Origin of the sequence: Streptomyces sp. NPDC101194 (genome assembly GCF_044767885.1) — a bacterium.
Taxonomy (GTDB): domain Bacteria; phylum Actinomycetota; class Actinomycetes; order Streptomycetales; family Streptomycetaceae; genus Streptomyces.
On record NZ_JBIWOS010000003.1, the window covers coordinates 1 to 57,671 of the forward strand.

Here is a 57,671-nt window from a genome sequence, read left to right on the forward strand (position 1 = left end):
CCGATCTTCGACCTCGTCGACTACGGCGTCGTCGGCGACCTCTTCCAGGTCGTGCCCCAGCTCACCGACGAGGTCGAGTCCCGCAAGGGCTGACCTCTCCGTCCCCGACAGCGTCCCGACGGTCCGGGGCCGTGTGGTGTGTACTCACCACACGGCCCCGGACCGCTTTCGATCACCGGAGATCTTCTCGGCCCACGCGAAACGCGCGGTGTCCGCGGGAACTCGCACCGCCGGCTCCACGACCACCTCATCGAAGTCGCGATCAGCGACTCGTTCCGAACGCGATGTCGAGGGTGGGATTGTGTTGAGCGGTCGTCGGACATGTGGTGGCCTCGTCGTCCTGGGTCTGCTTGCGACAGCCTGTGGCCCGACCGGATCCGGGGCCGATCAGGACGGCCGCCCGAAAGGCTCGGCGGCCGGCTTCCCTCTGGCCGTCGAGGATTGCGCAGGGGTCCGTACCACCTTCGACTCGCCTCCGCGCAGGATCGTGACCAGCAACGCCTCCGGTCTGGAACTGCTGCTCCGGCTCGGCGCGTCGGACCGGGTCATCGGGACGGGATTCCCTCCGGGCAGGGGCGCGCTGCCGAAGGATCTGGCCGCCGAGGCCGCCGAGGTGCCGGTGCTCGGCAGGACGGCGATTCCCAAGGAGAGACTGCTGGGTTCGGGGGCGGACACCTATCTGGAGGCGTTCGCCTCGATGGGCGGCATGGGGGGCGACAACACGGTCCCCGGGCGTGAGGAGTACCGGGCCGCCGGAATCAAGGTGGTGCAACTCCGTTCGACCGCCTGCGCGTCGATGCGCGAGGGGCCCAGGAACGACCTGTCCGACGTGACGGACGACATCCGTCGGCTCGGGGCGCTCACGGGCACCTCGGAACGGGCCGACGCCCTCGTCGCCGGCATGGAGGGCAGGATCTCCGCGGTGCGCAGGGCCCTGGGTGATCTGCCGGAGTCCCGACGGCCGACGTACTTCGTCTTCGACTTCGACGGCGGGACCGAACAGCCGGTGGCCGTGTGCGGGAAACAGGTGGCCAACGCGGTGATCCGGCTGGCCGGTGCGCGCAATGCGTTCGCCGACTGCGACAGCGACTACAGGCAGGTCGGCTGGGAGGACGTCGTCGAGAAGAACCCCGACTGGATCCAGCTGGCCGTACGCAACCGGGGCAGTGCCGTGGCCGACGACAGGGCGTTCGACGAAGCGGAGAAGTTCCTCAAGTCGTTCCCGGCGACGCGCGGACTCACCGCGGTCGAGGGGGACAGGTTTCTGCGCATTCGCTCGGAACGGACCACCATCGCCGGTGTCGGCAATGCGGACACGGTCGAGCAGATCGCGCGTACGGTGCACGCCGACCGGTTCGAGGGCGGACGGTAGATGGCCCTCGACAGCTCGGCCGACGGGACGGCCGGTCGTCCGGGCCCGGTCGAACCCGAAGCGCCGGGCGCCGAGGGATCCGCATACGTGCGACGGCCCCTTCCCGCCCGGTGGGTGGCCGCCGCTCTCGCGGTGGCGCTGCTGCTGGGGCTCACGGCCGCCGTCTCCCGGGGTTCCTCGCACGTGGCGGTGACCGAGGTGTGGTCGGCGGTGGGGCACCGGCTGACCGGCGGGACCGCGCGGCCCGGCACCCGGGACCTGATCGTGTGGCAGTTGCGGGTCCCCCGGGCCCTGCTCGCGGCCGTCGTGGGTGCCGGACTCGGCATCGTCGGCACCGCCGTACAGGCCCTGGTGCGCAATCCGCTCGCCGATCCCTACCTTCTGGGCATCTCCAACGGTGGTTCTCTGGGAGCCGTGGCGGCGATCGTGCTCGGCGCGAGCACCGGGGGTCTGTTCGGGCTGGGCATCTCCGGCGCGGCGTTCGCCGGAGCGTTGCTGTCGTTCGGTCTGGTCTGGACGATCGCCCGGCGAGGCGGTGGCTTCTCGCCGCTGCGTCTCGTGCTGGCGGGGGTGGCGATCGGGCAGTTCCTGTCGGGGTTCACCAGTTATCTGGTGCTGCGGGCCGGTGACGAGCAGCAGACCCGGGGCGTGCTGTTCTGGCTGATGGGCAGCCTCGGCGGTGCGCAGTGGAGTTCGCTCGCCCTGCCCACGGCGGCCGTCGTACTGGGTCTTGCCGTGTTTCAGGGCCGGGCCAGAGCGCTGAACGCCTTGCTGATGGGTGATGAGACGGCGGCCGGGCTCGGCGTTCCCGTGGTGCGGCTGCGGCGCCAGATGTTCGTGGTCACCAGTGTGCTGACCGGTGTGCTCGTGTCCGTCTCCGGCGCCGTCGGATTCGTGGGGCTGCTGGTGCCGCATCTGTGCCGACTGGTGGTCGGAGGGGACCATCGCAGGCTGCTGCCCGTGTCCGCGCTGACCGGTGCGGTGCTTCTCGTCGTCGTCGACACCCTCTGCCGCACCGTGCTGCCGGATCAGGAGCTTCCCATCGGTGTGGTCACGGCGCTGCTGGGCGCCCCCGCCCTGCTGTTCCTGCTGGACCGGCGTCCGGAGCACGGCCGATGAGAATCGACGTGCACGACCTCCGGGTGGCCTACGACGGCCGTACCGTGGTCTCGGGGCTGCATCTCATCGCGTCCTCGGGCGAGATCACCGGGCTGGTCGGGCCCAACGGCAGTGGGAAGTCGACCGTGCTGCGTACCGTCTACCGTCATCTGCGCCCGGCCGCGGGCCGGGTGCTCCTGGACGGTACGGACATCGGGGCGCTGCCGCCCGCCGAGACGGCCAGGCATGTCGCCGCTCTGCCGCAGGAGCGCGGTGGGGACTTCGATCTGACCGTCCACGAGATCGTGGTGATGGGCCGCACCCCGCACAAGCGTGCCTTCGCAGGTGAGGACCGGACGGACCGGGCCGTCGTCACCCGTGCCCTGGGACGGGTCGGTCTCGCAGGGTACGGGAACCGCCGGTTCTCCGCGCTGTCGGGCGGCGAACGCCAACGGGCCCTGCTGGCCCGGGCTTTCGCGCAGGCCCCCGACGTCCTGGTGCTGGACGAACCGACCAACCACCTCGACGTGCGCCACCAGGTGGAGCTGCTGTCACTGCTTCGGGAGCAGGGGCGCACCACATTGATCTCGCTCCACGACCTGAACGCGGCGGCCTCGGTCTGCGACCGCCTGCACGTACTGCACCAAGGAGCGCTGGTCGCGTCCGGCACTCCCCTGGAGGTACTCACTCCGGCTCTGTTGGCGGAGGTGTTCGGCGTGCGGGCCGCGGTGGTCGAGCATCCGTTGACCGGTGATCCGCTGATCGCCTTCGATCACCGGTCGGTCGTGTGACCCCGTGCCCGTCCCACCATGGGCCGGGCACGGGCGGCTCGACCTGACGCGCACGGCCATGGGCCCCGGTGCGGTCCTCGGTCCACTGCTGCCCGCCCGACTGCCGAGAAGATTCGGCCACGGCATCGTGCTGGTGTCCTCAGCGGTACTCGCCGACGGTGTGATGCTCCGCGTGCCCCTGCTCCGCGGCTCGACCGTCGCGACGATCCTCCTGCTCACGGCGGTCGACTTCCCTTTCGGCGTCTTCACAACTCGCGCGAATGGGCCGGTCGGGGTGATCGATCGGGGCCGTGCTGCAGTCGGGATTCGTTACTCAATGTGATCAGTGCGGGTGGTTGGGGCGGTCATCGCTGTGGTGGCCCTGGAGGTGCAGTGCTGACGCCCGTGGCCGGGCTGGGGGCTGGTAGCAGGGGGTGCGTAGAAGTACGCAATTTCGTTCCTGGTGCCTGTTTGGGGGGCGGGTTGGTGGATGGGGGCGGGTACCGTGCCAATCATGTCTGACGATCTTCAAAGCAACAGCCTGTGCCATGAAGTTGCCGTGGCGGGTGGGTGGTTGGCCGATCCGGAGTGGCTGGTGAAGACCGACCCGGAGCGGGTCATGGCGGTGCTCGACGGTGCCTCGGGGCCGGAGGAGCTGTTGGCAGCGGCGATGTACCGGGCTTCTGCGCACCTGCACCAGGGTGCGGAGAGCTGGGTGCGGCGGCAGTTGCTGGGGCTGGACGCCGCCCGGTACGGAGACGTGGCGTTGTCGGCGCGGATCGCGGCTGTACCGGTGGCGGGCAGACCGACAGCGCCGTGGGGGGTGGAATGGGCCACGGGTGGCCTGGTTTCTTCGCAGTTCCGGCATGCCCTGACGGGCCACGTCGGCTTCGTGGAGGCGGTAGCGACCACGTCGATGGGTGGGCGTCCGGTCGCGGTCACCGGCAGTTGGGACAGAACGGTGCGGGTGTGGGACCTGACCACAGGGAAGCAGATCGGAGAACCCCTCACCGGCCACACCGGCACGGTCTGTGCCGTGGCCGCAACGGTCCTGGACGGTCGACCCATTGCCGTCAGCGGCGGCAGTGACGACACCGCGCGGGTGTGGGACCTGACCACAGGGAAGCAGATCGGCGAACCCCTCACGGGCCACGCTCACCCGGTGTGGGCGGTGGCGACGGCGATGGTGGACGGCCGTCCGGTCGCCGTCACCGGTAGCTGTGACAAGAAGGTGCGCATGTGGGACCTGACCACCGGGCAGCCCATCGGCAAACCCCTGACCGGCCACACCAACGATGTGTGGGCGGTGGCGACGACGGTGGTGGACGGGCGCCCGGTCGCCGTCACGGGCGGCGGTGACAAGAAGGTGCGAGTGTGGGATCTGACTGATGGCCACCAAGTGGGCGAGCCCCTCACGGGCCACACCGACGTGGTGCGTGCGGTGGCTACCGCGGTCGTGGACGGCCGCCCGGTCGCCGTCACCGGGAGTGACGACGCCACGGTGCGGCTGTGGGATCTGACCACCGGCCAGCAGGTCGGCGAGCCCCTCACCGGCCACACCCACTGGGTGTATGCGGTGGCGACGGCGATCGTGGACGGCCGCCCGGTCGCCGTGACCGGCAGCACCGATGGGACGGTGCGGATGTGGGACCTGGCCACCAGGCAGCCCGTCGGCGAACCGCTCACCGGCCACACCGGCTGGGTGCTCGGGGCGGCGACGGCAGTGGTCGACGGCCGACCCGTCGCCGTCACCGGCGGCCGGGATGACGCGTTGCGAGTATGGAACCTGGCCACCGGCCAGCCCGCCGGCAATCCCGCGACCAGCCATACCGGCCCGGTGCTCGGGGCGGCGACAGCGATGGTGGACGGCCGCTGCGTCGCTGTCACCGGCAGCGCCGACAAGACGGTGCGGATATGGGACCCGACGACGGGCCGGCCCGTCGGCGAACCCCTTGTGGGTCACACCGGCTGGGTGGGCGCGGTGGCGACGGCAGTGGTCGACGGCCGGCCGGTCGCCGTCACCGGCAGCTGGGACAAGAAAGTGCGGGTGTGGAACCTGATCACCGGCAGACCCCTCGGCAGGCCCCTGGCTGGGCATACCGGCATCGTGCTCGGGGTGGCGACGGCGGTGGTCGACGGCCGGCCCGTCGCCGTCACCGGCAGCTTCGATGGGATGCGCATATGGGACCTGACCACCAGGAAGCCGTCCGGCGAACCCCTCGCCCACGTCGGCTCGGTGGATGCGCTGGCGACCACGTCGCTGGACGGCCGACCCGTCGCCGTCACCGGCAACGATGACCATACGGTGCGGATATGGGACCTGGCCACCCGGCAGCAGGTCGGTGAGCCCCTCACCGGCCACACCGACATGATTCGTGTGCTCGCGACGACGGTGCTCGACGGGCGACCCGTCGCCGTCAGCGGCAGCAAGGACAACACGGCCCGGGTGTGGGACTTGACCACCGGCCAGCAGATCGGCGAGCCCCTCACGGGCCACACCGACATGATTCGCGTGCTCGCGACGACGGTGCTCGACGGCCGGACGGTCGCCGTCACCGGCAGCCGGGACCGTACAGTCCGGGTGTGGGACCTGACCACCGGCGAGCAGGTCACCTCCCGCCTCGTGTCCTTCCCCGAGCCTGTCGGGGCGTTGCTGGTGGCACCAGGCAGCGGGCTACTGGTCGGTTTCGACAGGGAACTCGCCCTCATCTCCGCCCCGTTGGCCGCGCCCGAGCAGACACCGTAGCGCCGGCGGCACTCCCGGGCGGCCATGGTCGCCCGGGAGTGCCGGATCGGGTGGACAGCACGCGTCACCGGCGACAGCAGGAATGTGCCGCCCGCCAAAGAGCCGACCGCACCCGTGGCGCGGTCGCCGTGGGTTGGCCGGGTACAGGGCCGGGGCCTGATCACGGGACACGAGGCGCGTGGGAGTACGCGCCTTCGGTCCCGGCGCCCACCTGAGACGGGTTGGTCGAAGGTACGGGGCGGTTACCCTTTCGGTCATGTCTGACGATCTTCAAAGCGGCTACCCATGCCGTGAGGACGTACTGGCGGGTGGCCACCGTCCGCTCAGCCGTGAATTCTTCGACCGTCATGTTGCCGAGGTTGCACCCGACTTGCTGGGCCGCGTTCTCGTCTGCACGCTGCCCGAGGGAACGATCGCCCTGCGCCTTACCGAAGTCGAGGCGTACAACGGCCGGGACGACCCCGGCTCACATGCCTACCGGGGCCGCACCCCGCGCAATGAGGTCATGTTCGGGCCGCCCGGCCACATCTACGTCTACTTCACCTACGGTATGCACTTCTGCATGAACCTCGTCACCAGCCAGGACGGACACTCCTCGGCCGTTCTACTGCGCGCGGGCGAGGTCCTGGACGGTGTCGAACTTGCCCGCAAGCGTCGCCCCACCGCGCGCCGGGACCATGAACTCGCCCAGGGACCCGCCAGACTGACCGTGGCCCTCGGCGTCAAGGGGAACTTCAACGGAGCCGATGCCTGCGCAGACGGCATACCCTTCAACGTTCTGACCGGCACGCCCCCCGCCCCGGCGCTCATCCGCACCGGCCCACGCACCGGCGTCTCCGGCGCGGGCGCAAGCACCCCCTGGCGCTTCTGGATTGACGGCGAACCCACCGTCAGCCCCTACCGCGCCCACGTCCCCAGACGGAAACCGACCGGCCGACCGGCCGGCCGACACCCTGCTCCCTGACGCATGACACACCCGCAGGCCCTCGACGCGCACCGTCCGGACGCTGGGCACCGGTGACCGGGCGGGGCCTGGTGGTCAGGCCCCATACCCGCACCGCCTCCGCCGGGTAGGTGTGGCCGGTCAGGGGCTGATCGAGGGGCTGGCCGGTGCCAGGCCCCACGCCTGCGGCCCGTACGACGTCGGGTAAGTGATATGCCCCGTACTGCCGTTGCGGCCCCACTCGCCCGCCTGGGGAAGGAGCTTCCGGAATGCTCAGCGCTCACACGGAACCCACACGGGGAAGCCTCGCACCGTTTCGGATCCCTTGGATGACGTGCTTGTGGGACGGTCCCCCCGAGAAGTTCAGGCGGCCGGTGCCTGCTCCACGGCTTCGAGGGGCATCCGCCCCGTGTGCTGCCGTCCCTGTGCCCGGCGCACGACGAGGGGCGCCACCAGACCCGTCAGGGCGAAGAGTGCTCCTACGACGTACCACCCGGGGCGGCCCCAGGTGATGCAGAGCGCGATGAGCAGGCCCGGCCCCAGGGCTTCGGCCAGACCGGCGCCCAGGCCGAACACTCCGAGGTACTGTCCGGTGGCGTGCGTCGGCGCGAGGGCGAACGAGACCTCGAAACCCGCGGCGGAGTGCCAGAGTTCGCCGATCGTGTGGATCACCATCGCGGTCATGAGCAGCGTTGCCGCGGCCCACGCCGGTATCCCCGCGGTCAGGGAGATCAGGGCGCAGGAGACGAGGAAGGCCGCACCCGCTCGGCGGTAGGCGACTGCGCCGGCCGCCGGGGAATCGATGCTGCGGCTGGCTCGTACCTGAAAGGCGATGACGATGAGGGTGCTGGTGAGCATGGTGCCCGAGATGAGCCAGCGCGGGGCGGTGGTGGCGGTGACCAGCCAGAGCGGAATGGCCACGGTGAGCACCTTGAACTGAATGGCCATGATCCCGTCGATCGCGGTGATCAGAAGGTAGGGGCGGTCCCGCAGGGCGACCCAGCGGGGGCCGTCGACGGTGGCGACTGGCTTGACCGGCGGCAGGAGGAACAGGACCGCGGCGGCGGCCACGAAGGCGAACGCGTTGCCTACGACCAGGAGTTGATAGGCCGTGAGGGTGCCCACTTGAACGACCCATCCCGCCGCCAGGGCACCGAGGGAGATGCCGACGTTCGTCACGGCACGGAGGTAGGCGCGGAATTCCTGCGGTCGGCCTCCTCCGTAGTGCCTGATGAGCGGGCTCCGTGCGGCAAGTCCGGCCGCCTTGGCCCCCGTGGCCGCGCATACCACGAGGACGAACGGCCAGAAGCTGTCCGCCAGCACGAAGCCGGCCGTCGCCGACGCCTGGACGACCAGGGTGGTCGCGTAGACGCCGCGAGCCCCGCATCGGTCCGCGAGATGGCCGACGATGATGCCAACGGCCAGCGAGACGAACCCGGCGATGCCGAGCCCGAGCCCGACCTGGCCTGCGGGAAGGCGCGCCGCCTCGGTGAAGTACAGGACTCCGGCGGTCAGATAGAGACCGCTGCCGACCGTGTAGACGAAGTTCGAGACGGCGATGACGCGCTGCGGGGCGGAATCCGGCATCAGTGCGGGCACGACGGGGCTCCAGGTCCTGGACGGGAAGTAAGGACCGATCCAGCTTGGTGAATATTACTCGCATGTGCAAGGGAGTTGCGCCTACTCCTCACGAGAGCGGGCCCGGTCTCACCGCGCGGCCACGCCGCGGCGCGGGACGGGGGCGGCCGCCCGAACACGACTGCGCCCCGGATCGCGCGCCCGCGACAAGGACGGCCACCGGGTCGTCCGGACGGATGTCGCCCGGCGTATGCGCATCGGTGACGAGCACGTCGCCCGCCTCCGCTCGCCCTTTAGCTCCTCGTCCGAGCAGTGGGCAGCGTGCGGCGCAGCCCCCGTGGCCGCCCCGGCCCCTCACCGCTGCGGAACCGGTTCCCCCGCCCGGCCGGCCCGGATCGGACCGAGTCTCCCGGTCCTCGTCAGTCCGGCGACCGCGGCGGCGCACATCAGGCCCACGCCGCACAACACCATCCAGGGCAGCCGCGGTTGCTCCGCGGAGGCATCCCACACGGCTCCGGTCGCGAGGTTCCCCACGGTGATTCCGACGCCCGAGATGGTGTTGTACAGACCGTAGTGGGTGGCGACCAGCCGGTCGCCGGAGAGCGTGACGACGGTGTCCATCTCGAACGGGTACACCAGGGCCGTACCGAGGGCGAGCAGGGCGGCCGCGAGGAACAGCGGCACCAGGGCCGCAGCCCGGATCAGCGGCCCCTCTCCCCCGGGCGGCGCCCCGGCGGCCACGAGTGGCGCGAAGGCGCCACCCATCAGCGTCAGGCCGTACACGACCGACCGACCCGGCGACCAACGCGCCCGCGCCCAGGCGGTGATGCGCAGTTGCCCGGCCGCGGCGACACCGGCGGACACGGCGAAGAGCGCGGTGGTGACGCCGTCCCCGCTTCCCGGGGCCACCCGCTGTGCCTGCAGCGGCAGCGCCAGATAGACCTGGAAGGACAGGACGTACGAGCCGATCATCGCCGCCGAGAAGAGCAGAAAGGGGCGGTTGGACGCCACGACACGCCAGTCGGCGAGCACTCCCTGGCGCCCCTCGCCCGCATCGGACGGACGTCCCCGGTCGGGCAGGGCCTTGATCTGTACGAGAGTGAGCGCGAGGAAGAGGAGCGCCGCCACCGCGCACACCATCCGGAAGTTCAGAGCGATCAGGGAAAGACCGATCAACGGGCCGACGAACATGCCGACTTGATAGAAGACATTGAACAGCGCGAACGCCTCGACACGTCGCTCCCCCGCCTCCCGTGCGAGGTGGGCGCGCACGGCCGGGTTGAACAGCGCGCCCGCGAAGCCGGTGAGCGCCGACGCGAGGATCAGGGCGGGCAGCGAGTCGACGAGGCCGAGCAGTCCGAAGCCGACGGTCCGCAGCACGCAACCGGCGATGATCACGTTCCTGCAGCCGAGCCGGTCGGCGAGCGTGCCGCCGATGAGGAACATGCCCTGTTGGCTGAAGTTTCTTACGCCGAGCACCAGTCCGACCGCCCAGGCGGCCATGCCCAGGCCGCCCGAGAGATGGATCGCGAGGTACGGCATGAGCATGTAGAACGCCGTGTTGATGGTGAACTGCTGGACCGTCAACAGGCGGACGGCGCCGTCGAAGGAGCGGAACTGCCGTACGAGTCCCCTCATCGCGCGGCCACCTCGTCCGCGTGCGGCGCGGTGATGTGCGCACAGCGCGTCCAGCGCTCCACGGCGCGCTCGCCGGGACGGCCGATCTCGTCGGGGTCGTCCGCGGGCGGGTGTGAGAGCAGGTCGTGCGCACGGCAGTAGTCGTCGCTGTAGACCGTGTCCCAGTACCGATGGACCCCGTCGGGGAAGATCGCCGCGATACGGGTGCCGGGGGCAAGGGTACGGGCGAGCCAGCCGGCCACCAGCGCCACGGCGCCGACGCTCCAGCCGCCACTCGCGTAGTGGTGTCTGGCCAGCCGTCGGGCCGCCCAGACCGCCTCGCCCGGTGCGACCCAGTGGGCCTCGTCGAACGCGGCGTGGTCGACGTTGCACGGATGGATGCTGCTGCCCAGGCCGCGCATCAGGCGGTCTCCGGCCGGCTGGCCGAAGATGGCGGAGCGCACCGAGTCGACACCGACCAGCCGCACGCCCGGTGAGAGCGCGCGCAGGGCACGGGTGATCCCGGCGGAGTGTCCGCCCGTTCCGACGGCGGCCACCAGCACGTCCACCCGGCCGAGCTGTACGGCGAGTTCGAGGGCGAGGTTCGTGTACGCCGCCGGGTTGTCCGGGTTGTGGTACTGGTCGGGGCACCAGGAGCCGGGCGCCGCGGCGAGCAGGGAGCGGACGCGGTCCCTGCGCGCCTGCTGCCAGCCGCCGACCGGGCTCGGTTCCTCGACGACCTCCACGCGGGCACCCAGGGCGCGGAGCTGATGGACCATGAGGGGTTCCATGCCCGGGTCGGTGACCAGCGTGACCGGATGGCCGTAGGTGATGCCCGCCAGCGCGAGACCGAGTCCGAGCGTTCCGCTGGTGGACTCGATGACGGGCGCGTCGGGACGGAGCTCTCCACGGGCTCGGGCCGCCGCGACCATGTGGAGGGCCGGACGGTCCTTGATGCCGCCGGGATTGGCACCCTCCAACTTGGCCCAGAAGCCGCGGCCGGCCGGGCTGAAGGGGCTTCCGACCCAGAGGACCGGTGTGTTGCCCACCATTCCGGCGGGGGTGCGGCGGGGGGCGCCCGCGGGTTCGGGGAGTTCGTGTGCCGCCACGAAGGCGTGCACGTCGTCGGGGGAGATGCTGCGCAGAGCAGTGGTCATGCCGACCTGGTCCTTCCACGGCCACGACTGGTCGGGGCCGTTGCGTGAGAGCGGTACGGGGCGCGGCACGTGCGGGCGATCGACGGAGCGACCGGGCGCACGGAGCCGTGTCACGTACGGCTGACGCAGACCAGGCTCAGCAGGGAGCTCCCCGTGGAGGGTGAAGCCCCCTCGGCTGCGCGACCGCGGGGGTGGTGCGTGAGACCCGAAAGGCCCGACTCCATGAGCCCCCACGCGGCCAGGGTGAGCAGCAGCGCCTCCAGGAGAGGGAGTACGGAGCGCGTCGACACCTCACCCAGGAGCGCGGCCGAATCGCAGCACCCGCCGGGAGCCGCCGGGTGGTGCCCGGCCCCGGACGCGTCGCAGCCGGCGGGTTCCGGGGTGTCCCCCACGTGCTCCATGCCCGGCACGCCAGGGGCGACCGCGGACAGCGGGCCGCCGAGCGGCGTGACGTGGTGCCCGTCCTGCGCCTGCACACCACACATCAGCACGTGAGCCACGGCGACGGTCGCCAGGCTCAGCAGAAGAGTGACGACGAGGCGGCGGACTCCCGGCCCCGGGGCAACAGCTGACAGCACGCCGCCGACCGTATCGCCAAAAGTGGAGTGATACGCATTTATGTGGACGTACGGGTGAAATTCCTTGTCGAGACGGTACGAGCCCCGCGCGTCTGCTATGGAACCCGGCCGGCGAGGGCGGCGGGTCAGCTCAACACCCCTGCCCACCAGCAGAGTTCACCGCAGACCGACGGAGCAAGCCGCACCCGCGGAGCAGGAGCGAGGGGCATGGTCGGACGCAGCCCGCCCGCACGGACGTACGGCGACCCTCGGAGCCCGGCGCACCGCCCGGCACGCACCCGCACGCGACCACTGCGGCAGCGAACAGCGAGGGGCTCGCCCAACAGACTGGTCATCGATACCCCTAGGGGGTATATTCCTCATTCACAGATACCCCCCTCCCGTATAGGAGCGCCGCGATGACCACCCCGACCACATCGACCGGTTCGCGCCGATGGACCGCGCTCGCCTTAATCGCTCTGGCCCAGTTCATCGTTATCATGGACACGTCAATAATCGGTGTGGCCCTGCCCAAGATGCAGGCCGACCTGGGCTTCTCGCAGGAGAACCTGTCGTGGGTGTTCAACGCCTACGTCGTCGCCTTCGGAGGGCTCCTGCTGCTCGGCGGACGCCTGTCGGACCTGCTCGGCGCCAGGCGCCTCTTCAGTACCGGGTGGATCGTCCTGGCCGCAGGCTCCCTGACCGCGGGCCTCGCCGGTCAGGTCTGGACAGAGCTGGCCGGACGGGCCCTGCAAGGCATGGGCGCGGCGCTGATCGCCCCGTCCGCCCTCACCCTTCTCATGACGCTGTTCGGCCCACGGCCCCAGGAACTGCCGAAGGCCTTCGCGCTGTACGGCGCGGCCGCTCCGGCCGGAGGCACCGCCGGCGTCTTCCTCGGCGGGATCATCACGCAATACGCCAGCTGGCCCTGGGTGTTCTACATCAACGTCCCCATCGCCCTGATCGTCCTGGCCGTCGCGCCTGCCGTCATGCCCTCGGACACGGGGCGCCGCGGCTCGATCGACCTCGCCGGAGCCATCACCGTCACGGCAGGGCTCGCCGCCGCCGTCTACGCCATCGTCCGTGCTCCCGAGACCGGTTGGAACTCCGCGGACACCTGGCTGGTCCTCCTGGCCGGCGTGGCCCTGATCGCCGCGTTCGTCGCGATCCAGTCCAAGCGGCGCGAACCGCTGATGCGACTGGGGATCTGGAAGGCACCCGGCCTGGCCGGCGCCAACATCGCACAGCTGCTCATGGCCGCCGCGTGGATCCCGATGTGGTTCTTCCTCAACCTGTACCTGCAGCAGGTTCTGGGGCTGGACGCCTTCGCCTCCGGGTCCGCCCTGCTGCCCATGACGGTCGCCATCATGATCATGATGATCGTCCTGGCGCCCCGCCTGATCAGGAGGTTCGGGCCCAAGCCCCTCATCGTCCTGGGGCTGTTCGCTCTCGCCGCGGGAATGTACTGGTTGTCCCTCGCCCGCCCGGACGGGACCTTCTGGGTCGACGTCCTGCCCGCTTCCCTGCTCTCGGCCGTGGGCATGTCGCTGGCGTTCATTCCGTCGCTCGGCACCGCACTGTCCAGTGCGCGTCCGGAGGAGGGCGGCCTCGCCTCCGGGATCGTCAACACCAGCTACCAGGTCGGCTCCGCCCTCGGCCTCGCCGCCATGACCGCACTCGCCGCCGCACACGGTGCCCGCGAGCCCGGAAACCCGACGGCCCTCACCAACGGCTTCTCCGCCGCCTTCCTCGGCGCCGCGGTTCTCGCCGCGGTCGGCGCTCTCGCCGCCCTGCTGACGCTGCGCACCGCGCCCTCCACCGACGAAGCCGACAGCGGAGAGCGGCAGGAAAAGGCAACGGCCTGAACGGGCCTGCCGCCTTCCGGTGCCGGACGCCGACCGCGTCACCGACGGTCGGACAGCCGGCCGGGCACGGACGACACGTCCGCCGCCCGGCCGGCTTCTCGCGCCGGCCACCACCCGATTACTTCTTCCGCACCGCTGCTCCGCCTCCCTCCCCCCAGGGGCCCTACCCGCCACCGACCCCGCGGGGACGCGGCGCTTCGCACGGTGGCGTCGAGGTCCGTCCCGGCCCACGGGCCGGGACGTTCACCGGCTCAGCCGGTAGGGGAGCATGCAGACGACGACGTCGGTATGGGCCATGAGCGTGGCGGCCAGCAGGATGCCGCGCTGGTTCTGCAGGATCTGGTAGCGGCGGTGGCGTGGCTCGACCTCCGGGATGAGCACGGCGATCTGCCGCCCTTCCTGCGCCGCCCGCTCGACGTACTCGACGATCGGCTGCACCAGGGAGCGCTGCGGGCTGTCGACGATGTCCAGACGTACGCCCGGGTTCCAGCGTTCCCACCTGTCCCTCAGTTCCTGGGCCTTGGCCGGGTCGGAGTGGACGGCGACCGCGACGACGTCGCGTCCGAGGGCGGCGGCGGCCGTCAGGGCGTGCTGGGCGAGCTTGCTGACTTCTCCGACCGGAACGATGACCAGGGACTCGGCGGGCCGCGGCGACGGGGGGATCTCTCCGAGACCGAGCTCTTCTCCGACCGCCGTGTAGTAACGCTCGACACGGGCGAACAGCAGCATCAGCAGGGGAACGGTGACCACCACCACCCAGGCGCCTTCGAGGAACTTGGTGGCCAACAGGACCAGTCCGGCCACGGCGGTCAGCACCGCGCCCGAGCCGTTGAGCGCCGCGCGCCGCAGCCAGCCCGGCGGTCGCTGCCCCGCCCAGTGCCGTACCAGCCCGATCTGGCTGATGGTGAAGCCGGTGAACACGCCGATCGCGAACAGCGGGATCATCCGGTGCGTGTCGCCGTCCACGGCGATCAGCAGCAGCGCCGCGAGCAGTGCCAGCGCCAGCACGCCCCAGCGGTAGACGGGACGTTCCCTGCGCAGCCCGAACAGGTGGGGCAGGCGGTGGTCGCGGGCCAGCAGGCTCATCAGGACGGGCAGGCCGCCGAAGCTGGTGTTCGCCGCGAAGGCGAGGGCCAGGGTGACGATGAGGTTGGTCGCGTAGTAGGGCCATCCCGTTCCGTACGCGCCCGCGGTCAGTTGGGCGAGGACGGTCACGCCGCCGCGTGGGGCCACCTGGTCGCGGCGGATCAGCACCGCGAGGCCGATCAGCATCAGCCCGAGCAACACGCCCAGCATCAGCTCGGTGCGCTGCGCCCGCTTGACGCGCGGCTCGCGGAACACCGGCACTCCATTGGCGATCGCCTCCACGCCGGTCAGCGCGGAGCAACCGGAGGAGAACGCCTTGAGGAGCAGCAGCAGCCCCAACGCCTCGGTGACGTGGACGGGTCGGGCGCTGCCGACGACGGCCGCGGGATGGCCGCGCAGCAGCCCGAGGACGACGATGCCGAAGATACTCACGACGAAGAGCACGGTGGGCAGCATCAGCACCCGGGCGCTGTCGGCCACGCCCCGCAGGTTCACAGCGGTGAGCAGGACGAGCCCGATGAGACAGACGGCGAGCAAGTGCGAGCCGAGAGCGGGGAACGCGGAGGCGAGGCTGGCGGCGCCGGCAGCGAGGCTGACCGTCACGGTCAGCACGTAGTCGACGACCAGGCTGGCCGCTGCGAGCAGACTGGTCCTCGGCCCGAGGTCCTTCTTCGCCACCGCGTAGGCGCCACCGCCGTCGGGGTGCACGGCGATCACCTGGCCGTAGGAGATCACCAGGACCGCCAGCAGCGCGGCGATGACCAGCGTCACCGGCAGCGTGGCGGTCAGCGCCCCGGTCCCCGCGGCGATCAGGACGAGCACGATGGCCTCGGGTCCGTACGCGACCGAACTCAGCGCGTCCAACGACAGCGCGGCAAGTCCCTCCAGGCTGGTCAAGTGGTACTTGCCACCCTCCCCGTGCTGGAGCGGAACTCTCGGCCGCAGCTCGCGGCGGGCCAGACCGTACGCCATGGGTGACCTCGCGGTGCAGGGTGTGGGGGGCTGTCCAGGGACAGTCTGACCGGACCACCTCGGTGGGGGCCTTCAAGGACGCGCCAGGCTTCGCCCAGGTGCCTCGGAGAACCGTCAGCGCGTGGTCGGGGTGGTTCGGAACCCGCACGGGGCACCTGCCCCTTGGCCGGCACCACCCGGGCAGGGTCCTCGACCGTGACGGGCCGCCGGGCGAGAAATTGTGTCTTTCGGTCACCCCAGCCGGGCCAGATCGTGGTTGAGCTCCACGACGTTGACGCGTTCCTGACCCAGGAAGCCCAGAACACGTCCGCGGACGTGCTGGGACACCAGAGTTCTGACCTCGGCGGGGGCGAGGTGGCGGGCTTGGGCGACGCGGTCGACCTGTTCGTAGGCGTACGCCGGGGAGATCTCCGGGTCGAGCCCGGAGCCGCTGGCGGTGACCGCGTCCGCGGGGACGGACGCGGGCGGGACCCCGTCGAAGGCGGCGACGGCGGCACGACGGTCCCTGACGCTCCTGATCAGGTCGGTGTTGTTCGGGCCGAGGTTGGAGGCGCCGGAGTTCGTTGGATCGTACCCACCGGTGGACGGGCGGGGCTGGAACCATTGGGGGGCGGGGCGCAGCGGCTCCTGGGTGTCGTTCGGATCCTTCTTCGGCAGGGCGAAGTCCTGGCCGATCAGGCTGGAGGCCACCGGCCTGCCGTTCGTCGTCAGCAGGGAGCCGTTGGCCTGGTGGGAGAGACCGGCCTGGGCGATGCCGGTGACGAGCAGGGGATAGGCGATGCCGGTGATCACGGTGAACGCCAGCAGCATCCGCAGGGCCACCAGATGGTGCTGGAGCACGGGGGGAAGGATGGTACGCACGGTGGGACCGCCGTCCTCTCTCGTCGGACCGTCTGTCAGCGCAGGCCGGGAATGAACTGGATGCAGAGGTCGAGCAGCTTGATGCCCAGGAAGGGCAGTACCAGCCCGCCGAGTCCGTACATCCAGATGTTGCGGCTGAGCAGTTTGGCGGCGGAGGACGGCCGGTAGCGCACGCCGCGCAGCGCGAGCGGGATCAGCGCGATGATGATCAGCGCGTTGAACACGATCGCCGAGGAGATCGCCGAGGTCGGGCTGTGCAGCCGCATGATGTTCAGCTTGTCCAGGCCGGGGTAGACGCTCGCGAACATCGCCGGGATGATCGCGAAGTACTTCGCGACGTCGTTGGCGATCGAGAACGTCGTCAGCGCACCCCGGGTGATGAGCAGTTGCTTGCCGATCTCGACGATCTCGATCAGCTTGGTCGGGTTGGAGTCCAGGTCCACCATGTTCCCGGCCTCCTTGGCGGCCGAGGTGCCGGTGTTCATCGCCACGCCGACGTCCGCCTGCGCGAGGGCGGGCGCGTCGTTGGTCCCGTCGCCCGTCATCGCGACCAGCTTGCCGCCCGCCTGCTCCCGCTTGATGAGGGCCATCTTGTCCTCGGGCGTGGCCTCCGCCAGGAAGTCGTCCACCCCCGCCTCCTCGGCGATGGCCTTCGCGGTCAGCGGGTTGTCACCCGTGATCATGACCGTCCTGATGCCCATCCGCCGCAGCTCGTCGAACCGCTCCCGCATCCCCTCCTTGACGACGTCCTTGAGATGGATGACGCCCAGAACCCGGGCGGTCCGCGCATCGCCGGTCCGGGTCACCTCGCCGACGACCAGCGGGGTGCCACCGCTCGCCGAAATGCCGTCGACGATGCCGCCGACCTCCGCCGTGGGGTGACCCCCGTTGTCACGGACCCAGCGCATCACCGCCGTCGCCGCTCCCTTGCGCAGGGAGCGGTTCTCCTGCGCATCGTCGAGGTCGACACCGCTCATTCTGCTCTGCGCGGTGAAGGGCACGAACTGCGCCCGGTCCAGCTCGCCCTCGCCACGGCCGCGCAGCGCGTACTGCTGCTTGGCGAGGACGACGATGGAGCGGCCCTCGGGCGTCTCGTCGGCGATGGACGAGAGCTGGGAGGCGTCCGCGAGTTCCTCGACGCCCACCCCGTCCACCGGCAGGAACTCGGCGGCCTGGCGGTTTCCGAGGGTGATGGTGCCGGTCTTGTCGAGCAGGAGCGTGTTGACGTCACCCGCGGCCTCCACCGCGCGCCCGGACATCGCCAGCACGTTGCGCTGCACCAGCCGGTCCATGCCCGCGATGCCGATCGCCGAGAGCAGCGCGCCGATCGTCGTCGGGATCAGGGCCACGACGAGGGCGACGAGAATGACGATGGTCTGCTCGGCCCCCGCGAAGACGGCGAAGGGCTGCAGGGTCGCCACCGCGATCAGGAAGATGATCGTGAGGGATGCCAGCAGGATGTTGAGCGCGATCTCGTTCGGCGTCTTCTGCCGCGCGGCCCCCTCCACGAGTGCGATCATCCGGTCGATGAAGGTCTCCCCCGGCTTCGAGGTGATCCTCACGACGATCCGGTCCGAGAGCACCTTGGTGCCGCCCGTGACCGCCGACCGGTCGCCGCCCGACTCGCGGATCACCGGGGCCGACTCTCCCGTGATGGCCGATTCGTCGACGCTCGCGATCCCCTCGACCACGTCGCCGTCGCCGGGGATGATCTGCCCGGCCTCGACGACGACGTGATCGCCGAGACGGAGGCCGGTGCCCGGGACCTCTTCCTCTTCGACGTCGCTCGCGCCCGGTCGCCAGCCGGTGAGACGGCGGGCCGTCGTCATGGTCTTGGCGCGGCGCAGAGTCTCCGCCTGGGCCTTGCCGCGCCCCTCGGCCACGGCTTCGGCGAGGTTGGCGAAGACGGACGTCAGCCAGAGCCACGCCGTGATCACGAAGGCGAAGACGCCGGGCGTCCTGATGGCCGACAGCGTGGTCAGGACCGCCCCGACCTCCACCACGAACATGACGGGGTTGTGGAGCATCAGACGCGGGTCCAGCTTGCGCAGGGCATGGGGGAAGGACGTCAGAAGCTGCTTGGGATCGAGCAGTCCCCCCGAGACGCGGTACTGCTGACGTCCGGCGCCTGGCGGAGTGGGAACGGGGGCGGCGGTCGTGGACATCAGTGCAGACCCTCCGCGAGGGGTCCCAACGCGAGCGCGGGGAAGTATGTGAGACCGACGACGATGAGGATCACCCCGGTGAGCAGTGCGACGAACTGCGGCCGGTGGGTCGGCAGGGTGCCCGCGGTGACCGGAACGGGCTGCTGCGCGGCGAGCGAGCCGGCGAGCGCCAGGATGAACACCATCGGCAGAAAACGGCTGACGAGCATGACCACGCCGAGTGCGGTGTTGTACCAGACCGTGTTCGCGCTCAGCCCGGCGAAGGCCGAGCCGTTGTTGTTCGCGGCCGACGCGAAGGCGTACAGGACCTCGGAGAATCCGTGCGGTCCGGAGTTGAGCATGGCGGCCCTTTCGCCCGGGAATGCCATCGCCAGCCCCGCGCCGATCAGCACGACCGCGGGCGTCGTCAGGATGTAGAGGGAGGCGAACTTCATCTCCCGGCCCCGGAGCTTCTTGCCCAGGTACTCGGGTGTACGGCCGACCATCAGTCCGGCGACGAAGACCGCGACGACCGCCAGGACCAGGATCCCGTAGAGCCCGGAGCCGGTGCCGCCGGGCGCGATCTCCCCCAGCATCATGTTGAAGATCGTCATTCCGCCGCCGCCCGGCGTGTACGAGTCGTGGGAGGAGTTGACCGCTCCGCACGAGGTGAGGGTGGTGGACACGGCGAACAGGGCCGAGGCCCAGATGCCGAGCCGTGTCTCCTTGCCCTCCATCATTCCGCCGGCGGCGTGACCGGCGGCGCTGCTGACGCTGTGCAACTCGTTCGCGGTCACGATGGCGACCGACGCACCCCAGATCAACGCCATCACGGCGACGATCGCGTAGCCCTGACGGTTGTCGCCGACCATCGTGCCGAAGGTCCGCGGCAGCGAGAACGGGATGACCAGCATCAGGTAGATCTCGATCAGGTTGGTGAGGGCATTGGGGTTCTCGAAGGGGTGCGCGGAGTTCGCGTTGTAGTAGCCGCCGCCGTTGGTGCCCAGTTCCTTGATGGCCTCCTGGGAGGCGACCGCACCCCCGGTCAGGCGCTGGTGCCCGCCCGCGATGGTGGTGATGTCATGGATGCCGTGGAAGTTCTGGACGACGCCGGCGGACACCAGCACGATCGCGAAGACGAACGCGAGGGGCAGCAGCACGCGCAGCACGATCCGCGTCAGGTCCACCCAGAAGTTCCCGACGCGATCGGTCTTCTTCCTCGTGAACCCGCGGATCAGCGCGGCGACCACGGCGATGCCCACGGCCGCGGAGAGGAAGTTCTGCACGGCGAGGCCCGCCATCTGGACCAGATGCCCCATGGTCGACTCGCCCGAATAGGACTGCCAGTTGGTATTGGTGACGAAGGACGCCGCGGTGTTGAACGACTGGTCCGCGGTGACCGGCTTCATTCCCAGGGACAGCAGGAGGTGGTTCTGCAGGCGCAGGAACGCGTACAGGAAGAGCACCGACACCGCGGAGAAGGCGAGGACGCTGCGCAGATACACCGACCACTTCTGGTCCGTGTCGCCGTTCACTCCGCCCGCCCGGTGGACCAGGCGTTCCACCCGCCCATGGTGATCGGAGGTCAGGACGCGCGCCATGTAGCCGCCCAGCGGGCGGAAGGTGAGGCACAGCGCGATCACCAGGGCGAGTACCTGGAGCCAGCCCGCGAGGGTCTCGTTCATCCGGGCCCGTTCCTAGAACTTCTCGGGGAAGATCAGGCAGACGATCAGGTAGATCACGAGGCACACCGCGACGACCAGACCGACGACGTTCTCCACGCTCACAGGCGTCCGACCCCCTTGGCGGCCAGGCCGATGAGGGCGAACACCACGACCGTGAGGACGACGAACGAGACGTCCGACATGCGCGAGGCACCTCGCAGTGCGTTCGGAGGCGGGAGTGTTCACCTCGACCGGAACAGGGTGTGGACATTCGTTTCTGACGCTATATCAGTCGACTTCGGGACCGCCCCGAAGCTCCGCGGGCCGATCGGGTGGCGGTGGGCCGCGGGGAATCACCGGGCGCGGTCGGACGTCGCACCGCCGCCGGGCGCGGCACTCGGAAGGGTGAGCGTCGCCGAGAAGGCCGCGCCGGCCTCCTCGGCGGTGGTCTCCAGGACCCCGTCCATGGCTTCGGCCAGGTCGCGCGACAGCCGCAGCGCCAGACCGCCGGCCCCGGCACCCGGCGCCCGGGAGACGGTGGCGCCCGGCCCCCGGCCCGGGTCGTGCATCCCGTCCTGCACGCGGATCTCCAGGCGGTCGCCCCGGACTTCGGCGGTGAAGACGGGGGGCCGGTCCGGTGGGCTGTGACGCAGGGCGTCGGCCCCGAGGGCGGTCAGGGCGCGGGTGAGGAGGGCGGCGTCGGCGATCACGTCGGGCAGCTGTTCCGGCAGGCGCACATCGATGGAGTGGCCGCCGGGCCCGAGATCGTCCAGAACGACGCCCAGCACCTCGTTGAGGTCGACCGGGCGCAGATAGAGATCGAGTGCACCGGCGTGCAGACGGCTCACGTCATGGAGATCGGTGACCAGCTGCGCCGCGCGGTGCACGGCCGCGCGTGCCGTCTCCAGCAACTGCTGCTCCTCCTCCGGGGCGGTCTCGTCGGCGCGTCGATGCCGCAGCCGCACAAGGGCCTCTTCCGCCGTGCGCAGCGGAGCAGGCAGATCACGGCCCGCCGCGAGGAGCAGAGACGCCCGGGTGCGTTCGGCGGCGGCGAGGGTGTCCGCTCCACCGGACCCCCCGGCGATCCGCCCCCGGGCATGGGACAGCCCCAGTTCGGCGGCGCACGCGGCGAGGACGCGCTGGTCCTGAGTGCTCAGCCCGGCGCCGCGACCGACCAGTGTGAGATCGTCGTCGACCGGACTCTCCACATCGGCCTCGTACGGCCTTTCCGGCGGCCGCTCCCCGGCGCTGGCCACCACGTACCAGCGGGGCACGGGAGAGGCGTCCGGGTCTCTTTCGAGCAGGCTGATCGAGGCCAGGCCGAAGTACTCCCGGATCTGTTCGACGAGTGCCGGCAGATCCTGCCCACGCATCATGGCGGCGGCCAGTCGACTCAACGCCCTCGCCTCCGACGTCGCACGCACGGCCCGGTGCGTACGCTGCGCGGCCGCTCCCGCGGCTGTGCCGACGAGAGCTGCCGTGGCGACGAAGACCACGAGCGCGGCGATCTCGTCGGGACGCTCCGTGACCAGCGAGTGCACCGGTGTCGTGAAGTAGTAGTCGGCGAGCAGCGCCGCGGCGAAGGCGGCGAACAGAGCGGGGTAGAGACCCCCGACCAGGGCGATCGCGACGACGGCGAGCAGATAGATCACCAAGTCGCTGGAGAGGCCGAGCCGACCGCGCAGCGCCGTCGACGTCAGCAGGAGAGTCAGCGCGGGCAGCAGCACCACGGCACCCGCCATCGCGGACCAGTACCGTCGCGGGCCCATGCCTCGGCTCGGATGCGGCAGCCTCAGCGCGGCGGGGCCGACCGCCTCCTCGTGCGTGACGATGTGCACGTCGACGGGACCGGACGCCTTGATCGTCCGCTCCCCCACACCCGCTCGCAGAAAGGAGGCGAGCCGGCCGTGCCGGCTCGCGCCCAGCACGATCTGGGTGACGTTCTCCGCCTCGGCGAACTGGAGCAGCGCATCGGCGACATCCTCGCCGGTGGTCTGGTGGTAGCTGCCGCCGAGCGACTCCAGAAGGGCGTGCTGGGCGTCCAGCACGGCCGGGTCGACCCCGGTGAGCCCGTCCTCCAGAACCACATGGAGTGCCAGCAGTTCGGTACCGGGTGTGCGGGCGCTGATCCGCGCGGCTCGGCGGATGAGGGTCTCGCCCTCCGGGCCTCCGCTGAGGGCGACCAGGATCCGCTCCCGGGTCTCCCACGGGGCGGAGATACCGTGTTCGGCCCGGTAGCGCTGCAGCCCCTCCTCCACCCGGTCGGCGAGCCACAGCAGGGCGAGTTCGCGCAGCGCCGTGAGGTTGCCGACCCGGAAGTAGTGGGTGAGCGCGGACTCGATGCGGTCCGGCGGGTAGATGTCGCCGTGCACCATGCGGCGGCGCAGGACCTCGGGCGGCAGATCGACCAGTTCGATCTGGTCGGCGCGACGGGCCACCTCGTCGGGCAGGGTTTCGCGCTGCCTGACCCCGGTGATCTGCCGGACCACGTCATTGAGGGATTCCAGGTGCTGGACGTTGAGTGTGGTGACGACATCGATCCCCGCGTCCAGGAGCTCCTCGACGTCCTGCCACCGCTTGGCGTTGCGGGCCCCCGGAACATTGGAGTGAGCCAGCTCGTCGACCAGTGCGACCTGGGGACGGCGGGCCAGCACCGCGTCGAGATCCATCTCGGCGAAGGCCACGCCGCGATGGGTCAGGGTGCGCCTGGCGATCGTCTTCAGACCGTCGGCCATGGCCGCGGTGGGTCGGCGCCCGTGCGGTTCGACGAAGCCCACGACGACATCCGCGCCCAGTGAGCGCAGCCGCTGTCCCTCCGCGAGCATGGCGTACGTCTTGCCGACCCCGGGGGCCGCCCCGAGGTAGATCCGCAACCGTCCACGTGCCACCGGCGGACTCCTGCCAGGTCGCCCCCGTGTCGTGCTCGCGCCCTTCCATGGTGCTCTTCCCGGGAACGCTTCCGCACGGCGAGCACGGTGGTCCCGGACAGCGGACCCGCCGCCGTGGACGGTACGGACTAAACCGTATGGTGGCGGTGTTGTGCCTGATCGGAGTGGAAGAGTCGGGCGGACATGGAGGCATGGCTGTGCACGGTGAGTACAAGGTCCCGGGCGGCAAGCTCGTCGTCGTGGACCTGGATGTCCGGGGCGGGGCGCTGTGCGACGTCCGGGTGGCCGGGGACTTCTTCCTGGAACCGGACGAGGCGATCCTCGCGATCGACGCGGCGCTCGAAGGCGCCCCGGCCAACACCGACACGGCCGGGCTCGCCGCCCGGATCGACGCGGCTCTCCCCGCCTCGACCGTGATGCTCGGCCTCACCTCCGAGGGTGTCGCCGTCGCCGTACGCCGGGCCCTCGCGCAGGCCACCGAGTGGAGCGACTACGACTGGCAGCTCATCCACGAGGCGCCGCAGTCCCCCGCGCTCCACATGGCGCTCGACGAGGTCATCACCGCGGAGGTCGCCGCGGGCCGGCGCCCGCCGACGCTGCGGGTCTGGGAGTGGGCGTCGCCCGCCGTGATCATCGGCAGCTTCCAGTCGCTGCGCAACGAGGTCGACCCGGCGGGCGCCGAACGCCACGGGATCACGGTCGTGCGCCGTGTATCCGGCGGCGGTGCCATGTTCGTGGAGCCCGGCAACACGATCACGTACTCGCTCTCGGTGCCGGACGCGCTCGTCTCGGGCCTCTCGTTCGCCGACAGCTACGCCTACCTCGACGACTGGGTGCTCGGCGCGCTCGGCGACATGGGCATCAAGGCCTGGTACCAGCCGCTCAACGACATCGCGACGGACGCCGGAAAGATCGCGGGCGCCGCCCAGAAGCGAGTGGTGGGCGGGGAGGGGGCCGTGCTGCATCACGTGACCATGTCGTACGACATCGACGCCGACAAGATGCTGGAGGTGCTGCGGATCGGCAAGGAGAAGCTCTCCGACAAGGGCACCAAGAGCGCGAAGAAGCGCGTCGACCCGCTGCGACGTCAGACGGGGCTCGCGCGCGAGGCCGTCATCGAGCGGATGATCGACTCCTTCCGGACCCGGCACGGCCTCACACGGGGCAAGGTGACGGACGAGGAGATGGGGCGGGCCGAGGAGCTCGTACGCACGAAGTTCGGCACCGAGGAATGGACCGCGCGGGTGCCGTGAAGCGGGTGCCGTGAAGCGGCTGCCGTGAAGCGGGTCCGGCCGAGCCGGTCCCGCAGGGCCGGTTCCGCACAAGGTGACGGAACCGGTTGCGCACATCCGCCCGTACGGGCGGATCCTCACCCCCGGGGCCATGGATCGCGTGCCCCCGGTCGGACCGGCGTCCCGGAACGTCCTCAGGCCGGCGTCGTCGGGATCTCCTGCTCGGTCCAGATGATCTTTCCCTCGGGGGTGTACCTGGTACCCCAGCGACGGGTGAGCTGGGCGACGAGGAAGAGGCCACGACCGCCCTCGTCGGTCGTCCTCGCATGGCGCAGCCGGGGAGAGGTGCTGCTGGTGTCGGAGACCTCGCAGATCAGGACGGACTGGCGCAGCAGTCGCAGCCGGATCGGACCCGTGGCGTAGCGCACCGCGTTGGTGACCAGTTCGCTGACGATCAGCTCGGTGGTCATCTCCAGCTCCTCCAGACCCCAGGCCCTCAGCAGACGGGCCGTCCGGGCCCGGACGCCCGCGACGGCGGCGGGGTCGGACGGCACGTCCCACGAGACGACGTGGTCGGGGCTCAGCTCGTGGGTGCGGGCGAGCAGCAGGGCGACGTCGTCGGGCTGGGGGACCGGGAGGAGCTGGTCCACGACCGTCGCGCACAGGGCGTCGAGGGAGAGTCCGCGCTGGGACAGGGCTCCGCCGAGCCGGGACATCCCGAGTTCGGCGTCCCGGTCCCTGCCTTCGATGAGCCCGTTGGTGTAGAGCCCGATCAGGCTGCCCTCCGGCAGTTCGACCTCCGCCGTCTCGAAAGGCATCCCGCCCAGGCCCAGCGGGGGGCCCGCGGGCAGTTCCGGGAAGCTGACGCGCCCGTCCTGGGAGACGACGACGGGGGGCGGGTGGCCGGCGCGTGCCATCGTGCAGAGCTGGGTGACCGGGTCGTAGACGGCGTACAGGCAGGTGGCACCGAGCACGGTCGTGCCGCTCGCCTCGCCCTCGGGTTCCTCCTCGCTCAGGCGCAGCACGAGGTCGTCGAGGTGGGCCAGCAGTTCGTCGGGAGGAAGGTCCATGTCGGCGAGGGTGTGCACCGCGGTGCGGAGCCTGCCCATGGTCGCGGCCGCGCTTATGCCGTGGCCGACGACATCGCCGACGACCAGGGCGACCCGGGCGCCGGACAGCGGGATCACGTCGAACCAGTCGCCTCCGACACCGTCCTTGGCGTCCGCCGGAAGGTACGAGGAGGCCACGTCCAGGGCCATTCCGCCGGGCAGTGTGTGCGGGAGCAGACTGCGCTGGAGTGTCAGCGCCGCCGCGTGCTCGCGGGTGTAGCGGCGGGCGTTGTCCACGCACACCGCCGCCCGTGCCACCAGTTCCCGGGCCGGGAGCACGTCGTCCGGTTCGAAGGGGACCAGGTTCACCGATCGTATGAAGGTGGTCACACCCAGCACCGTGTCCCGGGCCCGCATGGGCACGGCGATGAGGGAGTGGAGGCCGAACTCCCGGATGCGCGCCGCCCTGGCGGGCTGGTCCACCGCCCACAGCTGACGGACGGAGTCGAGGACCGGGATCAGGACGGGTTCACCCGTCACGAGGAAGCGGAAGTCGTTGGGCGGGGGCACGAAGTCCACCGGCTCCCCGATCCGGGCGATCGCCTCCGGGCAGCCCTCGCGTACCGATCTCAATCCGGCCCGGCGCATTCTCGGCCGGGACGACGACGGCCCGCTCGCACCGGGGCGCGCGCTACCCGCGTCGGGGAGCCCCGCACCGGGAAATCCCGCGGCGGCGGACCACGGTCCCGGCTCCTCGGGGCTGGCGACCGGTTCCAGCAGATCCACGAGGACGAGATCGGCGAACCGCGGTACCGCGAAGTCGGCCAGTTCCTGAGCCGTGCGCATCACGTCCAGGGTGGAGCCGATGCTGACCCCGGCGTCATTGACCAGGGCGAGGCGCTGCTGGGCCTTCCACCGGTCGGTGACGTCCAGGACCACGTAGCAGATGCCGGTGATGGTGCCGTCGCCGTCGGTCAGGGGGAAGAACGACGAGGAGTAGGCGCGCTGACGGTGCGGATCGGCCCAGCTCCAGCCCCGGTACTCGTAGTCGATGACGGGGACGCCGGTTTCCAGCACGCCGCGCATCAGGGTCTCTATGGCGTCGGCCTCCAGTCCCGGGAGCACTTCGCTCATCCGGCGTCCCACGCGCTGCTCGCGCGGGACGCCGCCGAAGCGTTCCAGGGTGTCGTTCACCCATACGTAGCGCAGCTGCGGATTCATCACCGCCATCCCGATCGGTGAGCTGGTCAGAAAGGCGTCCAGCACGGACTGCCCGACCGTCCATTCCGACCGTCGTTCGCGTCCCGAGACGAGGAAGCACTCCCGGCCGTCCAGGTGGAACGAGGCCGAGACCCGCAGATCCACAGCGATCTCCCGGCCGTCGCGCCGCCGCACGGTCGCGGCGCCGCTCCACCCCACACCGGCGCGGCACCGTTCGGCGATCCCCGCCACGCGCACCGGGTCCCCGGGCGTCGCGAGGAGAAAGCCGGCGGTCCGCCCGACCACCTCGGCGGCGCGGTACCCCAGCAGGTCCTGCGCGCTCTGCGTCCAGCCGACGACCGTTCCGGTTCCGGCGACCACCGCGGTCGCGTCGTTCGCCGTGTCGAAGGAGTGCGGGGAGGTGCCGGACCGCGGCGGTTCGGCTCCGGGCGTCGACGGCGGGCCTGCGGACGCCATACTGGTCACCACCCATCCACTCCGGTCCCCGTCCATGATCCCGCCTGCGGCGCTCCGGTGCGAGTGTCCGCGACCGCTGTTCCAGTGACGGAGCCACCGGGGCGGATCACCTGGGACGGGGTTCCCCGGGCCCGGGGGCCTTCGTTCGGATCACGCCGGACCGACGAGCGGGACGCGGCCCCGTCCGAACGGGAGCCCTGGATCGGTCACGGCTCGGACACGAGGACGACGGGCTGTACCCGGTCGCGGGCACCGGGCTGCGTCAGGGCGCGACCGATGCGGGTCCGCGCACGGGACGGGCCGATCACCGGGTGTGCTCCCGTCTCCTCGTGGGCGGGACTGCGGGCGGCGGGTGCCGATCCGGAAGTCGGGGCGGACGGGGTTCTCGAAACCGGGCGCGGTGCTCCAGTCGGGTGGTGTCCGTGTGACACGTACGTCGCTCGGCGGCCTCCGGCCCGTCCCCGGTCGACCGCGCGGAGCGGGGCACGGGTCGTCAGAGCCCGCCGCCCGGCCCGACGGAGGGGAACGGCACGGGGGGACGGTGCTCGTACCAGCGCCGGTCGGCCTCCAGTTGGGCGGCGAGGGAGATCAGCCGTTCCTCGCTGCGGGAGGGACCGAGCAACTGGGCGCCGACGGGCAGCCCGTCGGCGGTGAACCCGGCCGGTACGTTGATGCCGGGCCAGCCCAGTACGTTCCAGGGCCACGCGTACGGGCAGGCCTCGGCCATCGTCACATCGGTGCGCCAGGCGCTCAGCCCGTCGAACCTGCCGATCGGGGGCGGCGGCAGGGCGGTCGTCGGGGTGAGCAGCACGTCGTATCCGGCGCGGGTCGCGGACGTGTGGAAGAACGCACCGATCCTGCGGTGCTGACGCACCTCCCGTTCCCTGGCCGCTCGCACCACCCGGCCGCCGAGCCGGGTACCGGTGCGCAGGGCGCTGCGGGTGCGCGGGTCGAGGAGGGCGGGGTCGGGGTGGCGGGCGGCGAGCTCGGCGATGCCGACGGTGGCACGGGGGACGAAGCCGAGGCCGATCAGCCCGTAGCGGGGCCTGGCCTCCTCCACCTCGTGGCCGAGACGGGCGAGGGCCTCGGCCAGCGCGGTGACGGCCCGTCGCACCTCGGGGTGGGGCGCGGAGCCCGTGAGCGTGAGCGGGGGACGCCAGGCGAGGGCGATACGCAGTCGGCCGGGGTCGCGGCGGGCGGCGGCCGAGGCCTCGACCGGGGGCGGCCGGTGCGGATCGTCGGGGTGCGGTCCGGCGACCGCGTCGAGGAGCAGGGCGGCGTCGGCGACGGTCCTGGCCAGCGGTCCGTTGACGGTCAGCCCCTGGAAGGCGTCGCTCTGCGGGTGGACGGAGATCCGGCCCCGCTGCGGTTTGATGCCGACGAGGTGGGTCCAGGCCGCGGGGATGCGGACGGATCCGGCGCCGTCCGAGCCGAGTGCGGCGGGTACGAGCCCGGCCGCCACGGCCGCCGCGGAACCGCCGGACGAGCCACCGGGGGTGTGTCCGGTGTTCCAGGGGTTGCGGGTGGCTCCGAAGGCGCGGCCCTCGGTGAAGGGCCACTGGCCCAGCTCGCAGGAGTTGGTCTTCCCGACGATCACCGCCCCGGCGGCCCGCAGTCTGCGCACGGCCTCGCTGTCGGCGGTGGCGGCGGGCAGGTCGCCGTCGCAGCCGAAGTAGGTCGGCATCCCGAGGACATCCGTGTCGTCCTTGACGGCGACCGGCACCCCGAGCAGGGGCAGCCGCTCCCCCGCGGCGAGCCGGCGATCGGCCTCGGCGGCCTCGGCGAGCGCGGCCTCGGCTCGCAGGTGCCGGAAGGCGTTGAGGATGCCCTGGCTGGCTTCGATCCGGCTCAGGGCGGCACGTACCTGTTCGACAGAGGTGGTTCGGCCTTCGGCCAGCTCGCGTGCGCTGTCGGTCAGCCCGATCGCGCCGGCCGGTTCGCCGGTTTCCACGGCTTCCGTTGAGGACATGGGCTGCCCGCCTTCCTCGAATCGGCAGATGCGCGCGCCCGCACCTGTACGCGGGAATGAACTTACCGGAGGGTAACGAGTTGCGGGCGGTCCGCTCAACCGTTGGGGGGAGGGCGGCCGGAGGCGGCCGCGCGGCCCGCTGTGTTCGTCCGGGGTGCTCGGACGGCGGAAAGCAGTGCTGGGGGTGCGTGGAAGCGGGGTCCGTGAACGCGGGCCGGTGCGACCGGAACCGTCCCCGGCCGTTCATGACACAGAACGCGGTAAGACATCACACTGTGTATGCACTTCACACGTGGCTCTCCCCGCGTCCTCCGTCGCGCGGCCCGTCACGCCCCGACGTACGCTCAAGGGGATCGGATCGCACACCTGAGCAGGCCCGACGGGCCCTTCGAGGGAGGCACCGTGACCGGCCAACTCATCGGCACACGCGGGACCGCTCTGGCGGCGGTGTTCGTGCTGGGAATCACGAGCGGCGGCCTCGTCGGCGGCGACGTGGCGCACGCGGACAACGGCATCGACACGCTCTCCGCCCAGCAGATCGCCGACCGCTCGCGCGACGCCCTCCTGAGCGCCCGGTCCCTGCACCTCGGCGCGCGTGGCGACCTGAACGGCGGCAACCCGTCGACGGTCCTGAGTCTCACGCTGGACCGGGACGGCAACTGCAACGGTTCGGTGGATCTCGGCAACCAGCAGGGATCGGTCCGGATCGTGAAGCGCGGCGACGACATCTGGGTCAAGCCGGACGCCGACTTCTGGAAGAACCAGGTCCCCAACGGCGGCTCGGCCTTCGCCGCGATCCTCAACGGGCGTTACATGAAGGGCTCGGCCACCGACCCGAGGCTCCGTGAGGTGGCCGCCGGATGTGATCTGACCACCTTCCAGAAGCTGGTCGCCGACAACGCGGACAACGACCGGGGAACGCTGAACAAGGGCAGGAAGACCACGCTGGACGGGGCTCCGGTGGTGCCCCTGACCAGGATCAGGGACGGGCGGACACTGACGGTGTACGTCGCGGACACGGGCAAGCCCTACCCGCTGAGGATCACTGTGCGGGGCGGCGGGGCGAACGCGGCGGTGGACCTCTCGGCCTTCGACAGGCCGGTGCCCACGGCCACGCCGCCGCCTGATCAGACGTACGACATCAATGCTCTGCTGAACCGTACGACGTCGGCGCCGCTGTGACGTCGGCCCGCCCGCTGAGCACCACGTACAGCACCAGCGAGGAGGCCAGCCCGACCGCCCAGCCGTAGTCCGCGAGCGGCTTCAGGACCGGGATCAGTCCGTCGGCCGGGAACGGGCCCGTGCCGGGGGCCGAGTGCGAGCCTCCGATCGCCAGGACACCGCCGACGACGAACGCGAGGACCGCCCGCCAGTTCCAGCCGTTGACGTACCAGTACCGGCCGCCGGGACGGTAGAGGTCCGCGAGGTCGAGCACGGTGCGGCGGACGATCCAGTAGTCGGCGATGAGAATGCCCGCGACCGTACCGAGCAGCCCGCCGACCAGTCCGAGCCAGGTGAAGATGTACAGCTCGGGGGTCCCGGTGAGTTTCCACGGCATGATGACGACACCGACGACACCCGTGATCAGCGCTCCGGTACGGAAGTTGATGAGCTTGGGGGCGAGGTTCGCCAGGTCGTACGCGGGTGACACGACGTTCGCCGCGATGTTCACGGAGACCGTCGCGACGAGCACGGTCACCAGGGCGTACAGCAGCCCGAAGACGTTGTCGGTCCTGGCGACGAGCTGGACCGGGTCCCAGATCGCCTCCCCGTACACGGCCTGCGAGCCCGAGGTGACCAGGACCGAGAGCAGCGCGAAGAGCGTCATCGTGGTCGGCAGGCCGAGCGACTGCCCCCGGATCTGGGCGCGCTGGCCGGCCCCGAAGCGGGTGAAGTCGGGGATGTTCAGCGAGAGCGTGGCCCAGAAGGCGATCATGCCCATCAGGGACGGGAAGAAGACCGGCCAGAACTCCTTGCCCCAGCCGAGCCGGGAGGGCTGGTCGAGCAGCGGGCCGAATCCGCCCGCCTCGACCGCGACCCAGACCAGCAGAACCACCGCGCCGACGATGACGAAGGGGGCCGCCCAGTTCTCGAAACGGCGCAGGGCGTCCATCCCCCGGTGGATGATGGCGAGTTCGAGCGCCCAGAAGAGGATGAAGCAGAGCCAGAGCGTCCACGGCTGACCGCCGATCCCGGACGCCGTCGCCCAGCCCCCGAAGACCTTCCCGAGCAGCGTGAAGATGCCGACGCCGCCGATCCAGGTCTGGATGCCGAACCAGGCACAGGCCACCGCCGCCCGGATCAGCGCGGGCAGGTTGGCTCCGCGCAGACCGAAGGAGGCGCGGGCCAGCACGGGGAACGGGATGCCGTACTTGGGTCCGGCGTGCCCGGTGAGGAGCATCGGGCCGAGCACGATCAGGTTGGCGAGGGCGATGGTGAAGACGGCCTGCTTCCAGTCCATGCCGAGCGCCACCAGACCGGAGGCGAGCAGCCACGACGGGATGTTGTGGGCCATGCCGACCCAGAGCGCGGCGAAGTTGTACGTCGTCCAGCGGCGCCGTTCCAGCGGAACGGGCAGCAGGTCCTCGTTGACGAAACGGTTGTCGGTGGGCACGGCGTCGGGAGCGAGTCCGATGCGGCCCGACGGATCGGATGTCCGGCCCTGCGGTGGAAGCGGTGGGGTGGGTGGAGTGGGTGGGACGGTCGAGGTCATGGCGGCTGAACCCTTCGCTCGGGAACGGTGCCGTGCGGGGCGGGAGGCGCGGGGCGTGCGTACAGCCGTGGGGGTGGTCGGGTCCGACGGTCAGGTGGACAGGGCGGGGATGATCCGGGAGCCGTAGGCGTCGATCGTCGCCTCGCGCGCGTCGTGCATGTCGTACACGGCGAACTGGTCGACACCCAGGTCTCGCAGGACCCGGAGCTTGTCGATGTGGGCCTCGGGCGGGCCCAGCAGACAGAACCGGTCGACGATCTCGTCCGGCACGAAGGTCGTGTCGGGGTTCCCGGCACGCCCGTGATGGCTGTAGTCGTAGCCGGACCGCCCGGCGATGTACGCGGTCAGGGCCTCGGGGACGAGACCGGAGTGCTCGCCGTACCGGGAGACCAGGTCCGCGACGTGGTTGCCGACCATGCCGCCGAACCAGCGGCACTGCTCGCGGGCGTGGTCGAGGTCGTCGCTCACATAGGCGGGGGCGGCGACGCAGATGGTCACGGAGGCCGGGTCGCGGCCGGCCTGCGTCGCCGCGTCCCGCACCGCCTTGACCATCCACTCGGTGAGGAACGGATCGGCGAGCTGGAGGATGAAGCCGTCGGCCTTCTGCCCGGCGAGGGCGAGCGCCTTCGGGCCGTACGCCGCCATCCAGACGGGCAGTCTGCCGTCCTTGATCCAGGGGATGTGGACCGGCTGCCCGTCGACGGTGGCCTCCCGCCCCTCGGCGAGGTCGCGGATGACGTCGATGGCCTCGCCGAGGCGGGCCAGGGTGTTGGGCCTGCGGCCGGCGACACGCATCGCCGAGTCGCCGCGCCCGATGCCGCAGACCGTGCGGTTGCCGTACATGTCGTTGAGGGTGGCGAAGGTCGAGGCGGTGACCTCCCAGGTGCGGGTGCCCGGATTGGTGACCATGGGGCCGACGACGAGGTGTTCGGTGTGTTCGAGGATCTGGCTGTAGATGACGAAGGGCTCCTGCCAGAGCACCGCCGAGTCGAAGGTCCAGCCGTAGCGGAAGCCGTTGCGTTCGGCGCGGCGCATCAGGCCGACGACGGACGAGGCGGGCGGGTCGGTCTGGAGAACGAGTCCGAAGTCCATGACGGGTGCTCCTAGTCCAGGTACTGACAGGTGGCGCGCGGGGTGTACATGCCGTGGCCTGCCCGGCCGGTGAACTTCCTTTCGTCGATGACGACTTCGCCGCGCGAGAGGACCGTCTCGACCTGGCCGGTGATCCGCTTTCCCTCGTACGCCGAGTAGTCGACGTTCATGTGGTGGGTCTCGGCGGAGATGGTCTGTACGGCCGTCGGGTCGTAGATGACGACATCGGCGTCGGCGCCCGGGGCGATGGTGCCCTTCTTCGGGTAGAGGCCGAACATCCGGGCCGGGGAGGCGCAGGCGATCTCGATCCAGCGACGACGCGAGAGGTGGCCGTCCACGACCGCCTGATGGAGGAGATCCATCCGGTTCTCCACGCCTGGCATGCCGTTGGGGATCTTCGAGAAGTCGCCCCGGCCCATCTCCTTCTGGCCGGAGAAGCAGAAGGGGCAGTGATCGGTGGAGACGACCTGGAGTTCGTTGTTCCTGAGGCCCCGCCAGAGTGCTTCCTGGTGTTCCTTGGGGCGCAGAGGGGTGGAGCAGACGTACTTCGCCCCCTCGAAATCGGGCTCGGCGAGGTTGTCGGTGGAGAGGAAGAGGTACTGCGGGCAGGTCTCGCCGAAGACCGGAAGCCCCTTGTGGCGGGCGGCGGCCACCTCGGCGACGGCCTCGTCGGCGGAGACGTGCACGACGTACAGCGGGGATCCGGCGACGCGGGCGAGCTGGACGGCTCGGTGCGTGGCCTCGGCCTCCAGCGCCACCTTGCGGACGTCGCCGTGGTGGCGCGGGTCGGTGCGCCCCTCGGCGAGGGCCTGTTCGACGAGGACGTCGATGGCGATGCCGTTCTCCGCGTGCATCATGATCAGGCCGCCGTTGTGGGAGGCCCGCTGCATGGCGCGCAGGATCTGGCCGTCGTCGCTGTAGAAGACGCCCGGGTAGGCCATGAACAGCTTGAACGAGGTGACGCCCTCCGACACGAGGAGGTCCATCTCCTTGAGCGAGGACTCGTTCACATCGGAGAGGATCATGTGGAAGGCGTAGTCGACGGCGCAGTTGCCGTCGGCCTTCGCGTACCAGGCGTCGAGTCCTTCGCGGACCGCGTGGCCCACGGACTGGATGGCGAAGTCGACGATCGTGGTGGTGCCGCCCCAGGCCGCCGCCCGGGTGCCGGTCTCGAAGGTGTCGGCGGCGTAGGTGCCGCCGAACGGCATCTCCATGTGCGTATGCGCGTCGACACCGCCCGGGATGACGTATTTGCCGGTGGCGTCGATCCTCCGGTCGGCGCTCCAGCTCTCGGCCGCGTCGGTGCCGTGCGCCGCGAGAGCGGCGATGCGGCCGCCCTCGATGAGTACGTCGGCATGGATTTCGTCGGACGCGGTGATGACGAGACCGCCGTGGATGACGGTGCGGCTCATGTACCCCTCCTCACTGTGGCGGAATGGGTCTACGCACGTAGATGAGGTGCGTGGTGAAGAACGTAGAAGTGGGTTACCCACTGTGGCAATACCGCTGCGGCTAACCGCTGAAGACGTTTCTGTTTCCCCCGCCCGGCACTCCACCGGCCCACAGCGGGACGCGGCGCGGCGCCGCTCCCGGACGGGGAGCGGCGCCGCGGCGCTTCGTATACGCGTCTTCCCCCAGGTACGGCTCGTCGGGACGGGGCTGCGGGGGGAACGTTCAGCGTCTGACGCGGATCAGCTTCTTGTTGGCGAACTCGTCCATGCCGTACCTGCCGAGCTCACGGCCGATACCGGACCGCTTGATCCCGCCGAAGGGAAGTTCGGCGGCGGTGCCGGGGGCATCGTTGATGTACACCATGCCGGCTTCGAGACGGTCGGCCACGCGCAGCGCGTGTTCCTCGTCCGCGCACTGGACGACCGCACCGAGGCCGTAGGGGCTGTTGTTGGCGAGTGCGATGGCCGCTTCCTCGTCCGTCACCCGGTGGATGACGGCGACCGGGCCGAACAGTTCCTCGTGGAAGGCGCGCATCCGGTCGGTCACCCCGGTGAGGACCGTCGGCTCGAACCAGGCACCGGGCCGGTCGACGCGGTGGCCCCCGGTGAGGACCGTGGCGCCGAGCGCCACCGCGTCGTCGACCTGTGCGGCGAGCGCCTCCGCCGCGGCGACGGAGGAGAGCGGTCCCAGGAAGGTGGCCGGATCGGTGGGGTCGCCGGGCTCCACCGCCCGTACCGCGGCGGTGAACTGCTCGACGAAGGCGTCGTGGTGCTCGTCGAGGACGATGATCCGCTTGGCGGCGTTGCAGGCCTGGCCCGCGTTGCCGAACCGGCCGGTGAACGCCTGCTGGACGGCTCGCGCGAGATCGGCTCCGTCGAGCACGAGGAAGGGGTCGGAGCCGCCGAGTTCCAGGACGACCTTCTTCAGGTGCCGTCCGGCGATCTCCGCGACCGCCGCGCCCGCCCGTTCGGATCCGGTCAGCGAGACGCCCTGCACCCGTGGGTCCGCTATGACGTCGGCCACCTGTTGGTTCGAGGCGAAGAGGTTGACGTACCCGCCCTCGGGCAGACCCGCGTCACGGAAGATCTGCTCCATGGCGAGGGCGGACGCGGGACACTGCGGGGCGTGCTTGAGCAGGATCGTGTTGCCCAGCATCAGATTGGGCGCGGCGAACCGGGCGACCTGGTAGCAGGGGAAGTTCCACGGCATGATCCCCAGGAGCGGCCCGACCGCTTCCTTCCTGACGACGGCGGTGCCGCCCGACGCGACGGCCAGTTCCTCGTCGGCGAGGAACGCGGCGCCGTTGTCGGCGTAGTAGCGGTAGATCGACACGACGATGTCGATCTCCGTACCGGCCTGGGCGACGGGCTTGCCCATCTCCTGGGTGATCAGGGCGGCCAGCCGGTCCTTCCGTTCGGCGTGCAGATCGGCGACCCGGTGCAGCAGTGCCGCCCGGTCGTCGAGGGCACGGCCGCGCCAGACGGCCTGCGCGGCGGCGGACGCGGCCAGGGCTTTCGCGATCTGTTCGTCGGTGGCCTGCGGGTATTCGCGGACGGTCGCCCCGGTGGCCGGGTCGACGACGGCGTACTGGGTGGTGGTCATGGTGCGTGCTCCCTTACGGCAGGGGAATGTTCTGGTCGACGACGACGTGGATGACGGCGGGCCTGCGCTCGTCGGTCACGGCCTTGAGGGCCCGCTCGACGGCTCCGGCCGCCTGGTCGTCGGAGGTGACGGTCTCGCCGTGGGCGCCGAACGCGCGCGCGTAGGCGGCGAAGTCGGGGTTGGCGAGCTGGGTGCCGCTGATCCGGCCGGGATAGTGGTGTTCCTGGTGCTCCCGGATCGTGCCGTACTGCTGGTTGTCCATCAGGATCACCAGGAAGGCCGCTCCGTGCTGGACCGCCGTGGCGATCTCCTGACCGTTCATCAGGAACTCGCCGTCGCCCGCGACGGCGACGGTCAGGCGGTCCGGGCTCTCCAGCGAAGCGGCGAGGGCGGCCGGGACGCTGTACCCCATCGAGCCGTTGCGCATGCTGAGCTGGCTGGGGAAGACCCGGGTGGGCAGGTAGCGCTGGGCCCAGACACAGTGGTTGCCGGCGCCGAAGGTGTACACGGCGTCGTCGGGGAGCCGCTCGACGAGCTCGGCGACGACGGTCGTCATGTGGGCGGTGCCGGGTGCGGTCACGGGGAGTCCGGCACCGGTACGGACCTCGGCGGGCAGTGCGGCGTGCCGGGCCTCCTCGTCGCGGGCCTCGGCGGTCCACCGCGTCCAGTCGGGGTGGCCGGTGAGGTCGAGGTCCGTCAGGGCTTCGGTGAACGTGTCGGGGGCCGCGAGTATCTGCCGGGTGAGACCGCCGCTGCGACCGCGCAGTGTCGCGTCGATGTTGGCGACGACGGTGCCGGCCGTCGGGGACTGGCGCAGTGTGTAGCCGTCGCTGGGTACGTCGCTCAGCACGCCGCCGACGCAGAGCAGCAGGTCGGCCTCCTCGACGCGACGGGTCAGCGAGTCGCGTCGCCCGTATCCCAACTGGCCTGCGTTGACCGGTGAGTCGAACGGGACCCGGTCCGAGGCGCGCCAGTCCTGGACCACCGGAATGCGGTGCCGCTCGGCGAAGGCGGTGAGCCGGGCCGCGGCACGGGGGGTCCAGCGGGGTCCGCCCGTGAGGATCAACGGACGTTCGGCACGGATCAACAACTCGCGCAGCGCGTCGAGTTCGGCGGGGGCGACGCCGCCGTCCGTCACCGGGAGGACGGGATGGATCTCCGACGGCGCGGGGCGCGTGATGATGTCCTCGGGCAGCCCGACGACCACGGGGCCGGGACGTCCCGAGCGGGCCGCGAAGAACGCCTCGGCAACCAGCTCGGACGCACGTTCCGGCTGGTCGAGGAGGAGGACGCGCTTGGCCTGGGTACCGAACCAGGCCCGCGGGTCGAAGTCCTGGAACGCCTCCCGGTCGCGGTGGTCGCTGGGGACGAGACCGACGAACAGCACCATCGGGGTGGCGTCCTGCCAGGCGGCATGGACGGCCACGTAGGCGTTGGCGGCACCGGGGCCGCGGGTGACCATGGCGACGCCGGGCTCGCCGGTGAGCTTGCCGTGGGCCTCCGCCATGTAGGCCGCGCCGCCCTCGTGGCGGCAGACGACGGTGGTGATGCCGGAGTCGTACAGCCCGTCGAGAAGGTCGAGATAGCTCTCGCCGGGCACGGCGAACACCCGCTCCACACCGTGCAGGGCGAGGGCTTCGACGACGGCGTGACCGGCCGACCTGGCGGATGCCGGGTCCGATGTGCTCCGCCCGCCGGCGGGGGTGTGGACGGGGGCGGAGGCGGGGGCGGGTGGCGTGACGGTCACAGGGATGTCCTTCGGGTGGTACGGATGGTTCGAAACGGGTGTCGCGGTGGTCGTCGCCGTGGAGGGTGACCCGCACGTGCACGGTGGCCGCGCGTGGTGAACGGCGCGCATCGCCGAGAACGGTGGCCGTCATCGCGAGCGGTGGCCCGGGTGGTGAACGGCGCACGTCATCGAGACCGGCGGCCCGCGTGGTGAACGGCGCGCGCCGCCGTGATCAGTGCTCCGTGTTCGTGGTCGTCGGTGCTCGCGGACCGGACGCGCCGGGGATCACACAGGGAATGCCCGGCTCGTGAACGTCGCGCCGAACCGCGCCGAACCGCACGGAGACCTCGCTTCCCCGGCCGGTCGCCCGGCCGCCCTCGCACTGTCCGCTCAGTATCAGGAGGGCGCCTTCATGCCGTCCAATACATAGATGGCAAGGAGGCCATGCGGTTCAGGCATGAAGGCGGGACTCCCCGCATGCTTCAGTTCGTCGGCCGTACCGGCGGATCGAATGAGTCCGGTTGTCCCGCGAGGTAGTCCCGCAGCCGCAGCGCCATCGACCTGATCAGATCCGTGGCGAAGTGCCCCGGCAACCAGGCCGCATGGAGTGGCACCTGCAGCACGTCCGCGCCGCACGCGCCCGGCGCGGACGGGCCACCGTCCTTGATCCGCAGCCCGTAGCCACCGAGCCTCGGCAGATCCGTACTCACGCCGATCCCGTGTCCGGCCACCGCGAGGGCCTCGACGGTCGGACCGTCGTCGCATTCGGTCAGCCGGGCGGGCGCCAGCCGCCGCTGCCCCAGCGCGTTCTCCAGTACGCCCCGGCTGACGCTGGACCGGGAGTGGGCGAAGATCCGGCTGTCGCAGAGTTCGGCCAGGTCCACCTCCGTGCGCCCCGCGCGGGCCCAGGCGTGTCCGGGTGCGACGAAGGCCTTCAGCGGCGTGCCACCCAGGTCGACCGTCTCGAATCCGGCCGCCTTCGCCGCCGGGGAGACGATCAGGTCCGCCTCGTCCAGCAGCTCCTCGTCGAGACGGAAGTGGCTCGCCTGCCGGGTGAGCAGCGGCGGGTCCTCCGGTCCGGTGGTGGCGATGAATCCGGCCAGGAAGCCACGGATCGACGCCGGCGTGGCCGCGACGACCAACTGGGAGACCCGTCCCGAGCGCAGCGCCTCGACCGCCTCCTCCATCGTCCGGGTCTCGGCCATGAGCCGTCGGGCCAGCGGCACGAAGGCACGGCCGGCCGGTGTCAGCGCCAGCCGGTTGCCGCGCGGCTCGAAGAGGACCATCCGCATCTCGCGCTCCAGCGTCTTGAGCTGACGGCTCAGACCCGGCTGGGCGACATGCAGGCCGGCGGCGGCGGAGGTGATGGTCCCGGCCTCGACGACGGCGAGGAAGTACAGGAGGCGCCGGTAGTTCATCGGCCGATGATAACGACGCCCGAATATAACGGAACAGTTACGGGTCTGGTCCACATGTTGAGTACGGTTCATGCGCTCGTCCCGTACGCGGCGTGGTCCGCTCACCACCGACGGCGAACCTCGGACACGTCACCGGACGACCCCGAAGTCCGGTGCCCACCGACCGATCCCGGAGGATCACGTGTCCCTGTCGCGCTCCGCGCGTACGGTGCTGGCCGCCGCCACCGTCGCAGCCGTCGCCCTGCCGCTCGCCACCACGGCCGCCCAGGCCCAGGAGTCCGGGGCCGCTGCCCCGTACGCCGGTCTGCCGTCCGGCACCAAGCAGGCGAAGACCCTGGTCATCGGCATCGACGGCGCCACCTTCGACACCTTCTCGCGCGCCGACGTACCGCACCTGAAGCAGCTGATGGCCAAGGGCCTGACCGCACGAAGCAACCTGTACGCCAACCCGATGGCCCCGACCGTCTCCGGCGCCGGCTGGTCGTCCATCGCCACGGGCGTCTGGCCCGACAAGCACAACGTGAAGGACAACAACTTCACGGCCCCGAACTACGGCCAGTTCCCGGACTACGCGACCCGGCTGGAGACCGCCGACCCGGCCACGTCCACCCTGGTCGTCGGCACATGGAGCCCGATCCCCCAGATCGTCTTCGGCGCGAAGACCGATCTGCGGATCGCGGGCGGCAACGACGAGGGCACCACCGCCAAGGCGGCCGACTACCTCGCGCACGGCAACCCCGACTCCACCTTCGTCCACCTCGACGAGGTCGACGGCGCCGGCCACAGCTCCGGCTCCGCCAGTGACGCCTACCTCAAGGCCCTGCACACCGCCGACGCCCAGGTCGGCCGACTGCTCGACGCCGTGACCTCGCGGCCGACGTACGACGACGAGGACTGGCTCGTCGTCGTCACCGCCGACCACGGCCACACCCCCACCGGCGGCCACGGCGGCAACACCCCGCTGGAACGCGGCACGTTCGTGATCGCCCAGGGCAAGGGCATCGCGCCCGGTTCGGTGCGCGACGACGTCAAGATCACCGATATCGCACCCACCGTCCTGCGCCACGAGGGCGTCGCCACCGACCCCGCCTGGAACCTCGACGGAACCGCGCTCGCCGAGCTGAAGCCGGATGCCTTCGACGCGCTGCGCGGCTCGCTGCGCACGCCCGTCGACGAGACCGGGCTCCCGGCCGGCACCAAGGGGTGGACGAACACCGCGCCCGAGGGCTGGTCCATCGACAACTCGAGGATGCCGGCCGGCGGCGTCACCGAGTGGCGCGGCTGGGCCTTCGCCACCGACGAGTTCTGGACCAACGCCGAGCGGGGCCAGGGCCGCGAGACGAACGTCCGCGCCCGCGACGTGTTCGCGGTCGCCGACTCCGACGAGTGGGACGACAGGGCGCACGGCGCCGGACAGTTCGATTCGACCCTGGTCAGCCCCTCCTACAAGCTGAACGGGGCGGCGAGGGCAACCCTTTCGTACGCCACGAACTACCGTGTCGACGGTCCGCAGACCGGCGACGTGTACGTCGCCTACGACGGTGGCGTCCCGCAGCTCGTCAAGTCGTACCGGAGCAATGCCAACACCGTCGAGCACCTCGAGCTCGACGTTCCGGCAGGCGCGAAGTCGGCCCGGCTGAGCTTCCACTACACCGGTACGAACAGCGCCTTCTGGACCGTCGACCAGGTCGCGCTCGGCCAGCCCGACCCGCCGTCGCAGCTCGCCGTCGCCTCGCTGAAGGCCGACACGCGGCTGCTGGGCCGGCCCGGCTCCGACGCCCCCTGGAAGATCACCGCGAACGGTGTGGTGAGGACCGCGCAGGGCGAGCCGGTGAGGGGCGCGCAGGTCACGGCCGAGCTGACGGCCGGGAGCAAGGTGCGGAAGCTGACCGGTACGACGAAGAAGGACGGCTCGGTACGCTTCGAGGCCACCGTGGACCAGGGCGTCGCCGAGGCCGCGCTCACCGTCACCGAGGTGCGCTACGAGCACCTCGCGTACTACGGCGAGCTCGACCCGGTCCGCACCCTGGACCTCACCCGCCCCACAGGCCACCGGGGCTGACCGTTCGGCCGGGTCCCGGAGTCACGGGGCCCGGCCGCACCGCCCCCGCGCCGGGTCATGGGGGACGACGGTACGGGGGTGTGGTCGCGGTACGGGGGTGTGACGGCGGTCGTCACACGGCCGCGTACCGGCCGTCGCCCACACCCCCGTCGCTCATGCCACCGCTCCAAGGGCCTCGGCCAGGATCTTGGCACCCTCCTCCGCCTCCGCGACGGTCAGCGTGAGCGGTGGTGCGATCCGCAGCACGCTGGTGTTGTGACCGCCGCCCTTGCCGATGAGCAGACCGCCCTCACGGGCCGCTTCGAGTACGGCGGCGGCTGCCCGCGGGTTCGCCTCGTCGGTGCCGGGCTCGACCAGCTCGATACCGATCATCAGGCCCCGGCCGCGCACCTCCCGTACGCACTCCGAGGCCGCGCCGATCGCACGCAGCCGCTCGATCAGCAGTCCGCCGACGCGGCGGGCGTTGCCCTGCAGATCGTGTTCGAGGAGGTACGAGAGGTTGGCGAGGCCGGCCGCCATGGTGACCGGGGAGCCGCCGAACGTCGAGATGGAGTTGGCGTCGAGGCAGTTCATGACGTCGGCGCGGGCCACGACGCCGCCGATCGACATGCCGTTGCCGATGCCCTTGGCGAACGTGAGGATGTCCGGCGGGCCGCTCTCGCCGTGCGCCTGCCAGCCCCAGAAGTGTTCGCCGGTGCGGCCCCAGCCGGTCTGCACCTCGTCGGAGATCCACAGGATGCCGTGGCGGTCGAGGACCCGGCGGAAGGCCGCGTACAGACCGTCGGGCGGTGAGGTGAACCCGCCGACGCCCTGGATGGGTTCGGCGATCAGGGCGGCGGGCTCGCGGGTGTGGCCGAGCAGGTCCTCCAGATCGGCGACGCAGGCCGCGACGAACTCGGCGTCGCCGAGATGCGCGTAGGGCCCGCGCGTGCGGACGCCGCCGTGCACGTACAGCGTCTGCAGCGGCGAGAGATTCGTGGGCGACCAGGCGCTGTTGCCGGTAATGGAGACCGCGGAGAAGGATCTGCCGTGGTAACTGTTGCGCATCGCGAGGATCTGGTTCGACCTGCGGTACGCGGTGGCGAGCAGCAGGGCCGTGTCGTTGGCCTCGGTGCCGGAGGTGGTGAAGAAGACCCGTGCGTCCGGGATGCCGGAGAGCGTGGCGACGCGTTCGGCCAGCTCGACCATCGGCTGGTTGAGATAGAGCGTGGAGGAGTGGATGATCCGTCCGGCCTGCTCGCTGACCGCTTTGGTCACCTCGGGCAGGGCATGGGCGGTCATGGTGGTGAGGATGCCGCCGAAGAAGTCGAGGTAGCGCCTGCCGTCGGCGTCCCAGACATGGCGGCCCTCGCCGTGGGTGATCTCCAGCGGGTCCTTGTAGTAGAGCGCCAGCCAGTCGGGGCTGACGGCGAGATGGCGTCGGTGCAGGCTGCTCACGACTCCACCAGTCCTTCGTACGCGTCGGGTCGGCGGTCCCGGTAGAACGCCCACTGCTGCCGGACCTCGTCGATGAGACCGAAGTCGAGGTCGCGGACGACGAGTTCCTCCTCCTTGTCGCTGGCGACCTCACCGACGAACTGGCCGCGCGGGTCGACGAAGTAGCTGGTTCCGTAGAAGTCGTTGTCGCCGTACTCCTCCTGGCCGACGCGGTTGATCGCGGCGACGAAGTACTCGTTGGCGACGGCGGAGGCGGGCTGTTCCAGCTGCCAGAGGTAGCTGGACAGGCCGCGCGAGGTGGCGGACGGGTTGTAGACCAACTGGGCTCCGTTGAGGCCCAGTTGCCGCCAGCCTTCCGGGAAGTGACGGTCGTAGCAGATATAGACGCCGACCTTGCCCACGGCCGTGTCGAAGACCGGCCAGCCGACGTTCCCGGGCTTGAAGTAGTACTTCTCCCAGAACCCCTTGACCTGCGGGATGTGATGTTTGCGGTACTTGCCGAGGTAGGAGCCGTCGGCGTCGATGACGGCGGCGGTGTTGTAGTAGAAGCCGGACTGCTCGATCTCGAAGACCGGCACGACGATCACCATGCCGGTCTCGCGGGCGAGTTCCCGCATCCGCAGGACGGTCGGCCCGTCCGGGACGGCTTCCGCCCAGCGGTAGTGCTCGGGTTCCTGCACCTGACAGAAGTAGGGGGCGTTGAACACCTCCTGGAAGCCGATGATCTTCGCGCCCCGGCGGGCGGCCTCGCGCGCATGCTCCTCATGCTTGGCGATCATGGATTCGGTGTCGCCGGTCCAGGTCGCCTGGACGAGTGCGGCGCGTACGACTTGGGACATGAGCTGCTCCTTCGACGCGGCGTCAGAGAGCCTCTACGCGTTTCTACGCCCGTAGACACGTGCGTAGAGGAGAACGTAGGCCCCGTCACACAGCGGGGCAAGACCATCGCCGTGAACCGGCGGAGTCGATCATGTTTCACACCCGTGCGGGCCACACGTCCGCATCGGCCCGGGGCCCGTGCGGCACCCGGCTCCCGGCTCGGCCCCGCGCGCCGGTTTGTATTCTCGGCAGGCATCACCCATCAGTGCGGCACCTGCGAGAGGAAACACCATGACCACCGAGCTGAGCCCCGCCGCCCCGACGGAGCCCCTGGAGCGGGCCCGTCAGGACTACCGGGACCTCGCGGGACTCGGACTCTCGCTCGACCTCACCCGGGGCAAGCCCGCGCCGGAACAGCTCGATCTCTCCGACGACCTGCTGAGCCTGCCCGGCGGGCGGCACACCTCCGCCGACGGCACGGACATACGCAACTACGGCGGGCTGCAGGGGCTGCCCGAACTCCGGGAGATCTTCGCCGGGGTGCTCCAGGTACCGGCCGGGCAGCTGCTCGCGGCCGGGAACTCCAGCCTCGAACTGATGCATGACTGCCTGGTGCACGCCCTGCTGAGCGTGGTGCCGGGCGCGCAGTCGCGATGGGTGGAGCAGGAGCGGATCGCGTTCCTGTGCCCGGTGCCCGGCTACGACCGGCACTTCGCGCTGTGCGAGCGGTTCGGGATCGACATGATCCCGGTCCCGATGACCCCCGAGGGCCCGGACATGGATGCCGTGGAACGGCTCGTCGCCGAGAACCCCGCGATCAAGGGCATCTGGTGCGTTCCGAAGTACAGCAACCCGGACGGCGTCTGCTACAGCGACGGGACCGTGGCACGACTCGCCTCGATGAACACCGCGGCTCCCGACTTCCGAATATTCTGGGACAACGCCTACGCCGCTCACCACCTCACCGACGAGCCCGTCGAGGTCGCCGATCTGCTCGCCGCCTGCACCGGGGCCGGGAACCCGGACCGGGCCTTCGTGTTCGGCTCCACTTCGAAGATCACGACGGCGGGCTCGGGCGTCGCCTTCTTCGGCTCCTCGCCCGCGAACGTGCAGTGGCTGCTCGGCAACAACGCCAAGCGGTCGATCGGCCCCGACAAGATCAACCAGCTGCGGCACGTCCTGTTCCTGCGGGACGCCGACGGCATGCGGGCCCACATGGAGCGCCAGCGGGCCCTGCTGCAGCCCAAGTTCGAGGCGGTGGAGCGGATCCTGGAGGCCGAGCTCGGCGGGACGGGGCTCGCGACCTGGACCTCACCCAAGGGCGGTTACTTCGTGACCCTGGAGGTGCCGGACGGCTGCGCCGAGGAGGTCGTACGCCGCGCCGCCGAGGCGGGCATCGTACTGACCCCGGCCGGCGCCACACACCCCTACGGCGACGACCCGCGCGACGCGGTCATCCGGATCGCCCCCAGCTACCCGGGCCTCGCGGAGCTGGAGCAGGCGATCCAGGGACTCGCCGTCTGCGTCCGCCTGGTGGGGTACGAGCAGCGGGCGCGCTGAGCCGTTGCGCCGGGACGGTCCGGTCACGGCGCCGACGAGGATCCGGACCGGGCCGACGCGACGGATCCCACCCGGGTGCGCGCCCACCGGCACTCGTCCGGGACCCGCGAGGGGGGTCCCGGCGGGCGCTTCCCGCCACGGTCCTCCGTTCGGTTCGGGCCGGTACCCGCGACCCCGCGCGATCCGGAGGCGGGACCCTAGGCGAACTGGCCGGGCCGGTAGTCACCGGCCGGCTGCTGGGTGATGACGTTCACGCGGTTGAACGCGTTGATGAGGGCGATGAGCGACACCAGGGCGCCGAGCTGCTCCTCGTCGTAGTGCTTCGCGGCGTTCGCCCAGACCTCGTCGCCGACACCGCCGGCGGCGTCGGCGATGCGGGTGCCCTGCTCCGCCAGCTCCAGGGCTGCGCGCTCGGCGTCGGTGAACACCGTGGCCTCCCGCCAGGCGGCGACCAGGTTGAGACGCACCGAGGTCTCCCCGGCGTGCGCGGCGTCCTTGGTGTGCATGTCGACGCAGTAGGCACAGCCGTTGATCTGACTGGCGCGGAGCAGCACAAGCTCCCGCGTCGAGTCCGGCAGCGTCGATTCCGCGATCACTTGGCCCGCCGCGACGACGTGCTTCAGCGCCTTGCCGATGACCGGGTTGCCGAAGAGGTTCAAGCGAGCGTTCATGGTGCACTCCTTGCCGTTGTTGGCGGTTACACCTCTCTGACGGAAACGGCACCGCACGTTGTGACAACCTCGGATGTGACGTGCGTCTCCCTGCCGCATCACTGCAGGATGCGCCCGCGAAGCGGTCAGGACCGCCGCCCGGGCCGGCGATCGGGAAAGTCTCTGGATTCGGACGGGCGGGTCCGTTAAGGTCTGACGAGACGGAACGGTCCGTCTCGTCGAGTCGGCGGCACGTCCCCGCGGGGACACCACCGCGGAGCGCGATGTTCTTCACGGACGAAGGAGTTGCTTTCTGTGCCTGGTGCCAGGGTTTGGTTCATCACCGGTGCTTCCCGTGGCCTGGGTCGCGCGTTCACCGAGGCGGCGCTCTCCGCCGGGGAGCGGGTCGTGGCGGCCGCCCGCGACATCGAGCCGCTCGCCGAGGTGGCCGAGAAGCACCCGGACGATCTCGTACGGCTCTCTCTGGACGTCTCCGACCGCCGGGCGGTGTTCGAGGCGGTGGAACAGGCGGTGGCGGCTTTCGGCCGACTCGATGTCGTGGTCAACAACGCGGGCGGCCTGCTGTACGGCATGGTGGAGGAGGCCACGGAGAAGCAGATCCGCGATCACTTCGACGTCAACTTCTTCGGGGCGGTGTGGGTGGCGCAGGCCGTGATCCCCCACCTGCGTGCGCAGGGCTTTGGGCGGGTCCTGCAGATCACGTCGATGGGCACCGGCGGCGGCATGGCTTCCGTCGGGTTCTACGGGGCGGGCAAGGCGGCGCTCGACTCGGTCAGCGAGGCGCTGGCGATGGAGGTCGAGCAGTTCGGGATCAAGGTCACGGTCGTCCAGATGGGCGGCTATGCCACGGAGTTGTTCACGGCGGGCACGACGACGACGGCGCCCGACCCCGCCTACGACACGCTGCGCGCCCGGCTGGCCGAGATGTGGGGCGAGGACGCCGGCCCCGATCCCAGCACGGCAGCACCCGCGCTCATGGAGCTGGCCGCACTGCCGGACCCGCCTCGGCGCCTGATTCTCGGCGGACGGTCGTTCGACCTCGTCCAGGAGATGAGCCGCGCGCGTGCGGAGCAGTACCGGGACTGGGAATCCCTCAGCCGCATGGCACCGGGCTGACCCCGCAGGGTCGGGAGTCCGGCATCGCCGAGTCTGCCGCCCGGGGTTCCCGACAGGGCGGCCGGGCGGCCGCTGCACACCGGGGGGCGGACGTCCTGGACGGCACGACCGCGGACGACGTCAAGGCGTTCCGCGTTCTTTCCCGTTCGGGTGATGTGCGGCGTGTCGCGAGGATCCCGGAGCGCTCTGGGCAGTCTCCAGGCGACCGATCCTGAGAGGGGAAGCAGTGGGGCTGTCACGCGCGTACCGGCACGCCATCAGCGAGGGGCCGACGCCGGCCGATGCGGCGGGGGCGCCCGCCCTTCCGTATCCGAGCGGCTGGGCCGCACTGGCCTTCTCCGACGAGTTACGGCCGGGCACGGTGCTCACCCGGCCGTTGGCCGGGCAGGACGTGGTGCTCTACCGGCTCGGTACGGGGGCGGTCCGCGCCATCCGCCCGTACTGTCCGCACCTCGGTGCCCATCTCGGTCTGGCGAAGGTCGACGGCGACGATCTCGTCTGTCCGTTCCACTTCTTCGCGTTCGGCCCCGACGGCGCGTGTGTGCGGACGGGATACGACACGAAGCCGCCGAAGTCGCCCCTGAGCCGACTGCCGGTGCACGAGGTCAACGGTGCTGTCTTCGTCTGGCGGCACCACGACGGCCGGGCACCCGACTGGTTCATCCCCGACTGGCACGAGGTGGGTCACCGCCCGGCCCGCAGTGCCGCCTGGGAACTGGCCGGCAATGTCCAGGAAGTCATCGAGAACTCGGTGGACCTCGGACACTTCGCCACCCTGCACGGCTGGGCGAAGGCCGAGATCGGCGGACCCGTGGTCTACGACGATGCCGCGTTCCATGTGTCCATGCGGGCCCACGAGTCGGCGCCGCTGCTGGGCGACTTCGTCGTCGAGGTGGAGGTGGACGGATACGGACTCGGTTGCCTGCACGCCGATGTGCACACGCCTCGGATCGGGTTGCGGATGTGCACGATGGTGCTGCCGACGGCGATCGCGCCCAACCGGATGCAGTTCCGGCAGAGGAACCGCATCGCGTTCACCGAGCCGGCCCGGCTGCCGGCCCCGCTCGCACGGGCGGTGAGCCGGACCGCCGCGCGGCTGCTGGACCGCGCGGTCTTCCGGTCCAGTTGCGAGTTCACCGCCGCCGACTTCCCGATCTGGAACCACAAGCGGTACCAGCAACCGCCCCGGCTCGCTCCGGGCGACGGCCCGATCGGCCCGTTCCGACGCTGGGCCCGGCGGTTCTACCCGCCGCCGGGAGAGAACGGGGCACACGGCTCGACCACGGCGGGCGAGGTCGGCCGGTTCGGCGCGGCGACGGAGCCGCCACGGCGAGAATCCTCCGGAGCCACCGCGTCGGGACCCGAGCACGGCTGATCCCCGCGCGGTGTCCGGCGTCATGGCCCGGACATCCCGAACTCCGGCTGCCCCCACCCTCGTTCGGGGCCACCGCACCATGCGGTCCTCACCGGCCTCTCGTGGAGCCGCCGCCCCTGGGCGCGCCCACGAGGCCGGCCACCCGCAGCGCGTGGACGAGATCCCGTTCCCTCGTCGGGGACACCGCGCGGGCCGCGGCCAGCAGTTGCGGTACGAGCCGATGGGGGTCGCCGGCGGCCACCCGGGCCGCGTCCTGCGGCGTCCGTACGCGGATGAAGGCTCCCAGCAGCGCCTGCGCCTGCCGTCTCCGTCCCGCCCGGTCCAGCGCCGCCACCGCATCGGTGATTTCCGCGGCCGGCCGCGCCACCCCCTGGCGCAGCAGCTGCTCGCAGTCGTCCGGGCGTCCCGCGGCGGCGAGCGCGTCCGCCGCCGCGGCGAGCGCGGCGGGCGGGAGCGAGGCGACCTCCCACAACAGGGTCGCCCAGTCCGCGTCGAGGCCCGCCCGGTGCAGCTCGACGGCGAGCACCGCAAGCCGGTCCGCCGGCCAGGCGGCCGCCTCGCAGAGCACGACATGGGCCTCACCGCCGCGGCCCCCGGCCCGCAGCCGGACCAGCCGCTCGACGGTGCCGACGGCGGCCCGGCGCACCTCGGGGTCCGGGGCGGCGGCCGTCCGGTCCGAGGGCGCCTCGCCCCTGATCACGGCGGTGCCGAAACGGGCTCCGCGCGGCACGGCGGCCGTCGTCGGCGCAACGGGCGGAACGAGTGCGGCGACGACCCCGTCGCCATCGGCTCCGTCGGCGTCCAGTCCGGCGAACCGGGCACCCCGTGGCTGCTTGCGCCCGGGGGCGGGGGGCCGACGATGCGGTGGTGACACGTCGGGGCCTCGCTCGGCGGCGCGCCCGGGGGCGGAACCATGCTCGACCTCGACTTCGGGTGCGGAACCGCGCTCGGCCTCGGGCACAGGACCCCGATCCGGGACCGGCTCCCCCACCCGGAACCACCGCCCACCCCCCGACTCGGGTTCGGGGCCCCGATCCGGGACCGGATCCTCCGCACGGAACCGGTCCTTCGGCTCCGTCACCGCGGCCAGTCGCCCGCGCAGCTCAGCGCAGCGCGCGGTGGCGCGTTCGTGGTCGGCGCGGGCCCGGGCCACCGCCTCCGCGTCCGGGGCCCCCGTGCCGCCCGTTCCGGCCGCCCGGAGACGCAGGGCGGCGTGCGTCCGCTCCCGCAGCATCAGCTCCAGCCGTTCGACGAGCATCTGCCGTCCGCCCGGCCTCCGGTCATGAGCGGCCACCGAGACGGAGTACAACTCGGCGGCCCGTACCGACTCGTGTCGTGCGAACGCCGCGCCGCGCACCGCCACCAAGTCCTCCAACAGCGACTCCATCACGTCCCAGGGCGGAATCTCGACACCGTCGAGACAGGCCCGCATGCCTGCGGGATCGCTTCGGCAGAAGATGCCGTACCAGCCGCTCCCGGGGTCGAGCAGTGCCACCACATCGCGCAGGTAGTGACTGAACTCCCTTGCTTCCCAAGCACTTTGATGAGTTGCCATCGCCGCCCTCGCCAACGTCGGCCGGAGCCTTCCGGTCCGCAGGCATTCGACCCCAGCCGTGTTACGGCACGGCTACACCCGTTTTTCGACCGCGGTGCGGTCGGCGCACGGCGTCGCGCACAGAGCCGCGACCCGCCCCTCCCCCGCGCACCCGACAGGGCGGCACACCTCCGCCGAGCCCGCACCCCCCGCGGACCGGAACGGTCCCGGCACATGCCACCGCGGCCCGTCGCGGACCGCGACGAACGGACCGGGAAGGAGCGAGCGGCATCAGCCGTCCGCACCCCACCCATGGCGGCCACTCGTCATGGACGGCGCGGGCGCTCCGACCGCCCGACGGACGGCCCGAGAGCGCCTAACCCGCCAGCGGCACCGCGTCCGGCACCGGGGCGCAGCGCCTGAGCAGTTCGTCCATCGACAGTCCGAGCGCCCCGGCCAGCGCCGCGACGGTGAAGAAGGCGGGGGTCGGCGCGCGACCCGTCTCGATCTTGCGCAGTGTCTCGGCGGAGATTCCGGCGCTCGCCGCGATCTCGACCATGCTGCGCCGACCGCGCGCCTCACGCAGCAGCGCTCCGAGGCGTTCGCCGCGCAGGCGCTCTTCCGGGGTCAGGGGCGTCCGTACCATGCCGTCATACTAATACCGCCACGACCGGTATAGTAATTGGCGCGGTGCGGCTCAGGACGAACGCGTCGATCGGAGCGACGCGCGAGACGGGCCGGGTCGTGGCGCACGTACCGAGGTCCGCGCGGGAAGCGGCGGCGGTCGGCGTCTCCCCGCGCGAACTCGACGAGGTGGCCCGAGAGGTTCCTCGTGAGGCGGGCGCCGACTCGCCGTTCCCGAACCACCGGCCGCGTTTCACCCCGACCCCGTTCCCCGCGGTCGTCCGCACGTCGGTCGACGACGCGACCGCGCCCGGCGTCACGACCGGTCAGCGGCTGCGCGACGGCGATCCGGTGAGCATCGACGCGGGCGCGACGCCCGGTGGCCGGGCGGGCGACTCGACGATCGATTTCACCGTCGGCGGCGCCCGGCCGGCGGACACCCGGCTGATCGACACGGCGTTCGCGGCGCTGGAGGCGGGCATCGCGGCGGCGGCGGCCGGCAATCGCATCGGCGACATCGCGCACGCCATCGGCACGGTCTGCCGCGCGGCCGACTACGGCATTCCGGAGGAATTCGGCGGCCATGGCATCGGCCGTTCGACGCACGAGGACCCGGCCGTCCCCGACGAGGGACGACCGGGCCGCGACATGCGGCTGCGGCACGGGATGGCGCCGGCCGTCGATCCGATGCCGATCGGCGGCGGCACCGACGGCCTCCACCCGGACCGGGACGGCTGGACCTTGCGCACGTCCGACGGCAGCCGCGTGGCGCACGCCGAGCACACGGTGGCGATCACCGACGACGGCCCACGCATCCCGACCGCACCTGAACACCCGGTGACCCATTCCTTCCGCGTGCCGCCAGGACCTCTCGTTCGGATCGCACCGCACTCGCATGCCCGGCGCCGGTCCGGCCCGATCCGAACGAAGGACCCTAGTTGTTCTGGATGAACTGCTTGGCCAATGCCTCGCCGGCGGTGACTGCGGCGCTGTGGCTCTCGATCGGTGACACCTGGGAGTTCTTGAAGAGGATGTAGGTGACGCCGGAATCGGCGCCGCCGGTCTCCGGATCGGGGTCGATGCCGAGCGCCTTGGCGGTGGCGTACGACGCTTCGCCGATGATCTTGCTGGGGCCGGTGTCGCCGACGACGGCGTACTCGACCTTGTTGTTGTAGATGACGGCGACGACGCCACCGCCCTTGATCCCCGCGCTGCTGTAGTTCCAGATGCTGCTGCTGCTCGGCACGACGACGTACGGCAGCTTCTCGGCGCTCAGCGGCTTGTCGCCGGAGGTGTGGAACGCCGTGTCGTCCTGGAACCACGGGTCGGTGTTCGCATTGCAGGCGGTGGTGACCTGACCGTCGCAGTCGATGTCCATGTCGGCCTTCCAGAACACGGCACCGTTCTTGCCGCAGACGGGTATGGTCGCCGACGCCTCCTCGTCCGTACGGTACTTGCCGTTGGAGATCTGCGAGCACGAGGTGACCTTGGCCAGCAGATCGGCCGCGCTGACGGAACCCTCCTTGACTCCGGCCCCGCCCTGGTCGACGGCGCCGGAATCCGCTCGGGGCGCGGCGGACACGGCGCCCGGGGCCGGACTGGCCACGGCGGCGGGGGTGAGCGTGGCGGCCGCGAGCAGGGCCGCTCCGGAAGCGGCGGCGAGGGCGAGCGTTCGAGTACGCACAGTGGGGGTGCCCTTTCCATTAGGAAACTTTCCTTACCGACGCGCCCAAGATGACCCCTAAGTCATGTCCTCGTCAAGACCGCCGGGGCCGGCCCTCGCGCGATACACACGAAGAACCGACCCCGAAAAGAGGGTTATTGACTTGTCGTCAGGAACGACCGCTCGGATTCACGACCATGGCCGAACCCCCGCCGCGGCGTGCCTTTTCCGCAGCCGCCAGCCACCGCCCGTCCGGCAACCGCTGTACACCCGTCGCTGCCCCGATCTCCGGGTTCAGCTTGAAGGCATGCCCCAACGCCTCCAGTTGTCCCCGTACCGGGCTGTTCCACAGACCCGGTTCGAGCTCCGTCGTCGCCGAGTTGCGCTGACTGGCGCGCGGCGCCGCGATCGCGTCGACCAGCGGCAGCCCTCGGTCGACGTTGCCGATGAGCGACTGGAGCACGGTCGTGATGATCGTGGCGCCACCCGGCGAGCCCAGGGCCAGCACCGGCTCTCCGTGCTTCAGCACGATCGTCGGCGAGATGGACGAACGCGGACGCTTGCCCGGACCGGGCAGGTTGGGGTCGTGGACCGCCGGGTCGGCGGGCGCGAACGAGAAGTCCGTCAGCTCGTTGTTGAGCAGAAAGCCACGCCCCGGCACGGTGATGCCGCTGCCGCCGGTCTGCTCGATCGTCAGGGTGTACGCGACGACGTTGCCCCACTTGTCGGCCGTCGTCAGATGGGTGGTGTTCTCGCCCTCGTACGTCGTCGGGGCGGCCTTGCCGCCCGCCCGGCAGTCGGCCGGGTGACGGGGGTCTCCCGGCGCCAGCGGGCTGGTCAGCACCGCGTCGTCCTTGATCAGGCACTCCCGCGAGTCGGCGAACCGCCGGCTGAGGAGCCCCTGCGTCGGTACGTCCTCGAACGCCGGGTCGCCGACCCACCGTCCCCGGTCGGCGAACGCGATCCGGCTCGCCTCGATGTAGCGGTGCAGATACCGCGCCTCGCTCGCCTTCGAAAGGTCCGTGGACGCAAGGATGTTGAGTGCCTCGCCGACGCTCGTGCCGCCGGACGAGGAAGGCGCCATGCCGTACACGTCGAGGCCCCGGTAGCCGACCTTCGTCGGAGCCTGCCGCAGCACCCGGTAGGACCGCAGGTCCTTGGCCGTGAGGTCGCCGGGACGTACGACCCGGGTGGACCGCGGGTCCACCGGCGGGTTGCGCACGGTCCGTATGACGTCCTCGGCCAGCTCGCCCCGGTACAGCTCGTCGACGCCCTTGCGGCCCACCTGCTCGTACGTACGCGCCAGATCGGGATTCTTGAAGACGGAGCCGACCGCCGGCAGTTGTCCGCCCGGCAGGAAGAGCTCCCTGGTCGCCGGGAAGTCGGCGAACCTCGCCTGATTGCCCTCGGTCTGCGAGCGGAACGTGCTGTCGACGACGAAGCCGTCCCTGGCGAGCCGCTCGGCCGGCTTCAGCACCTGTCGCAGCGATTTACTGCCCCAGGTGTCGAGTGCGGTGTCCCAGGTGGCCGGGGTGCCGGGGGTGCCCACGGCCAGTCCGCTGGTGACGGCGGCGTCGAAGGCGATCGGCTTGCCGTTCTCCAGGAAGAGCGAGGAGTCCGCACTGCGCGGTGCGGTCTCCCGGCCGTCGATCGTCTCCACGGTGTGTCTCTTGGCGTCGTAGTAGACGAAGTAGCCACCACCGCCGAGACCCGCCGAGTAGGGCTCGGTCACACCGAGCGCGGCCGCGGTCGCCACCGCCGCGTCCACCGCGTTGCCGCCCTTGCGCAGTACCTCGATGCCCGCGGCCGACGCATCCGCGTCGACGCTGGCGACCGCCCCACCGTACCCCACCGCGACAGGCGACTTGGGGGGTGGCGCGGTCGGTGGTGCGGACGAGGACGGGGCCGCTGCCCCGACCGTGACGACAGCGGCGAGAACAGCCGACAACGACACACTCCGCGCGACGGAACGTCGCATGCACACCTCCAGTGACGGATTGTTCGCCGCAGGGTAGCGCCGCTCCGCCCGCCTCGTCAGGACCGCCGTGAATCCCGAACCACGTGCCCGCTAACATGCCCGCCCATGAATGACGACGTACGCAACATCGTGCTGGGCGTGGTGGCCGCCGGCATCAGCGCCGCGCTGGGCTGGCTCGCCCGCACCTATCTCTGGCGCCGAAAGCTCCGCCGCAAGCAGGCGTTCTTCGGGCTGCCGGGCAATTCCGAGTGCCTGCTCGTCGTCAACCGCGAGGCGGGCGGCGACGGGGCCGTGCACCGCCACGACGTCTTCGCCCTGCTCGAACTATCCGCACTGATCAAGGACTGTTCGGCACACGCGCAGATCCTGTCCCACGACGTCGCGCAGCAGGGCTTCGGAGAACGCACCGAATTCTGCGTCGGCGGGCCGGTGTCCAACCGGCGGATGGCCGCCCATCTGCATTCGCTGCTGCCCGGGGTGAAGATAAACACCGATCCGGAGCCCGGTCCCGACCGAGGCGCCTTCCAGATCGGTTCGGAGCGCTACCGGGCGGAGAAGGGCGTCGCCGAGCACGTGCTGCTGGCACGACTGACACTCGGTCAGGAAGCGCGTCCGGTCTTCCTGTTCTGCGGGCAGCAGGCGATCAGCAACCAGGCCGCCTCCCGCTATCTGGCCCGCAACTACGAGAAGCTGGCCCGCAAGCACGGCAACAACACGTTCTGTCTGCTGCTGAAAGTGGTCAACTCCCGTGCGTACGGACCCGATGTGGTGGAGATCGTCGCCGATGTGACGCGGGCCGCACAGGCGCCCGTACCGGTGCCGCGCAATTCGCACCGGGCGACGGGCTGATCCCGGCCCCGCGGACCGGGCGGATGTCAGACGGAGCAGTGGGCCGGTCCGATGACACCGTCGGCGCCGATCACCTTCACCGCCGCACCCCGGTCCGCGGTACGGGCCTGGGCGGCCGTGCAGATCAGCTGCTGCCGGGCGACCTCGGAGAATTCCGTGACGGCTGCGTTCACCCGGACCGTCACCCCGTCCGGCCCCAGAGTCAGGCCCAGTGTCCGGATGTACGGCAGTTCGGAACGGAGACCCGCCGCGGCCTCGGCCTTCGTGGGTCCGTCGAAGAGCATGGCCAGGGCCTTGTCGGATCCGCGCCACGCGCGCACCGCGCCCCCGGCGCCGGCACCGCTGTCCGTCGTCAGGTCGACCTGCCGCACGACCGGCATCAGCCGGCTCGCGGAGGACGAGGACACGAAGTAGAGCAGCGTGCCCTCCGGGCCGCCCGGCGCCACGTCCACCGTCGCCGGGTCGCCGACCTCGACGACGTCCGTCGCCTGTATCCCGCATCCGGCCACCGGCAGCACGAGGGGCAGCAGGAGGCCGAGGGCCCGTACGCCTCTCACCGTCCCTCCAGGGGGAGTTCCACGGTGAGGACCGCGCCGCCCCCGGGCCCGTTGGCCGCGTGCACGGTGCCGCCGTGCAGCCGTACGTTCTCCTGGGTGATCGCCAGACCGAGCCCACTGCCCGCCGAACGGGTGCGGGCCGCGTCGGCCTTGTAGAACCGGTCGAAGATGTGCGGAAGCACCGCCGGGTCGATACCCGGTCCGCTGTCCGCGACTTCGGTCACCAGCCAGGAGGCCCCGCCCCACGATCCGGTCCGCAGCCGTACGGTGACGGGCCGCGCACCGTGCCGCAGGGCGTTGCCCACGAGGTTGGCGACGACGACGTCGAATCGACGCGGATCGAGCAGCGCCCGCACTCCGTCGGGGAGTTCGGTGTCCACCCTGTCCTCCCAGTGCCTGCTCTGCAGGGTCTTGCGGATCGTCTCGGCGACATCGACCTCGTCGAGATGGAGATCCGCCGCCTTCGCGTCGAAGCGGGAGATCTCCATCAGGTCCTCGACGAGGGTGGCGAGCTTCCCCGTCTCGGCACTGATCAGCCGGACGGCCGCCGCGGTGTCGGCGTTCAGCTGGGCGGCGTCCTCGTCGAGCACCTCGGTGACGGCGAGCATACCGGCGAGCGGGGTGCGCAGTTCGTGCGAGACGTCCGAGGCGAAGCGTCTGGCCCGCGCCTCCGCCCGCCGGAGCTCCTCCACCGACTCCTGGAGCTTTGTCGAGGACTCGTTGAACGTCCAGGCGAGTTCGGCGAGTTCGTCGGAGCCCCGGACCTCGATACGGGTGTCGAGCTCGCCCCGCCCGATGCCCGCCGCCGCCCGCCGCAGGTCGCGTACCGGACGCAGCACGCTGCGGGCGGCGAGCAGGGCGGGCACCAGCGCGATCACAAGTGCGGGCAGGGCGCCGTCGCGGGCCGCGGTGACCATGGCCTTGACATTGGCCTCCTCGGTGGACAGCGGTATCACGGCGTAGAGGAACAGCCCGGTGGGCTGGCGTCCGTCGCCCCGGTCGAACAGAGCGGGCATCCCGACGGTCAGCCAGGGCCTGCCGTCCTTGACGACCCGTTGGAAGGAACCGCTCGCGTTGCGCCGGACGGCGTCGCGCAGCGCGGGGGTGATCACGTTGGAGGTGGGCCGGTCCGACGAGGAGACCCGGATCTTCCCGTACTCGGCGAAGACGCGGGTCTGCGGCCTGCCCTCCCTGGCGAGGTGCTGACAGTTGCGCCGCAGTTGCTCCTCGTCCACGGGCAGGGTCACGGCCAGCGCACCGATCCGGTCGCGGAACTGGTCGACGGCCGTGTCCTGGGCCTGTTGGAGGATGGCGGAGCGGGCCTCGCGGTAGGTCAGGGTCGCGGTGGTGACGGCGCTGATCGCCGCGACCAGGAGGAAGGCGGCTATGAGGCGGGTCCGCAGCCCGAACCGGGCGGCGAAGAGCTTCATGCGAGCGGCCCGAAGCGGTAGCCGAAACCGCGGACGGTCTGGATGTAGCGCGGGCTGCCCGCCACATCCTCGATCTTCTGCCTCAGCCGCCGCACGCAGGCGTCGACCAGCCGGGCGTCTCCGTGGTAGCTGTGCTCCCAGACGCATTCGAGGAGCTGCTGCCTGCTGAACACCTGCTCGGGCGAGGCCGAGAGGTGGAGCAGCAGCTTCAGTTCGGAGGGCGCCAGGAGGATCCGTTCCCCCGCCTTGGCGACCGAGAGTCCGGTGCGGTCGACGACGAGTTCGCCGTGGTGCTCGAGGCCGCTGCGTCCCGCGGGCTCGGCGAGCCTGCGCAGTACGGCACGGATCCTGGCCTCGATCACCTCGGTGCGGGCGGGCTTGACGATGTAGTCGTCGGCCCCGGCCTCCAGACCGACGACCACGTCGAAGTCGTCGCCGCGCGCCGTGAGCATGATGATCGGGAGCTGGCTGGTCTCCCGGACCCGTCGGCAGACCTGGACCCCGTTCATTCCGGGGAGCATCAGGTCGAGGAGCACCAGATCGGGCCGGAACTCCCCCAGCGCGGCCAGCCCCGCCTCACCGGTCTCGACGGCCCGCAGTTCATGACCGCGTCGACGCAGCCCCAGCTCGACCCCTTCCCGTACGGAGGGGTCGTCTTCGATCAGCAACACGCGAGGCATGGCAGGAGTATCCCAGCGATCAAGGAGTGGATTCGAACCGGTGAACGGACCGCGCGCCCGGCGGG

General features: G+C 71.0%; 41 protein-coding genes and 1 pseudogene. 14 read left to right on the top strand and 28 right to left on the bottom strand.

Annotated elements, in window-relative coordinates:
- Nucleotides 1-304: 304 nt before the first annotated feature.
- The 5 genes from ACIRP2_RS13160 to ACIRP2_RS13180 all read left to right on the top strand — a co-directional run bounded on the left by ACIRP2_RS13160 (nucleotide 305) and on the right by ACIRP2_RS13180 (nucleotide 6,950).
- A complete protein-coding gene (locus ACIRP2_RS13160) occupies nucleotides 305-1,372 on the top strand; it encodes an ABC transporter substrate-binding protein (RefSeq protein WP_404249527.1) in 1,068 nt (355 codons plus the stop codon).
- Complete coding sequence (locus ACIRP2_RS13165) at nucleotides 1,373-2,491, top strand: FecCD family ABC transporter permease (RefSeq protein WP_404249529.1); 1,119 nt, start codon at nucleotides 1,373-1,375, stop codon at nucleotides 2,489-2,491.
- A complete protein-coding gene (locus ACIRP2_RS13170; protein WP_404249531.1) occupies nucleotides 2,488-3,261 on the top strand; it encodes an ABC transporter ATP-binding protein in 774 nt (257 codons plus the stop codon). Before ACIRP2_RS13165 ends, ACIRP2_RS13170 begins: the two co-directional genes overlap by 4 nt.
- Before the next feature lie 493 nt (nucleotides 3,262-3,754).
- The gene (locus ACIRP2_RS13175) at nucleotides 3,755-5,986 is read left to right on the top strand and encodes a WD40 repeat domain-containing protein (RefSeq protein WP_404249533.1); all 2,232 of its coding nucleotides are present in this window, start codon (nucleotides 3,755-3,757) and stop codon (nucleotides 5,984-5,986) included.
- A 256-nt stretch (nucleotides 5,987-6,242) separates the two neighbouring features.
- Nucleotides 6,243-6,950: a DNA-3-methyladenine glycosylase gene (locus ACIRP2_RS13180; protein WP_404249535.1), complete on the top strand. Its 708-nt coding sequence runs from the start codon at nucleotides 6,243-6,245 to the stop codon at nucleotides 6,948-6,950.
- 342 nt (nucleotides 6,951-7,292) lie between these two features.
- On the opposite strand, the gene ACIRP2_RS13185 is transcribed toward ACIRP2_RS13180, so the two are convergent.
- The 4 genes from ACIRP2_RS13185 to ACIRP2_RS13200 all read right to left on the bottom strand — a co-directional run bounded on the left by ACIRP2_RS13185 (nucleotide 7,293) and on the right by ACIRP2_RS13200 (nucleotide 11,859).
- Nucleotides 7,293-8,528, bottom strand: coding sequence for an MFS transporter (locus ACIRP2_RS13185; protein ID WP_404249537.1), 1,236 nt, complete (start codon nucleotides 8,526-8,528; stop codon nucleotides 7,293-7,295).
- A gap of 333 nt (nucleotides 8,529-8,861) precedes the next feature.
- On the bottom strand, nucleotides 8,862-10,145 hold the full coding sequence (locus ACIRP2_RS13190; protein WP_404249539.1) for an MFS transporter: 1,284 nt from the start codon (nucleotides 10,143-10,145) through the stop codon (nucleotides 8,862-8,864).
- Entirely contained in the window at nucleotides 10,142-11,281 is a 1,140-nt protein-coding gene (locus ACIRP2_RS13195; RefSeq protein ID WP_404249541.1) for a PLP-dependent cysteine synthase family protein, read from the bottom strand. The genes ACIRP2_RS13190 and ACIRP2_RS13195 overlap by 4 nt, the downstream gene beginning before the upstream one ends.
- Nucleotides 11,282-11,391: 110 nt before the next feature.
- Complete coding sequence (locus ACIRP2_RS13200; protein ID WP_404249543.1) at nucleotides 11,392-11,859, bottom strand: hypothetical protein; 468 nt, start codon at nucleotides 11,857-11,859, stop codon at nucleotides 11,392-11,394.
- Between the two features lie 398 nt (nucleotides 11,860-12,257).
- On the opposite strand from ACIRP2_RS13200, the gene ACIRP2_RS13205 reads away from it, so the two are divergent.
- Nucleotides 12,258-13,703, top strand: a complete 1,446-nt coding sequence (locus tag ACIRP2_RS13205; RefSeq protein ID WP_404249545.1) for an MFS transporter — start codon at nucleotides 12,258-12,260, stop codon at nucleotides 13,701-13,703.
- A 243-nt stretch (nucleotides 13,704-13,946) separates the two neighbouring features.
- Here ACIRP2_RS13205 and ACIRP2_RS13210 read toward each other — a convergent pair whose 3' ends face one another.
- The 6 genes from ACIRP2_RS13210 to ACIRP2_RS13235 form a co-directional block, all read right to left on the bottom strand.
- On the bottom strand, nucleotides 13,947-15,761 hold the full coding sequence (locus ACIRP2_RS13210; RefSeq protein ID WP_404249547.1) for an APC family permease: 1,815 nt from the start codon (nucleotides 15,759-15,761) through the stop codon (nucleotides 13,947-13,949).
- Between the two features lie 231 nt (nucleotides 15,762-15,992).
- Entirely contained in the window at nucleotides 15,993-16,622 is a 630-nt protein-coding gene (gene kdpC, locus ACIRP2_RS13215) for a potassium-transporting ATPase subunit KdpC (protein WP_404249549.1), read from the bottom strand.
- Nucleotides 16,623-16,657: 35 nt separating this feature from the next.
- The gene (kdpB, locus tag ACIRP2_RS13220; protein ID WP_404249551.1) at nucleotides 16,658-18,787 is read right to left on the bottom strand and encodes a potassium-transporting ATPase subunit KdpB; all 2,130 of its coding nucleotides are present in this window, start codon (nucleotides 18,785-18,787) and stop codon (nucleotides 16,658-16,660) included.
- A complete protein-coding gene (gene kdpA / locus ACIRP2_RS13225) occupies nucleotides 18,787-20,451 on the bottom strand; it encodes a potassium-transporting ATPase subunit KdpA (RefSeq protein ID WP_404249553.1) in 1,665 nt (554 codons plus the stop codon). Before kdpA ends, kdpB begins: the two co-directional genes overlap by 1 nt.
- Nucleotides 20,452-20,463: 12 nt before the next feature.
- Nucleotides 20,464-20,553: a K(+)-transporting ATPase subunit F gene (kdpF, locus tag ACIRP2_RS13230; protein ID WP_404249555.1), complete on the bottom strand. Its 90-nt coding sequence runs from the start codon at nucleotides 20,551-20,553 to the stop codon at nucleotides 20,464-20,466.
- 230 nt (nucleotides 20,554-20,783) lie between these two features.
- Nucleotides 20,784-23,318 carry a DUF4118 domain-containing protein gene (locus ACIRP2_RS13235; protein WP_404249557.1) on the bottom strand — a complete coding sequence of 845 codons (2,535 nt, stop codon included), beginning with the start codon at nucleotides 23,316-23,318 and terminating at the stop codon, nucleotides 20,784-20,786.
- A 197-nt stretch (nucleotides 23,319-23,515) separates the two neighbouring features.
- Here ACIRP2_RS13235 and ACIRP2_RS13240 point away from each other — a divergent pair, with 197 nt between their 5' ends.
- Nucleotides 23,516-24,571, top strand: coding sequence for a biotin/lipoate A/B protein ligase family protein (locus tag ACIRP2_RS13240; protein ID WP_404250811.1), 1,056 nt, complete (start codon nucleotides 23,516-23,518; stop codon nucleotides 24,569-24,571).
- 173 nt (nucleotides 24,572-24,744) lie between these two features.
- Here the strand turns inward: ACIRP2_RS13240 and ACIRP2_RS13245 are convergent, their stop codons facing one another.
- Together ACIRP2_RS13245 and ACIRP2_RS13250 are read right to left on the bottom strand one after the other, a co-directional pair.
- Nucleotides 24,745-27,276: a SpoIIE family protein phosphatase gene (locus tag ACIRP2_RS13245; protein ID WP_404249559.1), complete on the bottom strand. Its 2,532-nt coding sequence runs from the start codon at nucleotides 27,274-27,276 to the stop codon at nucleotides 24,745-24,747.
- A gap of 493 nt (nucleotides 27,277-27,769) precedes the next feature.
- Complete coding sequence (locus ACIRP2_RS13250) at nucleotides 27,770-29,245, bottom strand: amidase (RefSeq protein WP_404249561.1); 1,476 nt, start codon at nucleotides 29,243-29,245, stop codon at nucleotides 27,770-27,772.
- 402 nt (nucleotides 29,246-29,647) lie between these two features.
- Between ACIRP2_RS13250 and ACIRP2_RS13255 the strand changes: the two genes are divergently transcribed.
- Complete coding sequence (locus tag ACIRP2_RS13255; protein ID WP_404249563.1) at nucleotides 29,648-30,427, top strand: hypothetical protein; 780 nt, start codon at nucleotides 29,648-29,650, stop codon at nucleotides 30,425-30,427.
- Here ACIRP2_RS13255 and ACIRP2_RS13260 read toward each other — a convergent pair.
- The 6 genes from ACIRP2_RS13260 to ACIRP2_RS13285 form a co-directional block, all read right to left on the bottom strand.
- Nucleotides 30,387-31,958 carry an NCS1 family nucleobase:cation symporter-1 gene (locus ACIRP2_RS13260; protein ID WP_404249565.1) on the bottom strand — a complete coding sequence of 524 codons (1,572 nt, stop codon included), beginning with the start codon at nucleotides 31,956-31,958 and terminating at the stop codon, nucleotides 30,387-30,389. The two genes, ACIRP2_RS13255 and ACIRP2_RS13260, sit on opposite strands and share 41 nt — an antisense overlap.
- 90 nt (nucleotides 31,959-32,048) lie before the next feature.
- Entirely contained in the window at nucleotides 32,049-33,050 is a 1,002-nt protein-coding gene (locus tag ACIRP2_RS13265) for a TIGR03842 family LLM class F420-dependent oxidoreductase (RefSeq protein ID WP_404249567.1), read from the bottom strand.
- 11 nt (nucleotides 33,051-33,061) lie between these two features.
- On the bottom strand, nucleotides 33,062-34,462 hold the full coding sequence (hydA, locus tag ACIRP2_RS13270; RefSeq protein ID WP_404249569.1) for a dihydropyrimidinase: 1,401 nt from the start codon (nucleotides 34,460-34,462) through the stop codon (nucleotides 33,062-33,064).
- 262 nt (nucleotides 34,463-34,724) lie between these two features.
- Nucleotides 34,725-36,104: an NAD-dependent succinate-semialdehyde dehydrogenase gene (locus ACIRP2_RS13275; protein WP_404249571.1), complete on the bottom strand. Its 1,380-nt coding sequence runs from the start codon at nucleotides 36,102-36,104 to the stop codon at nucleotides 34,725-34,727.
- A gap of 13 nt (nucleotides 36,105-36,117) precedes the next feature.
- On the bottom strand, nucleotides 36,118-37,851 hold the full coding sequence (locus ACIRP2_RS13280; RefSeq protein ID WP_404249573.1) for a thiamine pyrophosphate-dependent enzyme: 1,734 nt from the start codon (nucleotides 37,849-37,851) through the stop codon (nucleotides 36,118-36,120).
- Nucleotides 37,852-38,315: 464 nt separating this feature from the next.
- Nucleotides 38,316-39,251, bottom strand: coding sequence for a LysR family transcriptional regulator (locus ACIRP2_RS13285; RefSeq protein ID WP_404249575.1), 936 nt, complete (start codon nucleotides 39,249-39,251; stop codon nucleotides 38,316-38,318).
- Between the two features lie 181 nt (nucleotides 39,252-39,432).
- Between ACIRP2_RS13285 and ACIRP2_RS13290 the strand changes: the two genes are divergently transcribed.
- The gene (locus ACIRP2_RS13290; RefSeq protein ID WP_404249577.1) at nucleotides 39,433-41,313 is read left to right on the top strand and encodes an alkaline phosphatase family protein; all 1,881 of its coding nucleotides are present in this window, start codon (nucleotides 39,433-39,435) and stop codon (nucleotides 41,311-41,313) included.
- 153 nt (nucleotides 41,314-41,466) lie between these two features.
- Here the strand turns inward: ACIRP2_RS13290 and ACIRP2_RS13295 are convergent, their stop codons facing one another.
- Both ACIRP2_RS13295 and ACIRP2_RS13300 read right to left on the bottom strand, forming a co-directional pair.
- Entirely contained in the window at nucleotides 41,467-42,750 is a 1,284-nt protein-coding gene (locus ACIRP2_RS13295; RefSeq protein ID WP_404249579.1) for an aspartate aminotransferase family protein, read from the bottom strand.
- Nucleotides 42,747-43,589 (bottom strand): nitrilase-related carbon-nitrogen hydrolase, encoded by an 843-nt coding sequence (locus ACIRP2_RS13300; RefSeq protein ID WP_404249581.1) that lies wholly within the window; start codon nucleotides 43,587-43,589, stop codon nucleotides 42,747-42,749. Before ACIRP2_RS13300 ends, ACIRP2_RS13295 begins: the two co-directional genes overlap by 4 nt.
- Nucleotides 43,590-43,860: 271 nt before the next feature.
- On the opposite strand from ACIRP2_RS13300, the gene ACIRP2_RS13305 reads away from it, so the two are divergent.
- The gene (locus ACIRP2_RS13305) at nucleotides 43,861-45,129 is read left to right on the top strand and encodes an aminotransferase class I/II-fold pyridoxal phosphate-dependent enzyme (protein ID WP_404249583.1); all 1,269 of its coding nucleotides are present in this window, start codon (nucleotides 43,861-43,863) and stop codon (nucleotides 45,127-45,129) included.
- Nucleotides 45,130-45,326: 197 nt separating this feature from the next.
- On the opposite strand, the gene ACIRP2_RS13310 is transcribed toward ACIRP2_RS13305, so the two are convergent.
- Nucleotides 45,327-45,800: a carboxymuconolactone decarboxylase family protein gene (locus ACIRP2_RS13310; RefSeq protein ID WP_404249585.1), complete on the bottom strand. Its 474-nt coding sequence runs from the start codon at nucleotides 45,798-45,800 to the stop codon at nucleotides 45,327-45,329.
- Between the two features lie 294 nt (nucleotides 45,801-46,094).
- On the opposite strand from ACIRP2_RS13310, the gene ACIRP2_RS13315 reads away from it, so the two are divergent.
- The gene (locus tag ACIRP2_RS13315) at nucleotides 46,095-46,916 is read left to right on the top strand and encodes an SDR family NAD(P)-dependent oxidoreductase (protein ID WP_404249587.1); all 822 of its coding nucleotides are present in this window, start codon (nucleotides 46,095-46,097) and stop codon (nucleotides 46,914-46,916) included.
- 226 nt (nucleotides 46,917-47,142) lie between these two features.
- Entirely contained in the window at nucleotides 47,143-48,291 is a 1,149-nt protein-coding gene (locus ACIRP2_RS13320) for a Rieske 2Fe-2S domain-containing protein (RefSeq protein ID WP_404249589.1), read from the top strand.
- A gap of 88 nt (nucleotides 48,292-48,379) precedes the next feature.
- Here ACIRP2_RS13320 and ACIRP2_RS13325 read toward each other — a convergent pair whose 3' ends face one another.
- Complete coding sequence (locus ACIRP2_RS13325) at nucleotides 48,380-49,846, bottom strand: hypothetical protein (protein ID WP_404249591.1); 1,467 nt, start codon at nucleotides 49,844-49,846, stop codon at nucleotides 48,380-48,382.
- A gap of 355 nt (nucleotides 49,847-50,201) precedes the next feature.
- Nucleotides 50,202-50,471: a helix-turn-helix domain-containing protein gene (locus tag ACIRP2_RS13330; protein ID WP_404249593.1), complete on the bottom strand. Its 270-nt coding sequence runs from the start codon at nucleotides 50,469-50,471 to the stop codon at nucleotides 50,202-50,204.
- A 35-nt stretch (nucleotides 50,472-50,506) separates the two neighbouring features.
- On the opposite strand from ACIRP2_RS13330, the pseudogene ACIRP2_RS13335 reads away from it, so the two are divergent.
- Nucleotides 50,507-51,274: pseudogene (locus ACIRP2_RS13335) on the top strand (M24 family metallopeptidase); the annotation flags it as partial.
- Nucleotides 51,275-51,383: 109 nt separating this feature from the next.
- Here the strand turns inward: ACIRP2_RS13335 and ACIRP2_RS13340 are convergent.
- The gene (locus tag ACIRP2_RS13340) at nucleotides 51,384-52,133 is read right to left on the bottom strand and encodes a glycoside hydrolase family 75 protein (RefSeq protein ID WP_404249595.1); all 750 of its coding nucleotides are present in this window, start codon (nucleotides 52,131-52,133) and stop codon (nucleotides 51,384-51,386) included.
- Between the two features lie 148 nt (nucleotides 52,134-52,281).
- Complete coding sequence (ggt, locus tag ACIRP2_RS13345; RefSeq protein ID WP_404249597.1) at nucleotides 52,282-54,090, bottom strand: gamma-glutamyltransferase; 1,809 nt, start codon at nucleotides 54,088-54,090, stop codon at nucleotides 52,282-52,284.
- A 105-nt stretch (nucleotides 54,091-54,195) separates the two neighbouring features.
- Between ggt and ACIRP2_RS13350 the strand changes: the two genes are divergently transcribed.
- Nucleotides 54,196-54,939 (top strand): hypothetical protein, encoded by a 744-nt coding sequence (locus ACIRP2_RS13350; RefSeq protein WP_404249599.1) that lies wholly within the window; start codon nucleotides 54,196-54,198, stop codon nucleotides 54,937-54,939.
- Nucleotides 54,940-54,965: 26 nt separating this feature from the next.
- On the opposite strand, the gene ACIRP2_RS13355 is transcribed toward ACIRP2_RS13350, so the two are convergent.
- Genes ACIRP2_RS13355 through ACIRP2_RS13365 form a run of 3 tightly spaced genes read right to left on the bottom strand, consistent with a single transcriptional unit; the run spans nucleotide 54,966 to nucleotide 57,606 of the window.
- Nucleotides 54,966-55,496, bottom strand: coding sequence for a hypothetical protein (locus ACIRP2_RS13355; protein WP_404249601.1), 531 nt, complete (start codon nucleotides 55,494-55,496; stop codon nucleotides 54,966-54,968).
- Nucleotides 55,493-56,926, bottom strand: coding sequence for an ATP-binding protein (locus tag ACIRP2_RS13360; RefSeq protein ID WP_404249603.1), 1,434 nt, complete (start codon nucleotides 56,924-56,926; stop codon nucleotides 55,493-55,495). Before ACIRP2_RS13360 ends, ACIRP2_RS13355 begins: the two co-directional genes overlap by 4 nt.
- Nucleotides 56,923-57,606: a response regulator gene (locus ACIRP2_RS13365; RefSeq protein WP_404249605.1), complete on the bottom strand. Its 684-nt coding sequence runs from the start codon at nucleotides 57,604-57,606 to the stop codon at nucleotides 56,923-56,925. Before ACIRP2_RS13365 ends, ACIRP2_RS13360 begins: the two co-directional genes overlap by 4 nt.
- Nucleotides 57,607-57,671 lie beyond the last annotated feature (65 nt).

Excerpts from the sequence above, each read along its gene's own strand:
- ACIRP2_RS13195 (WP_404249541.1), bottom strand. The coding sequence starts at position 11,281 with ATGACCACTGCTCTGCGCAGCATCTCCCCCGACGACGTGCACGCCTTC.
- ACIRP2_RS13190 (WP_404249539.1), bottom strand. The coding sequence starts at position 10,145 with ATGAGGGGACTCGTACGGCAGTTCCGCTCCTTCGACGGCGCCGTCCGC.
- ACIRP2_RS13325 (WP_404249591.1), bottom strand. The coding sequence starts at position 49,846 with ATGGCAACTCATCAAAGTGCTTGGGAAGCAAGGGAGTTCAGTCACTAC.
- ACIRP2_RS13360 (WP_404249603.1), bottom strand. The coding sequence starts at position 56,926 with ATGAAGCTCTTCGCCGCCCGGTTCGGGCTGCGGACCCGCCTCATAGCC.
- ACIRP2_RS13250 (WP_404249561.1), bottom strand. The coding sequence starts at position 29,245 with ATGTCCTCAACGGAAGCCGTGGAAACCGGCGAACCGGCCGGCGCGATC.
- kdpA (WP_404249553.1), bottom strand. The coding sequence starts at position 20,451 with ATGAACGAGACCCTCGCGGGCTGGCTCCAGGTACTCGCCCTGGTGATC.
- ACIRP2_RS13310 (WP_404249585.1), bottom strand. The coding sequence starts at position 45,800 with ATGAACGCTCGCTTGAACCTCTTCGGCAACCCGGTCATCGGCAAGGCG.
- ACIRP2_RS13210 (WP_404249547.1), bottom strand. The coding sequence starts at position 15,761 with ATGGCGTACGGTCTGGCCCGCCGCGAGCTGCGGCCGAGAGTTCCGCTC.
- ACIRP2_RS13245 (WP_404249559.1), bottom strand. The coding sequence starts at position 27,276 with ATGGCGTCCGCAGGCCCGCCGTCGACGCCCGGAGCCGAACCGCCGCGG.
- ACIRP2_RS13175 (WP_404249533.1), top strand. The coding sequence starts at position 3,755 with ATGTCTGACGATCTTCAAAGCAACAGCCTGTGCCATGAAGTTGCCGTG.
- ACIRP2_RS13300 (WP_404249581.1), bottom strand. The coding sequence starts at position 43,589 with ATGTCCCAAGTCGTACGCGCCGCACTCGTCCAGGCGACCTGGACCGGC.
- ACIRP2_RS13165 (WP_404249529.1), top strand. The coding sequence starts at position 1,373 with ATGGCCCTCGACAGCTCGGCCGACGGGACGGCCGGTCGTCCGGGCCCG.
- ACIRP2_RS13275 (WP_404249571.1), bottom strand. The coding sequence starts at position 36,104 with ATGACCACCACCCAGTACGCCGTCGTCGACCCGGCCACCGGGGCGACC.
- hydA (WP_404249569.1), bottom strand. The coding sequence starts at position 34,462 with ATGAGCCGCACCGTCATCCACGGCGGTCTCGTCATCACCGCGTCCGAC.
- ACIRP2_RS13205 (WP_404249545.1), top strand. The coding sequence starts at position 12,258 with ATGACCACCCCGACCACATCGACCGGTTCGCGCCGATGGACCGCGCTC.
- ACIRP2_RS13265 (WP_404249567.1), bottom strand. The coding sequence starts at position 33,050 with ATGGACTTCGGACTCGTTCTCCAGACCGACCCGCCCGCCTCGTCCGTC.
- ACIRP2_RS13330 (WP_404249593.1), bottom strand. The coding sequence starts at position 50,471 with ATGGTACGGACGCCCCTGACCCCGGAAGAGCGCCTGCGCGGCGAACGC.
- ACIRP2_RS13260 (WP_404249565.1), bottom strand. The coding sequence starts at position 31,958 with ATGACCTCGACCGTCCCACCCACTCCACCCACCCCACCGCTTCCACCG.
- ggt (WP_404249597.1), bottom strand. The coding sequence starts at position 54,090 with ATGCGACGTTCCGTCGCGCGGAGTGTGTCGTTGTCGGCTGTTCTCGCC.
- ACIRP2_RS13170 (WP_404249531.1), top strand. The coding sequence starts at position 2,488 with ATGAGAATCGACGTGCACGACCTCCGGGTGGCCTACGACGGCCGTACC.
- ACIRP2_RS13285 (WP_404249575.1), bottom strand. The coding sequence starts at position 39,251 with ATGAACTACCGGCGCCTCCTGTACTTCCTCGCCGTCGTCGAGGCCGGG.
- ACIRP2_RS13350 (WP_404249599.1), top strand. The coding sequence starts at position 54,196 with ATGAATGACGACGTACGCAACATCGTGCTGGGCGTGGTGGCCGCCGGC.
- kdpB (WP_404249551.1), bottom strand. The coding sequence starts at position 18,787 with ATGTCCACGACCGCCGCCCCCGTTCCCACTCCGCCAGGCGCCGGACGT.
- ACIRP2_RS13180 (WP_404249535.1), top strand. The coding sequence starts at position 6,243 with ATGTCTGACGATCTTCAAAGCGGCTACCCATGCCGTGAGGACGTACTG.
- ACIRP2_RS13365 (WP_404249605.1), bottom strand. The coding sequence starts at position 57,606 with ATGCCTCGCGTGTTGCTGATCGAAGACGACCCCTCCGTACGGGAAGGG.
- ACIRP2_RS13305 (WP_404249583.1), top strand. The coding sequence starts at position 43,861 with ATGACCACCGAGCTGAGCCCCGCCGCCCCGACGGAGCCCCTGGAGCGG.